The 57671-nt window shown below is 40.1% G+C and carries 54 protein-coding genes (1 of these 54 running past the window's edge); 34 read left to right on the top strand and 20 right to left on the bottom strand.

The features are described from left to right. A protein-coding gene (locus EKM98_RS02780; RefSeq protein WP_068226275.1) for a uracil-DNA glycosylase family protein crosses the window boundary here: on the top strand, nucleotides 1–219 show its end. Its footprint begins 372 nt before the window's first position; 219 of the gene's 591 nt are visible here — the last part of the coding sequence; its start codon lies off the left edge, out of view; its stop codon occupies nucleotides 217–219. Nucleotides 220–239: 20 nt separating this feature from the next. Here the strand turns inward: EKM98_RS02780 and EKM98_RS02775 are convergent, their stop codons facing one another. After that, nucleotides 240–959 (bottom strand): MerR family transcriptional regulator, encoded by a 720-nt coding sequence (locus EKM98_RS02775; RefSeq protein WP_100070647.1) that lies wholly within the window; start codon nucleotides 957–959, stop codon nucleotides 240–242. A gap of 235 nt (nucleotides 960–1194) precedes the next feature. On the opposite strand from EKM98_RS02775, the gene EKM98_RS02770 reads away from it, so the two are divergent. Beyond that, on the top strand, nucleotides 1195–2160 hold the full coding sequence (locus EKM98_RS02770; protein ID WP_100070648.1) for a zinc ribbon domain-containing protein: 966 nt from the start codon (nucleotides 1195–1197) through the stop codon (nucleotides 2158–2160). 394 nt (nucleotides 2161–2554) lie between these two features. Here the strand turns inward: EKM98_RS02770 and EKM98_RS02765 are convergent, their stop codons facing one another. Further along, nucleotides 2555–3007 carry a DUF2188 domain-containing protein gene (locus EKM98_RS02765; protein WP_100070649.1) on the bottom strand — a complete coding sequence of 151 codons (453 nt, stop codon included), beginning with the start codon at nucleotides 3005–3007 and terminating at the stop codon, nucleotides 2555–2557. A 169-nt stretch (nucleotides 3008–3176) separates the two neighbouring features. Here EKM98_RS02765 and EKM98_RS02760 point away from each other — a divergent pair, with 169 nt between their 5' ends. Then, nucleotides 3177–3908: a sulfite exporter TauE/SafE family protein gene (locus tag EKM98_RS02760; protein ID WP_100070650.1), complete on the top strand. Its 732-nt coding sequence runs from the start codon at nucleotides 3177–3179 to the stop codon at nucleotides 3906–3908. Between the two features lie 60 nt (nucleotides 3909–3968). Here EKM98_RS02760 and nrdG read toward each other — a convergent pair whose 3' ends face one another. The 4 genes from nrdG to EKM98_RS02740 form a co-directional block, all read right to left on the bottom strand. Next, a complete protein-coding gene (gene nrdG, locus EKM98_RS02755) occupies nucleotides 3969–4547 on the bottom strand; it encodes an anaerobic ribonucleoside-triphosphate reductase activating protein (protein ID WP_125980412.1) in 579 nt (192 codons plus the stop codon). 16 nt (nucleotides 4548–4563) lie between these two features. Continuing rightward, a complete protein-coding gene (nrdD, locus tag EKM98_RS02750; protein ID WP_125980411.1) occupies nucleotides 4564–6759 on the bottom strand; it encodes an anaerobic ribonucleoside-triphosphate reductase in 2196 nt (731 codons plus the stop codon). Between the two features lie 353 nt (nucleotides 6760–7112). Beyond that, nucleotides 7113–8492, bottom strand: a complete 1380-nt coding sequence (locus EKM98_RS02745; RefSeq protein ID WP_125980429.1) for an MDR family MFS transporter — start codon at nucleotides 8490–8492, stop codon at nucleotides 7113–7115. A 35-nt stretch (nucleotides 8493–8527) separates the two neighbouring features. Beyond that, nucleotides 8528–8965, bottom strand: a complete 438-nt coding sequence (locus EKM98_RS02740) for a MarR family winged helix-turn-helix transcriptional regulator (protein ID WP_100070652.1) — start codon at nucleotides 8963–8965, stop codon at nucleotides 8528–8530. A gap of 329 nt (nucleotides 8966–9294) precedes the next feature. Here EKM98_RS02740 and rbsK point away from each other — a divergent pair, with 329 nt between their 5' ends. After that, nucleotides 9295–10221: a ribokinase gene (gene rbsK / locus EKM98_RS02735; RefSeq protein ID WP_125980409.1), complete on the top strand. Its 927-nt coding sequence runs from the start codon at nucleotides 9295–9297 to the stop codon at nucleotides 10219–10221. A gap of 178 nt (nucleotides 10222–10399) precedes the next feature. Further along, the gene (locus EKM98_RS02730; RefSeq protein ID WP_125980407.1) at nucleotides 10400–11872 is read left to right on the top strand and encodes an ABC transporter substrate-binding protein/permease; all 1473 of its coding nucleotides are present in this window, start codon (nucleotides 10400–10402) and stop codon (nucleotides 11870–11872) included. A gap of 130 nt (nucleotides 11873–12002) precedes the next feature. On the opposite strand, the gene EKM98_RS02725 is transcribed toward EKM98_RS02730, so the two are convergent. Next, on the bottom strand, nucleotides 12003–13031 hold the full coding sequence (locus EKM98_RS02725) for an amidohydrolase family protein (RefSeq protein WP_125980405.1): 1029 nt from the start codon (nucleotides 13029–13031) through the stop codon (nucleotides 12003–12005). Between the two features lie 85 nt (nucleotides 13032–13116). Continuing rightward, the gene (locus EKM98_RS02720; RefSeq protein ID WP_125980403.1) at nucleotides 13117–13650 is read right to left on the bottom strand and encodes a TetR/AcrR family transcriptional regulator; all 534 of its coding nucleotides are present in this window, start codon (nucleotides 13648–13650) and stop codon (nucleotides 13117–13119) included. Between the two features lie 330 nt (nucleotides 13651–13980). Here EKM98_RS02720 and EKM98_RS02715 point away from each other — a divergent pair, with 330 nt between their 5' ends. Further along, nucleotides 13981–14637, top strand: a complete 657-nt coding sequence (locus EKM98_RS02715; RefSeq protein ID WP_125980401.1) for a hypothetical protein — start codon at nucleotides 13981–13983, stop codon at nucleotides 14635–14637. A gap of 157 nt (nucleotides 14638–14794) precedes the next feature. Here EKM98_RS02715 and EKM98_RS02710 read toward each other — a convergent pair whose 3' ends face one another. From EKM98_RS02710 to EKM98_RS02690, 5 genes are read right to left on the bottom strand one after another with little or no spacing between them, the layout of a single operon-like run. Continuing rightward, complete coding sequence (locus EKM98_RS02710; RefSeq protein ID WP_068225873.1) at nucleotides 14795–15031, bottom strand: hypothetical protein; 237 nt, start codon at nucleotides 15029–15031, stop codon at nucleotides 14795–14797. 23 nt (nucleotides 15032–15054) lie between these two features. After that, the gene (locus EKM98_RS02705) at nucleotides 15055–15780 is read right to left on the bottom strand and encodes an energy-coupling factor ABC transporter ATP-binding protein (RefSeq protein WP_125980399.1); all 726 of its coding nucleotides are present in this window, start codon (nucleotides 15778–15780) and stop codon (nucleotides 15055–15057) included. A 5-nt stretch (nucleotides 15781–15785) separates the two neighbouring features. Beyond that, nucleotides 15786–16607, bottom strand: a complete 822-nt coding sequence (locus EKM98_RS02700) for an energy-coupling factor transporter transmembrane component T (protein ID WP_125980398.1) — start codon at nucleotides 16605–16607, stop codon at nucleotides 15786–15788. After that, complete coding sequence (gene cbiM / locus EKM98_RS02695; RefSeq protein ID WP_125980396.1) at nucleotides 16585–17577, bottom strand: cobalt transporter CbiM; 993 nt, start codon at nucleotides 17575–17577, stop codon at nucleotides 16585–16587. The genes EKM98_RS02700 and cbiM overlap by 23 nt, the downstream gene beginning before the upstream one ends. 33 nt (nucleotides 17578–17610) lie before the next feature. Beyond that, complete coding sequence (locus EKM98_RS02690; RefSeq protein WP_125980394.1) at nucleotides 17611–18276, bottom strand: Crp/Fnr family transcriptional regulator; 666 nt, start codon at nucleotides 18274–18276, stop codon at nucleotides 17611–17613. Nucleotides 18277–18511: 235 nt separating this feature from the next. Between EKM98_RS02690 and larA the strand changes: the two genes are divergently transcribed. From larA to EKM98_RS02615, 15 genes are all read left to right on the top strand, one after another. Next, complete coding sequence (gene larA, locus EKM98_RS02685) at nucleotides 18512–19786, top strand: nickel-dependent lactate racemase (protein ID WP_125980392.1); 1275 nt, start codon at nucleotides 18512–18514, stop codon at nucleotides 19784–19786. Between the two features lie 11 nt (nucleotides 19787–19797). Continuing rightward, entirely contained in the window at nucleotides 19798–20541 is a 744-nt protein-coding gene (gene larB / locus EKM98_RS02680) for a nickel pincer cofactor biosynthesis protein LarB (protein ID WP_125980390.1), read from the top strand. 15 nt (nucleotides 20542–20556) lie between these two features. Further along, nucleotides 20557–21333 carry a LarC family nickel insertion protein gene (locus EKM98_RS12235; RefSeq protein WP_068279418.1) on the top strand — a complete coding sequence of 259 codons (777 nt, stop codon included), beginning with the start codon at nucleotides 20557–20559 and terminating at the stop codon, nucleotides 21331–21333. Between the two features lie 11 nt (nucleotides 21334–21344). Continuing rightward, nucleotides 21345–21785 (top strand): nickel insertion protein, encoded by a 441-nt coding sequence (gene larC / locus EKM98_RS12230; RefSeq protein WP_125980388.1) that lies wholly within the window; start codon nucleotides 21345–21347, stop codon nucleotides 21783–21785. 182 nt (nucleotides 21786–21967) lie between these two features. After that, nucleotides 21968–22684 carry a D/L-lactic acid transporter LarD gene (gene larD / locus EKM98_RS02665; RefSeq protein WP_068225864.1) on the top strand — a complete coding sequence of 239 codons (717 nt, stop codon included), beginning with the start codon at nucleotides 21968–21970 and terminating at the stop codon, nucleotides 22682–22684. A gap of 24 nt (nucleotides 22685–22708) precedes the next feature. Further along, nucleotides 22709–23539 (top strand): ATP-dependent sacrificial sulfur transferase LarE, encoded by an 831-nt coding sequence (gene larE / locus EKM98_RS02660; RefSeq protein WP_068279415.1) that lies wholly within the window; start codon nucleotides 22709–22711, stop codon nucleotides 23537–23539. Between the two features lie 317 nt (nucleotides 23540–23856). Beyond that, nucleotides 23857–24768 carry a PLP-dependent cysteine synthase family protein gene (locus EKM98_RS02655; RefSeq protein WP_068477241.1) on the top strand — a complete coding sequence of 304 codons (912 nt, stop codon included), beginning with the start codon at nucleotides 23857–23859 and terminating at the stop codon, nucleotides 24766–24768. A gap of 19 nt (nucleotides 24769–24787) precedes the next feature. Beyond that, nucleotides 24788–25927: a trans-sulfuration enzyme family protein gene (locus tag EKM98_RS02650; RefSeq protein WP_068225862.1), complete on the top strand. Its 1140-nt coding sequence runs from the start codon at nucleotides 24788–24790 to the stop codon at nucleotides 25925–25927. Between the two features lie 15 nt (nucleotides 25928–25942). Beyond that, on the top strand, nucleotides 25943–26470 hold the full coding sequence (gene epsC, locus EKM98_RS02645; RefSeq protein ID WP_068225861.1) for a serine O-acetyltransferase EpsC: 528 nt from the start codon (nucleotides 25943–25945) through the stop codon (nucleotides 26468–26470). Between the two features lie 522 nt (nucleotides 26471–26992). Then, entirely contained in the window at nucleotides 26993–27796 is an 804-nt protein-coding gene (locus EKM98_RS02640; RefSeq protein WP_068225860.1) for an SDR family oxidoreductase, read from the top strand. Nucleotides 27797–27817: 21 nt separating this feature from the next. Beyond that, the gene (locus EKM98_RS02635; RefSeq protein WP_125980386.1) at nucleotides 27818–29668 is read left to right on the top strand and encodes a BglG family transcription antiterminator; all 1851 of its coding nucleotides are present in this window, start codon (nucleotides 27818–27820) and stop codon (nucleotides 29666–29668) included. Next, nucleotides 29669–30172 (top strand): transcriptional regulator GutM, encoded by a 504-nt coding sequence (locus EKM98_RS02630; protein ID WP_068225858.1) that lies wholly within the window; start codon nucleotides 29669–29671, stop codon nucleotides 30170–30172. Then, nucleotides 30169–30747, top strand: coding sequence for a PTS glucitol/sorbitol transporter subunit IIC (gene srlA / locus EKM98_RS02625; protein ID WP_068225857.1), 579 nt, complete (start codon nucleotides 30169–30171; stop codon nucleotides 30745–30747). The genes EKM98_RS02630 and srlA overlap by 4 nt, the downstream gene beginning before the upstream one ends. Nucleotides 30748–30780: 33 nt before the next feature. Beyond that, nucleotides 30781–31794: a PTS glucitol/sorbitol transporter subunit IIB gene (gene srlE, locus EKM98_RS02620; protein ID WP_125980385.1), complete on the top strand. Its 1014-nt coding sequence runs from the start codon at nucleotides 30781–30783 to the stop codon at nucleotides 31792–31794. Nucleotides 31795–31810: 16 nt separating this feature from the next. Then, entirely contained in the window at nucleotides 31811–32185 is a 375-nt protein-coding gene (locus EKM98_RS02615; protein WP_125980383.1) for a PTS glucitol/sorbitol transporter subunit IIA, read from the top strand. An 810-nt stretch (nucleotides 32186–32995) separates the two neighbouring features. Here the strand turns inward: EKM98_RS02615 and EKM98_RS02610 are convergent. Then, the gene (locus EKM98_RS02610) at nucleotides 32996–34144 is read right to left on the bottom strand and encodes a helix-turn-helix domain-containing protein (RefSeq protein ID WP_125980382.1); all 1149 of its coding nucleotides are present in this window, start codon (nucleotides 34142–34144) and stop codon (nucleotides 32996–32998) included. A 212-nt stretch (nucleotides 34145–34356) separates the two neighbouring features. Here EKM98_RS02610 and EKM98_RS02605 point away from each other — a divergent pair, with 212 nt between their 5' ends. Next, on the top strand, nucleotides 34357–34779 hold the full coding sequence (locus EKM98_RS02605) for an ArsC/Spx/MgsR family protein (protein WP_068225853.1): 423 nt from the start codon (nucleotides 34357–34359) through the stop codon (nucleotides 34777–34779). Nucleotides 34780–34925: 146 nt separating this feature from the next. On the opposite strand, the gene EKM98_RS02600 is transcribed toward EKM98_RS02605, so the two are convergent. Then, a complete protein-coding gene (locus tag EKM98_RS02600) occupies nucleotides 34926–37322 on the bottom strand; it encodes an NAD(P)H-dependent oxidoreductase (protein WP_125980380.1) in 2397 nt (798 codons plus the stop codon). A 209-nt stretch (nucleotides 37323–37531) separates the two neighbouring features. Between EKM98_RS02600 and EKM98_RS02595 the strand changes: the two genes are divergently transcribed. Both EKM98_RS02595 and EKM98_RS02590 read left to right on the top strand, forming a co-directional pair. Further along, entirely contained in the window at nucleotides 37532–38470 is a 939-nt protein-coding gene (locus EKM98_RS02595) for a LysR family transcriptional regulator (protein ID WP_068225851.1), read from the top strand. Nucleotides 38471–38576: 106 nt separating this feature from the next. Further along, nucleotides 38577–39755: an MFS transporter gene (locus tag EKM98_RS02590; RefSeq protein ID WP_068225850.1), complete on the top strand. Its 1179-nt coding sequence runs from the start codon at nucleotides 38577–38579 to the stop codon at nucleotides 39753–39755. Between the two features lie 96 nt (nucleotides 39756–39851). On the opposite strand, the gene EKM98_RS02585 is transcribed toward EKM98_RS02590, so the two are convergent. Next, nucleotides 39852–41330 carry an MDR family MFS transporter gene (locus EKM98_RS02585; RefSeq protein WP_068225849.1) on the bottom strand — a complete coding sequence of 493 codons (1479 nt, stop codon included), beginning with the start codon at nucleotides 41328–41330 and terminating at the stop codon, nucleotides 39852–39854. A gap of 124 nt (nucleotides 41331–41454) precedes the next feature. Here EKM98_RS02585 and EKM98_RS02580 point away from each other — a divergent pair, with 124 nt between their 5' ends. Both EKM98_RS02580 and EKM98_RS02575 read left to right on the top strand, forming a co-directional pair. Continuing rightward, nucleotides 41455–42063 carry a TetR/AcrR family transcriptional regulator gene (locus EKM98_RS02580; RefSeq protein ID WP_068377143.1) on the top strand — a complete coding sequence of 203 codons (609 nt, stop codon included), beginning with the start codon at nucleotides 41455–41457 and terminating at the stop codon, nucleotides 42061–42063. Between the two features lie 733 nt (nucleotides 42064–42796). Further along, nucleotides 42797–43687: a glycosyltransferase gene (locus EKM98_RS02575; RefSeq protein ID WP_225418511.1), complete on the top strand. Its 891-nt coding sequence runs from the start codon at nucleotides 42797–42799 to the stop codon at nucleotides 43685–43687. On the opposite strand, the gene EKM98_RS02570 is transcribed toward EKM98_RS02575, so the two are convergent. Then, a complete protein-coding gene (locus EKM98_RS02570) occupies nucleotides 43645–45414 on the bottom strand; it encodes an ABC transporter ATP-binding protein (RefSeq protein ID WP_125980378.1) in 1770 nt (589 codons plus the stop codon). The genes EKM98_RS02575 and EKM98_RS02570 overlap by 43 nt on opposite strands. A 170-nt stretch (nucleotides 45415–45584) precedes the next feature. Further along, on the bottom strand, nucleotides 45585–46778 hold the full coding sequence (locus tag EKM98_RS02565) for an MFS transporter (protein ID WP_068225845.1): 1194 nt from the start codon (nucleotides 46776–46778) through the stop codon (nucleotides 45585–45587). 262 nt (nucleotides 46779–47040) lie between these two features. Between EKM98_RS02565 and EKM98_RS02560 the strand changes: the two genes are divergently transcribed. The 4 genes from EKM98_RS02560 to EKM98_RS02545 all read left to right on the top strand — a co-directional run bounded on the left by EKM98_RS02560 (nucleotide 47041) and on the right by EKM98_RS02545 (nucleotide 52299). After that, the gene (locus tag EKM98_RS02560) at nucleotides 47041–47607 is read left to right on the top strand and encodes a hypothetical protein (RefSeq protein WP_068225844.1); all 567 of its coding nucleotides are present in this window, start codon (nucleotides 47041–47043) and stop codon (nucleotides 47605–47607) included. A 495-nt stretch (nucleotides 47608–48102) separates the two neighbouring features. Further along, entirely contained in the window at nucleotides 48103–48645 is a 543-nt protein-coding gene (locus EKM98_RS02555) for a TetR/AcrR family transcriptional regulator (protein WP_068225843.1), read from the top strand. A 35-nt stretch (nucleotides 48646–48680) separates the two neighbouring features. Beyond that, nucleotides 48681–49298, top strand: a complete 618-nt coding sequence (locus EKM98_RS02550; protein WP_068225842.1) for a TetR/AcrR family transcriptional regulator — start codon at nucleotides 48681–48683, stop codon at nucleotides 49296–49298. After that, nucleotides 49291–52299: a YhgE/Pip family protein gene (locus EKM98_RS02545; RefSeq protein WP_125980425.1), complete on the top strand. Its 3009-nt coding sequence runs from the start codon at nucleotides 49291–49293 to the stop codon at nucleotides 52297–52299. The genes EKM98_RS02550 and EKM98_RS02545 overlap by 8 nt, the downstream gene beginning before the upstream one ends. A gap of 99 nt (nucleotides 52300–52398) precedes the next feature. Here the strand turns inward: EKM98_RS02545 and EKM98_RS02540 are convergent, their stop codons facing one another. Beyond that, the gene (locus EKM98_RS02540) at nucleotides 52399–53739 is read right to left on the bottom strand and encodes an amino acid permease (RefSeq protein ID WP_068279383.1); all 1341 of its coding nucleotides are present in this window, start codon (nucleotides 53737–53739) and stop codon (nucleotides 52399–52401) included. 489 nt (nucleotides 53740–54228) lie between these two features. Here EKM98_RS02540 and EKM98_RS02535 point away from each other — a divergent pair, with 489 nt between their 5' ends. Further along, nucleotides 54229–54579, top strand: a complete 351-nt coding sequence (locus tag EKM98_RS02535) for a hypothetical protein (RefSeq protein ID WP_068225840.1) — start codon at nucleotides 54229–54231, stop codon at nucleotides 54577–54579. Nucleotides 54580–54875: 296 nt separating this feature from the next. Here EKM98_RS02535 and greA read toward each other — a convergent pair whose 3' ends face one another. Beyond that, on the bottom strand, nucleotides 54876–55352 hold the full coding sequence (gene greA, locus EKM98_RS02530) for a transcription elongation factor GreA (RefSeq protein WP_068225839.1): 477 nt from the start codon (nucleotides 55350–55352) through the stop codon (nucleotides 54876–54878). 315 nt (nucleotides 55353–55667) lie between these two features. Between greA and EKM98_RS02525 the strand changes: the two genes are divergently transcribed. The 3 genes from EKM98_RS02525 to EKM98_RS02520 all read left to right on the top strand — a co-directional run bounded on the left by EKM98_RS02525 (nucleotide 55668) and on the right by EKM98_RS02520 (nucleotide 57484). Continuing rightward, complete coding sequence (locus EKM98_RS02525) at nucleotides 55668–56342, top strand: NAD(P)H-dependent oxidoreductase (RefSeq protein ID WP_068225838.1); 675 nt, start codon at nucleotides 55668–55670, stop codon at nucleotides 56340–56342. Further along, a complete protein-coding gene (locus EKM98_RS12045; protein ID WP_164505766.1) occupies nucleotides 56329–56505 on the top strand; it encodes a hypothetical protein in 177 nt (58 codons plus the stop codon). The genes EKM98_RS02525 and EKM98_RS12045 overlap by 14 nt, the downstream gene beginning before the upstream one ends. Before the next feature lie 193 nt (nucleotides 56506–56698). Further along, a complete protein-coding gene (locus EKM98_RS02520) occupies nucleotides 56699–57484 on the top strand; it encodes a C39 family peptidase (protein WP_158234212.1) in 786 nt (261 codons plus the stop codon). The last annotated feature ends 187 nt before the right edge of the window (nucleotides 57485–57671 follow it).

The following is a 57671-nucleotide window of genomic DNA, read 5'->3' as shown; positions in this document are numbered from 1 at the left end:
ATTGGTCAGTACGCGCAAAAATATTATTTACAAAAACGGCGGCAGCGAACTTTGACGGAAACTGTTCGGCATTATGAAGATTATCTGCCTAACTATTTTCCATTAGTTCATCCATCACCGCTTAACTATGGTTGGTTGCATAAAAATACTTGGTTTGAAGGGACAGTTCTTCCCGTTTTACAGACGGAAATTAAACAAATTATGCTTGATGAAGCATAATCTTGGAGCCTACTAATTGATTATTCTTTGGCAAATGTTTCAATACAATACGCCTTTTTACCACAGTGCGGGCAAATTAATTTACGCGTTTTTGGTGTGTGTGCAGAGAAAAATAGTTTTTTTAGTCTAATTTTAAAAACGGTTTTGCAATTAGGACAAATATAAGCGGTATTTTGATTGTATTCTTTTGTCATATAACCAGCTATAAAAACTATAATTGGAATGCCAATGAACATTGGCCACCAAATCCCGTTAACAATGCCCAGAAATAATAATCCAATTTCAAGTAGATCTGCAAGAATACCGAATAAAATCAGTAGCTGATGTAATTGTTTCAGCTCTTTGTTTTTTTGCATTGTGCCATCTATGTCGCCTAATGTGTTTTCTAATAGTGGTTCACTATTGTGGAGCGTGTCACTAATATACTGAGCGCTCTGTTTTTGTGCCTCCAGTACTTTAATTTGTTGGTCCAGTCGTGTTATTTGCCGGTCCAATAGTAATTCCAAGACTGCATAATTTTGTTGATTTGCCATCACCTTCCTAATGTCTTTGAGCGTAAAGCCCAGTTGTTTATACCCCAAAATTATACGTAAGGTTTGTAACTCTTTGTTTGAGTAAATACGTTTACCACTTTCATTAAAATGGTCTGGGCTTAGTAAATTTTTTTGATCGTAGTATTGAATGGTGCGAATAGAAATACCACAAATTTTTGCGAGCTCACCGGTTGTATAAGTCGCCATAGAATTTCACCTCCTATAAGTTATAGCATAGCTAATGACGTAGCGTTATGAGCAAGCAGTTTTTATTTCAAAATGTAAAATAACGTCTAAAATATGGTATAAATAAGGTGAGGTAATAGGTGTTTAGGTAATTTGGGAGAATATGTAGCGAGATTAATGATCTGAAGTACTGGGTAAAGGTAGTAAACGGCGGGCACAACGGAATATTATTGTGCAGCAGTGGGGGAGTGTTATTATGGTAAAATGTCCAAATTGTGGTACTTTAAATGAGCCAAATTCTAAATTCTGTATTAGTTGTGGCCAGGCATTGGAAGGGCAAACGACTAAGGTTTGTCCACGCTGTGGTACAACTAATACGGAAACAACTATGTTTTGTAGTCATTGTGGTTATACCTTTTCACAAACAGATCGTGCACAAAAACAGCCAATTAAAAGAGTGAGCCATCGTTGGCCGTGGATACTTGGTACGGTAGTAATTATATTATTTATTGGTTTTATTTTTATTTTACGACAAAGTCCCAGTCCCGCTGAAAAAACGGCGGTTGCGAGCTCTAGTTCGTCTAGTGATACTACAGAATCTGAGCGTGCTAGTTTGGCTGCAGAAAATGCTTCATTGAAGGCTTCAACTACTCAATCGAAAAGTGAAGTCACAACTACAAATAAACAAAAATCAGTCACACTATCTGAAGCGGAAAAGCAAACGGTTACTGAACAAATGCTGAATTGGGCCGACAGTCGTGCGCAAACCGGCAACATGGCGGTTAGTAATTACTATTTCAATCATGGGGCCGCTGGTTCTGGTGACTGGTACGCCCAAACGCCAGATGGTGAGGTTCAGGTGCAAGATAATAATAATCCCGGTACCGCTAATTTTAAAATTCACGCAATTGGTGGTTTAGTGTTTTATACGTCTAAGGATGGGACTACTGGCGTTGATGATAGCTTAGATAGTGGCTCAACGGCTGATGGTTATACGACTAATATGAACTTTGATAAACCAGTTAGTAAATACCTTTTGGCCGATAATGGGGTTGTGTATGAATTAAAATCTGGTAACGGCACAACAGTCGATCCACTTACTGGTTTTGGTGAATACAATAATAATGGAACCGAAACTACGTACAAGCCAGATCAGGACTTCACTGTTTCTAATGATTCAGCGGCCACAAATGAATTACAGGATTTATTAGAACCTTATTGATGAATTATGTATTTTAAACGTGTCGCGCAACTATTTTTCATAAAATTAACTAATCCAAATTGTATTTAATGAATTATTTATCAAGTTGAATCGATACTCGACGATCAGCCCATTTTTGTAACCCAGTCTAAAAGAAAGTATTCGAAAACAGAGACCAGTCTCAGTTCAACAAATTTTTAAATAATCAAGCGCGCTTGAAGTTTAATAGCGCGCTATTTTTATGCTTTTCAAATACTCACTAGACTGATGCTTGGATCTGGACGTCTTTTCAAATTAGACACGTGAACCCAGAGTTTTACCCCAGCCTTTCGTTTTTGGTGTGCCAATAAAATAAACTGCAATAAACCAAACCATAACGGTGGTTTGATTTATTGCAGAAGGATAGCAACGTCATTTATTTTTTGGGCCGAATTTCATCCTGCAAACTACCATCTCGTTTATATACTTTAATCACCGAATCCTTATTGGCAACGATTTTATGAGCACGTTTCAGCGCTTCTTCTTTAGTAGGAAACACTTCACTGGGTTGTTTACCGCCTTCAGCCATGACTGCCCAGCCATTTTCTTGGTGCTTAACTAGTTCGTTTGAGTCAATGAGTTCTGGATTACTTTTCTTTTCCGAATGTTTGTCGTGTTTGGTTGGATTTTTATCGTTACGTAACTTTTGTTTGTCGGTAGGAGTTGCATCCTGGTACCATTTTTCCGCCTGACTGATCGCAATCGGAATGGCGCGGTCATCTGGATATCCATCGGCCAAGAGTGCGTTGCCGATATCAATTGCTTTTTTCCGTTCTTGCTCAGGCATATTTTTCATTGAATTAGGATAATCTTGCATATTCCAGGGCATACTGGGATTCCTCCTTGTAATTACAAATTTAGTTCTAATTATCATTTTAAATGATGATTAGCAGTGAAAGAAAGAAATATGCGCGTTGTTTGATTTTTGGCGGCCTGTTATTGTTATTGGATTTCCTTTACAATGAATGAATAACCTTAAAATGAAATGGAGAGATCTAGTGACACTATTTTTAGTTGTCTTAATCGCCTTATTTGGTGCGTTAGTTCGAACAGTTTTTGGTTTTGGTGAAGTATTAGTAACAATGCCACTATTAGCATTAGTGGGTTTTAACCTTCAAATGTCAACTGCTTTAATTGGTGCATTGGGGTTACTGGTTGCAATTCCGGCAGCGGTTAAATTTCGTGCCCACATTGATTTTGCTGTCGTTCGTCGCTTAGTAACTGGCTCATTACTAGGGGTGCCATTAGGAATTCTCTTGATTAAAATGGTACCCACCAAGTTGGTTTTACATTTATTAGGTCTATTTCTAATTGTTTACGGAACGTATAGTCTGTGGAAATTATTTAGTCAGCAACCACAAAAAAAGCATCTTGCCGCTAATTATTGGGATTATTTAGCTGGTATCGTTTCAGGGGCGTTGGGAAGTGCCTATAACAGCCATGGTGTGCCAGTTGTCATTTACGGGACCTTGAAAAAATGGCCGGTAGATCAATTACGCGGTATTTTGCAGGCACACTTTCTTTGCGTAGGGACAATTGTTGTCATTAGTCAAGCCGCTTCAGGTTTTTGGAATATAACGGTTGTTCACTTGCTGCTGATAATTGTGCCCTTGTTATTCGTTGTTGTACCATTAGGCAACTGGCTTAGTGATCACATTGCACGAACTACTTTGGTCAAGTACATTTATATTTTACTAATTGTCTTTGGTGGCTTGTTATTGCTTAAATGAAAATAGGCGCTAAAAGTAAGGTTGATCACCAATACTTTTAGCGTCTATTTTAATGTTTGCTTAACGAACTAAATCCTTCCAAATCACCACTTTATTTGTGGCAAGTGAAGCGGGGACGTCAATAATACGTTGGTTTGAACTGCCACGGAATTGAAGTGTTAGGTCCTTTTTAGCTTGAATAAAGCGACCATCCACTAGAATATCTAACAAACTCAATAGTTCTTTTTTATCCGCCGATTCCTGTTGTAGTTCGTCCCAAGTATAGCCGGTCCACGACCAGATATCCTTATCGTGACCAAATTCCTGCCGAACCCGCTTAACCAGCGCCAGGCAGACTTGAGTATTAAGGAAAGGCTCACCACCAAGTAAGGTCAGTCCTTGAACGTAAGGCTGCGCCAGATCAGCGATGATTTGGTCTTCCAAATCTTTTGTATAGGGGTGGCCATAATGAAAATTTTGGGCAATTTTATTATAGCAACCTGGACAAGCGAAACGGCAGCCAGAAACATAGAGACTATTACGAACACCTTCGCCATCAACAAAATTAAAGGGCTTGTAATCAGCAATGTATTGCTGGCTTAAATCGTCCGCTAACCATTCTTTTGGCTTAGGATTATTGGGTAATTCATTTTTTATCATTAATTATAACCACCATTTATTGTCTTGCTTGCGTTGTTTGATCATTTCCCAGTGTCATGTGCTTAACCCGGTGAATAATTTCTTCATGTCGGCCGTGAACCATTGGGCGTTGTTGCGGATTACCTAAATAACCACAAGTTCGTTTAACCACATCACAAGTCGTTGGGTCAGTGTTACCACATTTAGGACACTTGAAACCCCGTTCAGTTGGTTTAAATTCGCCTTTAAAACCACACTTGAAGCATTGATCGATTGGTGTATTGGTGCCTAGATAGCCAATTCGATCATAACCATAGTCCCAAACGGCCTCTAATGCCTTTGGATTTTGTTTCAAATTTGGGTATTCACAATAATGAATAAAACCACCAGCACAATATTTAGGGTAAGCTTTTTCAAAGTCAATCTTCTCAAATGGTGTTGGCGCCTTACGAACATCGTAGTGAAAACTATTTGTGTAGTATTCCTTATCAGTGACGTCTTTAACCTTACCGAATTTCTTTAAATCGGCTTGGCAGAAGGTATTTGTTAAGCTTTCTGCAGGCGTGCTGTAAACACTGAAGTGATAACCGTATTCTTTTTCCCACGCTAAACAATGCTTGTAGAGGTCCTTTACGACGTCAACCGTGAATGCCTTGGCCGACGGGTCATTTTCCCAAGCGTGTCCAAAGAAGACCGCACCTACCTCGTATAGGCCAATATAGCCTAGTGAAACAGTTGCGCGGTTATTTTTAAATAACTCATCGACCGAGTCAGTTGGTTTTAGGCGCTTACCAAATGCACCAAATTCGTACAAAATTGGTGCGTTATTTGGTTTGGCTTCCTTGGCCCGATTAACCTTGAAAACAAGAGCTTCTTTACAAACTTGCAAACGTTGTTCCAGGATTTCCCAGAACTTAGCCTGATCGCCTTGTGATTCTAAAGCGATTCGCGGCAAATTAACCGTAACAACGCCTAAATTCATTCGGCCTGAGTTAACTTCTTTGCCATTTTCATCTTTCCAGCCTTGTAAAAAGCTGCGGCAGCCCATTGGTGCTTTAAACGATCCAGTTAATTCAACAATCTTGTCGTAAGATAAAATGTCAGGGTACATCCGTTTTGTGGCACATTCAATCGCAATTTGTTTAATATCGTAATTAGGGTCAGTTTTGTCTAAATTCAAACCACGTTTCAAGGTAAAGACTAATTTAGGAAAAATTGCTGTTCGGTGTTCTTTACCAAGGCCCTTAATTCGTACCTGTAAAATTGCCTTTTGAATATCGCGTTCAATCCAACTTGAGCCTAAACCAAAGCCAAGTGTCGTAAATGGTGTCTGGCCCTGTGAAGAATACAAGGTGTTGATTTCGTATTCCAAGGCCTGCATAGCATCATAGATATCCTTGGTTGTCTTAGTTTTCGCAAAATCCTGTTGCTTTTGGTCGCCATCAATCCACTGTTTAGCATCCGTTAAGTGTTTTTGGTAATTTTTTTCTGCAAAGGGTGCCAATAATTCGTCGACTCGATCGGCGGAGCACCCACCATATTGACTAGAAGCAACGTTAGCGATAATTTGGCTCATTTGGGCAGTAGCCGTCTGAATCGAATGTGGTGGTTCTACTTCAGCGTTACCAATTTTAAAGCCGTGGGTTAGCATTTCTTTGAAATCAATCAAACAGCAATTTGTCATGGGGCTGTAAGGTTGATAATCGAGATCATGCCAGTGAATTTCACCCTTTAAATGCGCGTTGGCCACTTTTGCAGGAAGCATTTTTAGCCCAATTGCTTTGGCAACTGTGCCGGCAGTCAGGTCTCGTTGTGTATTGAAAACTTCACTGTCTTTGTTGGCATTTTCGTTAATAACGTTACGATCTTTATTTAATAATTTTTTGATTGTAAAGTTAATATCAGTTGCCTGATTGCGGGAAAAGTCACGTTTTGTTCGGTAATTAATGTATTCTTGAGCAATATCGTATTGGTGGTGATTTAACAGTGTTTGTTCAACAATATTCTGAATTTCGTAAATCTTTATATTTTTTGTAAAACGTTGGTTAATTTCGTTAATGGCGTCAGTCGTGACTTCTTCTAATGCTTGATTAATGATTGGATCAATTTCCTGATCAACTTGCGTGGCAGCCTTTACTAGTGCATTTTGAATTTTGTTGCCGTCAAACTGCATTAAACGACCGTCGCGCTTGATCACTTTAATTTGTAAAACTTTAGGTTGAATATCTAACATAATGAACACCTTTTTCTTTGTTAATACATCATATATTAAAGCATTCACCGCCAAATCGCAATTGATATCAATCAATATATAGGGGGTTATTTCGCAAAATCAACTAAAATTTAACAATATATTGTGTATAAGACTGGCCGTTAAAAATAAATTCTGGGTTAATTAGGGTAGCTACAAGCTTAGGTGTGTCAAGGCAAATAAAATTACAATGGACAAAATTTTACCAATATTGGTGAATTAGATTGTTCCGCGTTAGCACTAAAAATAATTGAAAAGGCCGCAGTAAAATTTATTTTCGGCGCAGTCTTCTATAATCGGTGCAAGTTCAGAGTCTAACCCACCTTTCCGATGTGCTAGATATAGTCACGTTTTCTAAAGTTTAGGGTGAGCAAACAACTAATTAACACACAGACGGCGGCTACAAGGTAAGTTGTTTTAATTGCTTGTAAGGAACCTAATTGGGTAGCGACTTTTAGGCTATGCTGGGCCATTAATTGTGCAATGTTATTTTTTTGCAAAACGCTCATGATTCCAATTAATAACGCTGTCCCAAATGAACCTGATACTTGACGGATGGTTGTATACATCGCTGAGCCATCAGGAATGATTGCTTGAGGTAACGAATTAAAGGCCTCCGTTTGAATGGGCATGGTAACGACTGAAAGGCCTAACTGGCGAACGGCTTGGGCGGCAGTCACCCAGGCAAAGCTTGAATGCAGGCTTACGCGACTCAGCATAAGAGTACCAATCAGTAAAATAATGGTACCACCAAATGATAAATATTTGGCACCCCATTGATCGTACATCCGGCCACTAATTGGTGACATAACCGCAATTATCAAGGCGCCGGGCAACATAGCTAGACCAGAATAGATTGCGCTATAATGCATAACATTTTGCATATATAAAGGAAGTAACAGCGTTCCGCCGTAAAGTGCCATCATTAAAAAGACGTTCACGATCACCGCAATGATGAAGTTATGACTTTTAAAAACGTTGAAGTTTAGTAATTTGTTACTGATATGTGTTTGTTGATAGACAAAGGCAATGACAATCAGTAGGCCAAGCAAACTAAAACCAAGAACGTTTTTAGACAGTATTGGCATTGTACCGGCATTACTGAAACCAAGTAACAGTGAGCCAAGACCAATACTTGAAAGGGCAACGCCACTCCAGTTAAGTTTTAATTTTTTATTCGTGCCCAGGTTACGTAGCATGATTGCTGCAAAAATAATATCCAAGATAATTAGAGGTGCAATCAGATAGAAAAGCGAACGCCAATTATACTGTTCAACTAAATAACCAGAAATGGTTGGACCAAGGGCTGGCGCAAAATTTAGTGCCAGACCAACCCAACCCATAGCAGTTCCACGTTTGTTAGCCGCGTACATATTCATGATGGAGACGTTCATTAGTGAGGCAATAACGCCAGCACCACCGGCCTGAATCATCCGTCCAGTGATCAATATCAAATAACTGGGCGCCATTCCGGCGATGATCGTACCAAAAGCAAACACACACATTGCAGCCAAATAAAGTTGCCGGGTGGTGAAACGTTGAATCAAGTAGGCCGTTAAGGGGACCATAATACCGTTAACCAACATGTAACCATTTGATAACCACTGTCCTTGTGCAGCAGTGATATTAAATGACCGCATGATACTAGGTAACGCCACGTTCATTAAAGTTTGATTTAAGAAGGCCAAAAAAGTTCCCATGACTAGAATCAACATAATTCCCCGGTTATGTTTTGTTTGGACAGCGTTCACTATTTAATACCTTCTAACTTTTTTAGTAGTTCTGCTTGAGTTGCTAATAGTTCCGTTAATTTTGTCGTGGACATATCATTGATTGGCGTTAATTTTTTCCAAAAATCGGCGTAGGTTACTGCATATTTTTGCTGTCCTTTAGCAGTCGGACTAATATTGATTTTGCGTTTATTGGTTTGATCACGATTTTTAGTGACTAAACCTTCTGCCACCATTCGGTCAACAATACCGGAAGTTGTGCTATTACCAAGACGTAAGGCGTTGGCGAGTTCCTCGAGTGAGCTAGGGTTTTTAGTTGCAAGGGCACCCAAAGCAATAATCCAAGTTTCAGTGAGCTGTTGTTTATTAGCCTGGTAATAAAAAATCCGGCGCGTTTCTTTTCTAAGCGAGCGCAGTGATAGGATTAAATCTTTAATTTCTATTTCGGTGTTATTCATTAGTACTCCTTATATTGATTATTCGTATACGAACTATTCGTGCACGAAACATATTACGCGTTTTTGAGTAATTTTTCAAGGAAGCCTTAATTGCACTAGACTTAGATTAGTTAAAATAATTATAAAAGGCCGGTCTACCTTTAATGAAACGGATGAAAATATTGAGTCCTTAGATTAAAAGGCATAAACTTTATGCAGATGCATGATGTCGTGATAGAACTGATAAAATGAATAAACATGGATGTGACGCTTAGCGTTCAGAGTCCGTATTACGGGGCACATTTCAGCTAAAATGTTTTACGCAATCAACTCAAAAGGAGAACGTAATTATGGCAAAGAATATTACAGTTATTGGCAGTTTGAATTTGGATATTCATATTCCCGTTGAACATATTCCGACTCAAGGAGAAACACTTGGTTTGTTAAGGGCTAGTACTCAGGCAGCTGGTGGTAAGGGAGCAAATCAGGCTGTTGCTGCGGCGCGATTAGGTGCTCAAGTTCATTTTATTGGTGCGACGGGTAACGATGCTGCCGGGAGAATGTTGATTAGTAAATGCAAGGCTGAAGGTATTGATGTCAGCGCAATCAGCGCGCTTGATGGCAAAAATACTGGCCAGGCTTTTATTATTTTGGAGCCTGATGGTCATAATACGATTATGGTTGAAGGTGGTGCCAACAAGTTAGTTAGCGATGCGGCCATTGAAACTGCTGCGGACAGAATTAGGCAATCCGATATTGTGATCGCTCAACTAGAGACTAATTTTGAGCCCATTATCGCAACCTTTAAAATTGCTAAAGAAGCTGGTGTGCTGACAATTTTAAACCCAGCACCTGCCAATAAACCAGTACCAGATGAGCTATTGAAATTAACGGACATCATCACGCCTAATGAAACGGAGGCCGCAACTTTAACCGGACATAAGGCAGTGACAGAGGCTGATTTCACGGCAATTACTGCCACTTTTCAGGCCAAAGGAATTCCCAATACATTGATTACCTTAGGTTCTAAGGGTGTCTATTATAATATCGCCGCTCAAACTGGCGTCGTTGCGGCACATAAAGTTGCCCGGCCAGTCGATACAACGGCTGCCGGTGATACCTTTATCGGAGCAATGGCAGCCGTTTTAAATAAGGATCTTAGTAACGCTAAGGCGGCAATCGATTTTGCTAACGCGGCATCCTCCTTAACCATTCAACGAGCAGGAGCGATGGATTCAATTCCAACTAAGGCTGAGGTTGATGCGTTGTTGTTTTAATTAAATAAGAGACCGACGATAAAAACTAATTTTGTTGTCGGCTTTTTTATGATCAAAAATAGTATTTTTTCTAATTAAACTGAATTTAGATTTAAACGCTTGAAAATTATGAATAATAATTGAATAAATAATTAATCGGACGTATAATAATGGTATTCTGATTGATGGAGCGAATGAAATGAAAAAAGGGCTGCAGTTATTTTTGGTTATTTGTTTAATATTTATGGGGCTCGGGGGAATTGTGCAACAACCTGCACAGGCCGCAACGGATGATTCTTTGGCGCGAATCCAAAGAAAAGGAACGTTGGTGATGGGTAACTCGCCGAACTACCCACCGTATGAATTTCAGATAAACAAAAACGGTAAAGAAAAAATTGTTGGGATGGATATTGAAATTGGTAAAAAAATTGCGCACGATTTGGGCGTAAAATTAGTGATCAAGAAGATGTCCTTTGACTCATTGTTGGTGGCACTAGAAACGGGCAAGGTTGATATGATTTTGTCTGGTATGAGCCCGACACCAGAACGGCGAAAGAACGTTGATTTTAGTAATGTTTATTATTCTGGTGGTCAGGATATTTTGATTAATAAGGCGGACAAAGGCCTTTACCATAATAAAGATTCTTTTCGGAGCAAAAAAATTGGTGCTGAGACAGGGACTTTACAGTACGATCAGGCCAAAAAGCAGATGCCAGGTATCAAGGTTGTCGGAATGGATAATGCCTCTGATCTCATTTTGGCGTTAAAAACCCATAAAGTCGACGGTGTTGCCAAGGATGAAGCTTCAGCAACCGCTTACGCTAAAAATGATCCTGACTTAATCGCTTTGAAAGGACACTTTAAGACCAGTAAGGCAGAGGCCGGTAACGCAATTGCTTTGCCGAAGGGATCAACTTCACTGCGGCTAGCGATTAATAAGTCACTTAGTACGATTAAACAGCAAAATTTGATTCAAAAAGAGTACTTAGTTACCGCTGGCAGTTACATGAAAGTTAATACACAAAATACGTCGATGCTGCATTACTGGAGCTATTTTGCAAAGGGTGTTCTGTACACATTAGGAATTTCATTAGTTGCAGTGATCATTGGCGTTTTACTAGGTGTTTTACTAGCCTTAATTCGATTGGGGCACATTAAAATATTGCGGGCACTAGCAACGGCCTACGTTGAATTTGTTCGTGGCACGCCGTTAATGGTGCAGATTATGTTCGTCTACTTTGGGATTGGTGTTTTTGTAAACATACCAGCTTTAATCGCCGGAACAATTGCGGTTGCTTTAAATAGTGGTGCCTACGTTAGTGAAATAATTCGTGGCGGCATTAATTCTGTGGCTAAAGGGCAAGTAGAAGCGGCCCGGAGCCTGGGATTGAGCCACGGCTCGACGATGCGGTACGTTGTCTTCCCACAAGCTTTAGCGAATATCTGGCCGGCACTTGGCAACGAATTTATTTCATTAATTAAGGAAACTTCGATTGTTTCAATTATCGGTGTAACTGATTTAATTTACCAGTTACGAATTGTGCAGGCTGATACCTATAAAGGGGTTATTCCAATTGTGATTGCCATGATCCTTTACTTCATCATGACCTTCAGTTTATCAAGGGTGCTTCGGCATTACGAAAATCGTTTACGGCACCCGGCAACAGAATAAATGATCTAAAACAGGACAAATAGTAGCTGTTGAAAGCTACCCCGTTGAAAATGGGTAACTTTCAAGACAACAGACTATTTGTCCTGTTTTAGTAAAATTTAATAGTATTTTTTTAACGTGTGGTGCAATATTACTTTAATTTCAACAATTTTTCGATATTTCCGTGGGCAATTTTTTCTTTGTCATTTGCCGAAATTGCTGTGTTGGCAAGAAAATCTTCGGCGTTACCCTTAACGTAAGGATAATCCTGCGCCCATAAGACGTGATCCGCACCCATTTCAGTGAGAACTAACTGCATTTGTGGCCAAGTAAACATACCACTAGGCGTAACGTAGACGTTCTTTTTGTAATAATAAGAGACTGGGTGTGCTAATGGATTACCAACAACTGGCGTAGTTGCGTCGTCTAAACGTTCCAAGAAATAAGGTACAAATTCACCCCAGTGGCCAGAAATTAATTTTAGGTTTGGAAACTTATCGAATAATCCAGATAAAATTAAGCGCGTAACGTGCAGGCCAGCTTCCATGTGCCAACCCCAGCCTGGTGTTGCCATGATGGCGTTAAAGCCAATCGGATTCATGTCACTATAATAGGTTTTACGAATGGTTTCTGAGGGCATCGAAGGGTGAATATAAAGTGGCACGTCGAGTTTTGCTGCCATTTCAAAGATTGGTAAAAATTGTGGTTCATCCAAAAAGTGACCACCTCTAGCAGTACCTAATAACAAGGCGCCTTGTAAGCCTAATTCAGTTACGGAACGTTTCAGTTCTTGTGCGGCTGCCTTGGGATCAGAAACCGGTAAAGTTGCAAAGCCAAGGTAACGATCTGGATGGCGTTTTACAGTAGCCGCAATGTCATCATTAATTCTTTTCGTTAACGGAATGGACTGTTCTGCTGGTAGCATATCTGGATTGGTACTGGCGTCACCATACGAAAGAATTTGCATATCAATGCCGTTTTTATCCATATACTGAAGTCGTTTTGTATCTAGATCCTGCATTTCTTCCGGCGTTACTGCATAAGCGACAAGACCTTCTGCAAACGAACGACCAAATTCTTGTAAGGCCTTAGGATCGGAAGGTTGTGTTTTCATGTAGTCCATGATTGCCTTATTTGCGTAAGCTGTACTGATATGTTCTTCTGTTGTAATTAATTTCATAATATTCACCTCATCTAAGATTTAAGTACAGTATAGCGAGATTAAAACGGAAGTTATGGACCGAATTAGCCAATAAGTTGCGTAACTAAAAAATTTTATCTAAATTATTGGTAAGGTGCAGAAACAAGTCAGTCGCTTCATTTTCAGACCATGCATTATCCAATACATAGGCGCGTAAAAACATGTAAGTTGCTGCGGCGTAAACATTACAAATGGCCACTTCATCGATTAACGTAATTTTATTTTGGTGAGCAATATTTTGATTGAAGAGCGATAGGCGTTGAATAAATTCTTGGCGGGTATTTGACCACTCGACTAGTTCAAAGACTTCGGCACGCTGTTGCCAGGTTTTCATGAGTTGGGCAGTCATGCTCCGGGCGGTTAAGCCTTGAAGTCGAAAATCTTTTTGAAATTCACTGAGATGTTTGTCGATCATTGTAACGATTACTTGTTTCGGTGATAAGTAGTAACGGTAAAAAGTTTGCCGGGAAATTCCGGCAATTTTTGCTAATTTAGGTGCACTTAGGGTTTCAAAATTAACTTTCTTTTTACAGAGAGCAAATAGGGTGGAATCGATTTTAGTTTTGGTTTTTAAAATACGTTTGTCAACTTGTTCCATGATAGTCTCCATTTAAGAAATAACTTATTCAAATAATTGTTACCTCATCTAAGGGTATTTTACTTAGTTTTTAAGAAATATTCAATTTTGAGGATTGCGGTAAAATACAATATTTCCCGGGAAATTAATCCTACTAGCACCAATGTAACGTTCGTATTCGATAATTTTGATTGAGCTATTATCTCACACAACTTAAAGTATGTTCCTTAAAATATACTGGTCTTGATTGACAGGAAGATGTTCGGAAATTAGATTGCTTTGTCACTAGTTCTAAATAGTTATATAGTTAATAAAGAAAGTTAAATTAATTAGTAGGGGAGCTTGACTAGTGTGGTTAAAATGAAAGATTTTCACCAAAGAATGGATTTTTTAGTTCTTTCAATTTTAATGAACGCTACCGGCAACGCCTTAACAATTTCTACTAATTTAGGGAGTGCAGTTTGGACAGGGTCCTCGGTTAACTTAGCCAATTGGATTCATGTCTCATTGGGCACAACTTTATTTGTCTACGGGATCGTTATTACACTGGTTAATCAACTGTTGCTGGGCCACTTTGATCGGCGCCGCTTTTTTTCTAATTTACTTTATATTGTGCCCTTTAGCTATTTAGTCCAAATAATGACGACGGCATGGGATTGGCTAGGTGTCCCTCATTTAGGGCTTGGTGTCCGCATTATTTTAGATGTTCTTGGTATTCTCACAGTGGCCGCGGCTGTGTCGATCTACCAACGCTCGAATATTCTAATGCACCCTAATGACGATTTGTCCTATATTCTTCGCTTTAAGTACCTTAAAGGATCAGCAATCTTAGGACAATGGGCAAGCTATACGCCACCAATTATGATTACGATAATTTCATTTATTGCAACTGGCCAACTTAAGGCGATTGGTTTCGGCACAATTTTAGCGTTAGTAGCTCAAGGTGCGATAATGAATTGGTCTGACCAACACGTTTTTCCAAGTCTCAAACACCACGTAGATATTTGATCATAAATAAGCAAAAGCTGTCATTATATAAAATTAAGCGCGTAATCAAGCGCGCTTAATTAATCACTAATAAATAGGCCCCAAGGCTGTTAAGCAACCTTGGAACCTATTGTTAGTGATTATTTTAATCTAAACGCTTTTCGCAACACTTTTTAGCCTAAAGGCGGCTATTATAAATCAAAAAGCTGATGTAACAAAGATCACCGTCTGGTAGTGGGTAACCAGAATTTTGATTGGTACCGTCATTTTCATGTAAAACAACAAATTCGCCACTACCGTAATCTTGTTTATTCAAGTACGTGACTAATTTCTCATCACATTCAGCCAATGTTTTGCCGGTCACGATTCGTTTGTTCCAACCACGATGAATTTCGTTGTTTATGTTCATATTCATAATTAATTCCCCCATAAGTATATTTAAATTAAAGTAAGTTTTTGACCTAATTCTGGCATAGTCGTTAAATCAGTAGCACTCAAATCATGAACAATTTTATGTTGTTCGTTAAAAATAACAAAGCGACTAGCACACTGTTTGATTTGATTGTAATCATGGCTGGCAATCAAAATTGTTTTTCCGGCCTGATTGAGTTGGATTAATAAATCCAACATTTGTTGTTGTGCGATTGGTGTTAGGCCGTTCAGTGGTTCATCTAAGATTAAAACACTAGGATTAAGAGCTAAGGCACTGGCCAAAGCGACACGTTTTTTCTCACCTCCAGAAAGATGGTAAGGCACACGATCGCGGAATTCACTACAGCCAGTTAACCTTAGGCAATCCGTAACCCGTTGTTCAATTTCGGCCGCTGACAGGGCTAGCTGTTTCGGACCAAAAGCGACCTCATCGGCTACGGTTAGGTTAAATAATTGAACGTCACTATTTTGAAAGACAAAACCAATCTGTTGGTGGAACGTTTGCCGTCTTTTAGCATTTTTTAAGAAAGCTGCATCAATTAATGCGTCGTTGAAATAGTAATCACCACTACTAGCTATTTTTAGGCCGCTTAGAATGTTAAACAGCGTCGATTTACCGGAACCGTTGGGACCCATGAAACAAACAAATTCACCGGCCTTGATTTGTAGATTAATGTCGTTTAGGCCGCAAGTAGTTGGATAATGATAGTTTAAGTGTTGCACAGTTAACATTAAAATTAGCTCCCTAAAAAGAATAGTAGACCGAATAAAGTGGCATCCAGTAACAAAACTAGATTATCGCGCCAGTGGTGAATAGACCTAGTTTCCTTTTGATAATCGCCAGTAAAACCGCGTGCTTCCATTGCGGCGTATAAGGCCAAAGCATAATCGTGGGTCTTTAAGTAAAGTATACCAAAAAGCTGGCCGATCGTTTGGTATGGGTGGGCCGTTTTACCCACTGAGCGCAGAGTGATGGCCTCCAATAGATTTAATAAGTATTCACCCAGTAGTTTTAAGTAGGTGATGGTGATAGCAACAGTGAAGATTAAACTATTAGGGCAGTGTAGTTGTTTAAGAGCAGTTATAAGCGCCGTAAAGGTTGTCGTTGTCCGGTAGTAACTAAGATTTAATAGAATTAGACAAGTTCGGCCAAAGAAAAATAGTGAATTTTGTCCAGGAAGTAGCAGAATACTTGGCAAAACGAGCAGCTCAGCAAATAAACTACTGATGACTGTTTGGCGGATGATTTTTTTTAAGTAAGCGGGCGGTAATATTACCAGTAGGCCCAGATTACAAACTAAAATTAACCACGCTATAAATGGATTCTGATTTAAAGAAATTAATAAAACAGTGCTCAAAGTGGTTAATAATTTAACTTGCGGCGCTAACCATTCTTCAAGGGGTTGGTGCCTAATGTCAGCCTCCTGTGCAAAACGCTGTAATAACTGACTTAATCGTTGGCTGTTTTGCTGTAGAAAGGAATGACCATTTCGTTTAGGGGCTACAACACGCGTTTCTTGCAGCCAGCTTGGCAGTTCAACTATCTTTGTTTTGATCATAACGAATCACCCGAACGAATAGAAAAAAGATAAGTAGGACGGTTACGGCAGATAAAATATATCCAATTGGCAGTGGAACACCCTTAATAGTGTAGTTATTAAAGAGTGCGCTGAATTGAAAGCCATGACTGATGCCACTTGGTGCACGAGTAGCCAGATGCGCGGTCTGCAAACGTTGCTGTAGTTCCATTTTATTCCACTCACCCCAGGCCGTTCCAGAAGCGATTAAACCAAGTGGCGAAAGGATGGCCAGGCCGGCTAATAGGCCGTAAATTGCTTTAGTGTGTACTTTAGTATTTTTAGTTGCTGCATGATAAATACTGTCCGGCGCTGCCTTCTTGATAAATTGGAAGACCAAGACAGTGAAAGCCGCCTCAACCCAACCAACAATAAGTAAATGGGCCGTTAGCATGGCAGGGACTGCAATATTCAATCCATAAGGACAGTAAAGCGGTGTTCCCTGCTGATTGTGAAATAGAAGTGGCTGTAAACCGAGTTCAATTCCGGCAACTAAAGCTGCGAGATTGATACCAACGTAGGCACCAACGGCTAGACCAATTTTTTCATGGTGTAATCGGCGGCCAATTAAATAGCAGGCGTAACCGACAAAAGGCATGATGAAAGCCATATTAAAGGCGTTAGCACCAAAAGCTAAAATTCCACCGTCACCAAATAGCAATGCTTGCAGGAGTAACGTAATCGAAAGTGCCAAACAGGCCGCCCAAGGCCCTAATAACACGGCAAGTAAAGTTCCCCCAACAGCGTGGGCAGTGGTTCCGCCAGGGATCGGTAAATTAAACATCATGATTAAGAAGGCCAATGAAGCCGCCACACCTAGCAGTGGAATGGTTTCTTTTTTTTCTTTAATTTGGGCCTTCACTTTTAAAACTGAAACCGTCCAAATTGGTGTCATAACAGCGATTAGTGTTCCACACGTTGTTGGACTTAAATAATTATCGGGAATGTGCAATTTAGAAAACTCCTTATCCAATAATACTAAGGTTTAATTAGCAATATGATCGATGAGGTAGCTGATATCGGTAATAATAAATTTATGATTTTTAGTGATAAGGGCACCATCGTTTTTGAGTTCATTTAGCATTCGGTTAACGCTACTACGCGAACTAATGCCGCAAAAACCGGCAATATCATCGTTAGTGACGATGAAATCAATCAGGATTCCTTCCGGGACTTGGCGGCCAAACAAATCAATTAGGCTATAGATAAAAGCACAAACAGCTCCCTTTTTTCCGTTCATGACCATTCGTTGTGAGCGGAAAATATTTTCGGAAAGCTTTTTTCGATAATAGTTTTTAACGTAATTCTGTAGTTCCAAATTTGCGTTGACATAATTCCAAAAAGTGACGCGGTCGACTTGATAAAACATTGCTTCGTCTGATTCTATTCGTACATTAAATGGCTGATCAGTGTATTTTGAAACCTCATCGCGTAATAACGAAATGACGTCGGGTTTGACGATGTAAGAAAGATTAAATTCACGACCATCCTGCAGGATAATACTATTTTTAATAATACCTTGTTTCAAAATGTAGGTGTAATGCTCGGCAAGTCCATGGTAAGTGAGATACGTATGTCGTTTTTTGTTAATTATCGGAACGTGGTGTTCATCTAAATAATTCATTAAGTACTCAATATCAGTTAATACCATTCGTCGTCATTCTTTCATGTAAGTTTTGGTTAGTCAGGAACAATTCGCTAATTACTGCATTGCCAAAATTACAATTACTTTTGTATCATACCCGTTTCAGTAAATTTGGCGACAGCATTTAAAGTATACATTTGTTAACCAGTTTTGGAAACGCCAAAGGTAGCAGACAAATTAAAAAAAGATGAGTATAACAAAGCTTGCATGTAAATTTTATAGAGAAAGAGGATGTCATTTCATGGTAGCAATTGATTTGCCATATGATAAGACGACAATTACTGCAAAAATTGCGGATGAAAATTTTGCGGGAAAACTTGTCTCAAAGGCGGCCACTTATAAAAATGAACTATCAGAAAACGAAACGGTTGAACGTTCATTAGATAATCCGATTGGTTCAGAAAGCTTAGAAACGTTAGCAACTGGTAAGAAGAATATTGTCATTATTAGTTCGGATCACACACGTCCAGTTCCATCACATATTATTACGCCAATTTTATTGCGACGTTTGCGAAGTGTTGCGCCAGATGCCCGAATTCGTATTCTCGTAGCAACTGGATTCCACCGACCTTCAACCCACGAAGAATTAGTTAATAAATATGGTGCGGACATTGTTGCCAATGAAGAGATTGTGATGCACGTTTCCACTGATGATAGCTCGATGGTTAAAATTGGCCAACTACCTTCTGGTGGCGATTGCATTATTAACCGGGTAGCTGCAGAGGCCGATTTGTTGATTTCTGAAGGCTTTATTGAATCGCACTTTTTTGCTGGCTTTTCTGGTGGTAGAAAGTCCGTTTTACCAGGTGTTGCTTCTTATAAAACAATTATGGCGAATCATTCTGGTGAATTTATTAATTCTAACAAGGCACGAACGGGTAATTTAATGCATAATCCGATTCATAAAGATATGGTTTACGCAGCGCGAACTGCTAAATTAGCCTTTATTATCAACGTGGTGTTGGATGAGGATAAAAAAATTATTGGTTCTTTTGCCGGTGATATGGAAGCCGCACATAAAGTAGGCTGTGAGTTTGTTCGTGATTTGTCTAGTGTAAAGAAGATCCCTAGTGATATTACGATTTCTACCAATGGTGGTTTCCCATTAGATCAAAATATTTATCAGGCCGTTAAAGGAATGACGGCTGCCGAAGCAACTAATAAAGAAAACGGCACGATTATTATGGTGGCCGGTGCTCGCGATGGTCACGGTGGTGATGGCTTCTACCATAATTTGGCTGATGTAGATGATCCAAAAGAATTCTTAGATCAAGCAATTAATACACCGCGTTTAAAGACCATTCCTGATCAATGGACCGCCCAAATTTTCGCCCGAATTCTGGTTCATCATCACGTTATATTTGTCTCTGATCTAGTTGATCCTAAGTTAATTACTTCAATGCACATGGACTTGGCAACTTCTTTGGATCAGGCTTTAGAAATGGCGTATCAACGAGAAGGCCAGGATTCAAAAGTTGTTGTTATTCCGGATGGTTTAGGCGTTATTGTTCGTTAGTTGGTGTAATTATGGATAAAAAAGCATTACGAGAATTGCTACAACAAGTTGCCAATGGAAAAACGGGTGCAGAAGTCGCTGCGGCGAGTTTGGAAAAACAATCTTTTACCGATATTGGTTTTGCCAACGTTGATTTGGCACGCCAGAAACGTAATGGCTATCCAGAAGTTATTTATGGAGAAGGAAAGACTGCCGAACAGATAGTTGAAATTGCAAAGGTGCTTCAACAACAGACTGCACCGATTTTAGCAACTCGTGTCTCGCCAGAAAAGTTTGGTGCCGTAAAAATTGCCTTGCCTGAGGCAATCTATTATAAAGAAGCACGTTGTACCGTGATTGGAACGGCGCTGCCACAAACGAAAAGCTACATTGCAATCGTAACTGCCGGCACTTCAGACGTGCCAGTTGCCGAAGAGGCGGCAATTACCGCGGAAACGTTTGGTAATCAGGTGGAGCGTGTCTACGATGTCGGCGTGGCTGGAATTCAGCGCCTGTTTGCCCGGTTAGACGTTATTCGTGGTGCGAAGGTCGTGATTGTGATTGCGGGAATGGAAGGCGCCTTGGCCAGTGTTGTTGGTGGTTTGATTAATAAACCATTAATTGCGGTTCCTACTAGTATCGGCTATGGAACTAACTTTGGTGGTTTGACAGCACTCATGACGATGCTTAATAGCTGTGCGTCGGGAATTACAGTTGTTAACGTTGATAATGGCTTTGGTGCGGCCTATTCGGCTAGTATGATCAATCATTTATGATGAGGGAGATTTAGAATGCGAATACTTTATTTAGACGCTTTTTCCGGTATTAGCGGTGATATGTTTATTGGTGCGTTACTTGATTTAGGTGTTGACTTTGAGCAATTTAAGCAAGAATTAGCCAAGTTGGGTGTTCATGGCTACACTTTGAAAAAACAAGAATTAGCTAAGAGTAGTATTTATGGAACGGACTTTGACGTTATTCTTGATCACGAAAAGGATCATGGTTTTGTTGAACGGCATCAAGCAGGCCAGCACCACCAGCATGGGCGGCATTTAGACGAAATTCTTGAATTGATTAAAAATAGTGATTTATCAAAACGTGTTAAAGAACAAGCCAGTGCGGTTTTTTCTGAAATTGCTAAGGCCGAAGCAACCGTTCATCATTTACCGCTCACTGAAGTCCATTTTCACGAAGTTGGCGCGCTTGATTCTATTGTTGATATCGTTGGCTGTTGTATTGCCTTGGAGCTATTAAATGTTGATCAAATTAAGGCCTCTGAATTAGCTGATGGCACTGGCCTTATCCAAGTCGCTCATGGGCAAATGCCCGTTCCAGTGCCGGCGGTTATGCAAATGCGCGTTGGCACCGCTATTCCGATTAAACAGCGGTTGGATGTTAATACGGAGCTGATTACACCGACTGGCATGGGGTTGGTTAAAACACTGGTCACTGATTTTGGACCACTACCAACTGATTTAACGGCGGAAAAAATTGGTTACGGCTTTGGCAAACGTGATACAGGTGGTTTTAATGCCTTACGTGCCATTATTTTTGAAAAAAAAAACTAAGTCAGCAGGAAATTAGTAAAACAGGCGATGAGATTTTACTAATTGAGGCCAACCTCGATGATCAGACCGGTGAGGCGTTAGGTTACGTGATGAATCTACTGCTGGATGCAGGCGCACTTGATGTTTTTTTCACACCGATTCAAATGAAGAAAAATCGGCCAGCCGTTAAACTATCGGTATTAATTAGGCCAATCGAGCGCGCTAAATTTGCGCGCTTGATCCTACAAGAAACAAGCACGATCGGTGTTCGTTATCAGAAATGGCAGCGCACAGTTATGACGCGAAGCTTTGAAAAAGTTACGACAGAATATGGTCAAGTTCGCGTTAAAGTCGCCACCTATGATGATTTAGTTAAACGGACACCTGAATATGAAGATTGCTTAAAATTGGCCCAGAAGCAGCACGTTACGCTAACTGCAGTTTATCAGGCGGCAATTCAGCAATTTCAGTAACTGTATTTTTGAATTTTAAGATAGGATTGGAAATTATTTTTTTAGCAAGCTAGTGGAGCTGTGTTTGGACAACCTTTTTTTAGTATTTACTTGACTAATTTAGTGAAAACAGGGTAACCACAGTAATCTAAACGCTTTTCCAACACTCTTGGGTACACATTAAATTTACGGGAGGAGATCACTTGTTTCATCAATTAGTTGCAGAATTTATGGGGACCGCCTTAATGATTATTTTTGGGGTTGGCGTTCATTGTAGCGAGGTTTTAAAAGGGACTAAGTATCGTGGTTCAGGCCACATTTTTGCTATTACGACTTGGGGATTTGGGATTACGATTTCACTATTTATCTTTGGAAATGTTTGTATTAACCCAGCCATGGTATTAGCGCAGTGTTTGCTAGGCAATCTAAAATGGTCATTATTGCTACCTTATTCACTTGCCGAAGTATTTGGTGGAGTTGTCGGTGCCATGATCGTTTGGGTTATGTACGCCGATCACTTTAAGGCCTCAGAAAACGAAATCTCACCGATTACGATTCGAAACCTCTTCTCTACTGCACCTGCCGTTCGTAATTTACCACGTAATTTCTTTGTGGAATTTTTCGACACGTTTATTTTCATTTCTGGTATCTTGGCCATTTCGCAAATTAAGACGCCGGGTATTGTTCCAATTGGTGTTGGTTTATTAGTTTGGGCGATTGGTATGGGGCTCGGCGGACCAACTGGTTTCGCAATGAACTTGGCCCGCGACATGGGCCCAAGAATTGCGCACGCGTTATTGCCAATTAAAAACAAGGCTAATAGTGACTGGCAGTATGGTATTTTGGTACCTGGTATTGCACCATTTGTTGGCGCGGCCTGTGCTGCTTTATTCATGCACGGATTTTTTAATATTCAATAATTTGATTAAAGGAGAACTTCAAATATGCAAACATTAAACGAAAAAAAACAAACACTAACGACAACTTTAAAGAGCTTAAACCAGGTAACTGTTGCTTTTTCTGGTGGGATTGATAGTACCTTGATTTTAAAAATGGCGCTAGATACACTTGGCAGTGAGAATGTTGTTGCGGTTGTTGCTAACTCAGAATTATTTACGAACGAAGAATTTGATAGGGCCATTTCATTGGCAAAGGAGTTAGGTGCTAACGTCCAAGCAACAACGCTTGACTACTTGGCTAATGATCACATCAAACAGAATCTGGCCGATAGCTGGTACTACGCTAAGCAAATGTTTTATTCACGGTTAACTGAAATTGCTGCTGAAAATGGTTCGACGGCCGTGCTTGATGGCATGATTATGGATGATAAGAATGACTATCGACCAGGTTTACGGGCACGGGATGAAGCAGGTGCTCGTAGCCTTTTACAAGAGGCAGGATTGTACAAAAAGGATGTTCGTGAATTGGCCCAAGAATTAGATTTAACTAACTGGAATAAAGTTGCTTCTTGCTCAGTTTCATCTCGTTTTCCATACGGGACAACGTTAACTTCTGCGACTATTCAACAAGTTATGAAAGCCGAAAAGTACATTCGTGATCTTGGCTTTCCAACTGTTCGCGTTCGTTTTCATGATGACGTTGCTCGAATCGAGATTCCAGAAGCGCGAATTGGTGATTTCTTAGTCTTTAACGAACGAGTTAATAAAGAGTTAATCAAGGATGGTTTTAAGTACGTCGCACTTGATCTCGGTGGCTTCCGCAGCGGTCGAATGAACGATGTTTTATCAAAGAAACAATTAACTCAATTTGCTTAAACTATAATTTGTAATTAAGTTACTTACAGAAAGTGACCTGTTGACAGGTTTTATTTATTCAGGTATGCTCAAGCCATAAAGTAATTTGGAGGTAGTCATTTATGCTATTAGCACACACGCAATTAAACAATTGTTGCTGTGGATCGCGTCTTACGCGACCCACTGATTGGTGTGCCTAAAAATAGTGACTTCCTTTAGGTTAACGTAAAATCAGATAATCGTGTAAGGCGCAGATTCGGTAACTTTGAATCTGCGCCTTTTTGTATCCAATTTTACGAAATACATACTTGAGCAGTTTAGAAAGTGAGGAAATAACGATGTTGGTTAACAGTATTTACCAGACGATTGGGCAGACGCCATTACTACGATTAAAAATGGCCGTTCCCAATGGTAGTCGGATTTACGCGAAGTTAGAGATGTTTAATCCAGGCGGCAGTGTTAAAGATCGTTTAGGAATGGCACTGATTGCTCACGGCCGCGAGATTGGAAAGATTAGTGAAGGGACAACCATCATTGAGCCAACGGCGGGAAACACGGGAATTGGTGTTGCGCTAGCTGCACAGCAGTATCAGCTGCCAGTTAAGCTGGTGGTTCCCGCGAAATTTAGTTTTGAAAAGCAGACACTAATGCGGGCGTTGGGAGCCGAAGTAATCAATACACCAGCAGAGGCCGGTATTAAAGGGGCAATTGCGAAAGCACAAGCATTGGCTAAAGAAATTCCTAATGCTTACGTTCCGCTACAATTTCAAAATCCGGCCAATCCTGATGCTTATTACCAGACACTTGGACCAGAGATTCTAGCTGATTTAGCACAACGGCCAATTAATGCTTTTGTGGCCGGAGCTGGCAGTGGGGGGACCTTTGTTGGAACGGCACGTGCGCTACAGGAACGATATCCTGCAATGCAGGCAATTACTGTGGAACCTGAGGGCTCAATCTTAAACGGTGGTCCTGAGCACGCGCATCGAACTGAAGGAATTGGCGTTGAATTTATCCCACCATTTTTTAAACAAATTCAGGTTGACCAGGTTCAGACAATTAGTGATGTTGCGGCTTTTAAATACGTTAAATGGTTAGCAAAGAACCTTGGTCTATTTGTTGGTAGTTCAAGTGGCGCAGCCTTGGCGGCCAGTTTAAAAGTTGCGGCGGAATTACCAGCCCAATCTACCATCGTGACCGTTTTTCCGGATTCAAGTGAACGTTATTTAAGTAAAAAAATTTACGATTAAAATAGAAGGGGTCATAATTATGAAATTTAATACTAAATTGATTCATGGTGGTATTAGCGAAGATTCAACTACAGGGGCGGTTTCAATTCCGATTTACCGCTCATCAACGTTTCACCAGCATAAAGTTGGCGGTGCACCAAAATGGGAATACGCACGGACGGGTAACCCCACCCGGGCAGCGTTAGAACAATTGATCGCGGATCTGGAACAAGGAACGGCCGGCTTTGCCTTTTCATCTGGATCAGCAGCAATTCACGTGGTTTTCTCACTATTTTCAGCCGGTGATCACATTGTTGTTGGTAATGATGTCTATGGCGGAACCTTTCGTCTAATTAATCAGGTGCTAAAACGTTTTGGTCTAACCTTTACGGTAGTTGATACGCGGGATTTGGCGGCCACTAGTGCTGCAATTCAGAGTAATACTAAAGCAATTTATTTGGAAACACCGACTAATCCGTTGCTACGAATCAGCGATATTCAAGCAATTGCCAGGCTCGCTCAGAAACAAGGCGTGCGCACAATCGTTGATAATACGTTTGCGACACCCTATAATCAAAATCCGCTGGTGCTGGGTGCAGATATTGTGGTCCATAGCGCAACAAAGTACCTTGGCGGGCATAGCGATGTAGTTGCTGGACTAGCGGTCACTAATGATAATCAAATTGCGGAACAGTTGGCCTTTTTACAAAATTCAATCGGCAGTGTGTTAGGGCCGGATGATAGTTGGTTATTGCAGCGTGGTATTAAAACCTTAGGCGTTCGGATGCGTGTTCACCAAGAAAATGCACAAATTATTTATCAGTACCTTGCTAATAACGCTAAGGTGGCAAAAGTTTATTATCCAGGTAATCCGGCTGGAGATGGTTACGCCATTGCAAAAAAACAGATGAACGGCTTTGGCGCAATGCTTTCGTTTGAATTACGGCCTGGGCTGGATCCGAAAAAGTTTGTTGAAAGCCTGCAAATCGTTGACCTTGCAGAAAGTCTTGGTGGTGTGGAAAGCCTAATTGAAATTCCGGCAGTCATGACCCACGGCGCAATTCCCCGGGAAATACGTCTGGAAAATGGTATTCAGGATGAGTTGATTCGCCTATCAGTTGGTTTAGAGGATAGTGCAGATTTACTGGCCGATCTGCAGCAAGCCTTCGCACAGATTTAAAAAGGAGACGAGTGCATGTTTACGGCAGCAAAAGCGATTCAACAACGCGATCCAGCAGCTCATAGCGTGTGGGAAGTTATTTTGACTTATTCTGGCTTTCACGCCTTGGCCTTTTACCGATTGGCACATTGGTTTCAACAGCATAGTCATCACTTATTGGCCGCATTAATTGCACACTGGGGAAAACGAGTAACCGGCGTTGAAATTCACCCCGCCGCTCAAATTGGCCGGCAAGTTTTTATTGATCACGGGACAGGTGTTGTTATTGGTGAAACGGCGGTGATTGGTGATCGGGTGACAATTTTACATAATGTCACGTTGGGTTCACGGCACCTTCAAGCCGGCCGGCGCCACCCAGTTGTTGCTAATGATGTTCTGATTGGTGCAGGTGCACAATTACTAGGTGCAATCCAAATTGGTGCGCACGTAAAGATTGGTGCCGGAACGATTGTTTTAACGGATGTGCCAGCCTATACGACAATTGTGGGTAATCCCGGGAAGCCAGTTGAGCAGCAACGGTTAAAATTAGCGCGGTTAAACTAATTAATTGACCGATATAATTGAATAAAAATGATAGATCTTAAAAGAAATGGTGACTTAAAAGAAAAATGCTTGGCTCATTAAATATTTAAATGAGCTATTAGTGTTTCTAATTGTCACTTTTGAGGTCTATTTTTTTCGTGAATTTAGTTGCTACATGTATTGGGAAGAGTCAGTGGTATAAGGGCTAACCGACAGTGGCTCATTTTTGCAACATTTTTAATCGCGATGCTTGCAGCGTAATAATGAAATGATCTTTGAAAGACTATTTGATCAAATTTGTTCTATTTTAAGCCAATTTATCCTATTAGCTAGCCCGCCCACTCCGTATAATTTAGTTATTAGATTGATAGACCAATTTTATATAAATCGATATTAATCCCTCTAAAATAGACTAGTTAAGCAAAACCAATAGTTATTTTATGATTCTTGTATTGTTTTATCCCAACCTGAGAATTTTACTGACTTAATAAATGTTAGCGGTTTCGTTATGCTTTGGACATAGAAATTAAGGAGGAAATTCAAATGGCAATTGATTGGTTAAAATTACAAGGTAAAACAATTATCGTGACAGGTGGTTCATCGGGTATCGGGGACGCAATTGTTCAGGAATTGATTAATCAAGGAGTTAGCGTGATTAACGCTGATTTAAGAGAAGGACAGTTTAAGGCGGATAACTTAACTTTTATTCAAACTGATGTAACCGATAAGGCGGCGGTTAATGCACTGGTTAAACAAGTTGTGGCTAAATTTAAAACAATTGACGGTTTAGTTAATAACGCCGGAATTAATTTACCTCGTTTGCTAGTCGATGCCAAACAGGCAGATGGACAATATGAGTTAAATGAAGCCGCATTTAATAAAATGTTTACGGTTAACGTTAAGAGTGTCTTCTTGATGTCCCAAGCAGTCGGCCGTATTTTAGCCGCGAAACATGAAGGCGTTATCGTTAATATGTCTTCCGAAGCCGGGTTAGAAGGTTCACAAGGCCAAAGTGTTTATTCGGCCACAAAAGGTGCAATTAATGGATTTACACGCTCATGGGCTAAGGAATTAGGCGAATTTAACGTGCGCGTTGTTGGTATTGCGCCAGGCATCATGGAAGCAACTGGTTTACGGACACCTTCATACGAAGAGGCGCTGGCTTATACAAGACATAAAACAGTTGAACAATTACGGGCTGGTTACAAGAGTACAACTACGACACCATTAGGACGTAGTGGACGTTTATCAGAAGTTGCTGATGTAGTTTGTTACTATCTTTCTGACAAGGCAAGCTATATTACCGGTGTTACAACAAATGTGGCGGGAGGTAAGTCTCGCGGATAAAAAGATGTGGAGGGAAACTAGGTGGATAATCAAGATTATCGGTTGTTAAAACGATTTATTACGCATGATTCGGTTTCCCTTGCCGAATTAATTACGCTTGAGAATATTTCCCAAAAGACATTACAAAAACGAATTACCCGGTTAAATACGATTTTGATTGGAATTGCTCAAATTAAAGAGCGGCATGGGCGTTACTACCTTCAGATTATTGATTATCACGCACTTAGTCATTTACAAGTTAATTATTTACGCGAATCACTGGACTTCAATGATAGTGAAAAGCGCCAGGCCTTTATTCTTCGCCAATTAGTTGAAACCAAGGGCTACCTAATTCAGGATGATTTGGCGGATGAATTAACAATCAGTAAGGGTACGCTGAGTAAGGATTTAGTTAAGCTGAAACAAACGTTGCAATATTATGAAGCCACGATTGTATCGGTATCCAATCACGGTATTAAATTGCGACTAGGACAACAATACCAACTACCAATTATTTTACTAAATGAAACTTACGATTATTTTTCTTCCGAATATCGATTGGATGAAAAGATAAAATCACTGATCGATCGAATTGGAAAAACAACAGAAACGGTTCGCTTGAAAAAATTTACGGCAGTACTTTGCTATTTGTGGCAATTGGGTTATCGTTTTGACGAAACAATTCCACACTACACTAATTTAGTTAGACTAACGCCGGCAGTACAACAGCTAACAATGGCATTAGGCAAATTGCGGCAAGAACCATTAACTGAAAATGAAAAGGATTTATTGTATTATCCCTTAAATCTTAAATATTCGGATTTACTGGATAAGAAATTAGTTGAATGTGCGGTCAAAGAGAACTGGGCCTTAATCGAGATCATTCAACAGCAAATTGAAACACACATTCAGGTCAATTTAGACTATCAACACTTTCATGAGCAAATTAAGTATCACCTATTATTCTTGTGTAATCGCGCTATTTTCACGACGCCGGCAAGTGATATTTTTACTAACGAAATTGTTAAAAATTATCCAGTGGCGGCCGAGTTAGCACTGATTTCACTTACGACACTAGAACAGCAATTAGGCGTCATCATTAATTCAGTCGAGGCTAATTATTTAGCAATTTATTTTCAATTAGCGCTGGATGATACACAAGATTTTTTACCAGCAGTTCAAACAGTCGGTCTAGTCGGAAATATCGGGATTGGTGCTCAACAATTTTTAAAGAAGCAATTGGCCGAAGTTTTTGCGGATCAAATTAAAGTAGTGGCAATTCATGATTTGGCCAAGCTAAAGCAACCTGATTTGAATTTTTTACTAATATTCTCAGATCGACCACTGGATTTAGGTGGAAATTACACGCCAGTTGTTCGGGTAGATGAACTATTTAGAACCGAAGAACTCAGTACTAAGATTACGATTTCGTTAGTTCAGCGGGCAATTCAGGCCAAATCGTGTACTTTTGCAGTTAATTATTTGGCCCCAGCAACGACGACTTACCGCGAGTTGGTTGATCAAATGATTGATCAAGAGACGGAAAAGGGTCATTTAGCGGCTAGTTTTAAACGAATTTGGCATAAGCGTGAGTTGTTGGGCAGTAGTATTTTTGAAAACGGTGTTGCCATTCCCCACGCGATTAATGAGGTAAAAAAACAGCAAATTTGTTTAAGTGTTGGTATTTTGAAGGAGCCATTTAAGGCTGGTAAACGTGAAGTTCGGTTTATCTTTTTGATTGGCATTCCCCAAAATTTAAATCAACAACTAAATCGTGTACTAGATATTATTTATGATTTTATTTTCAATTTAGTTCACCAAAAGGATATCCTGCAAAATTTATTACACTACCAAATCGATCAACCGATTGACCAGTTAATGGAGGGAATTTAGATGTCAAACTTAGTTATACTTATTATCTTTATCTTTTTAGCATTCTTGTTTCAAGCGGCATTGGGTTTCCTCCAGGTTCGTAATTTTGCCAAACATTACGGCCAGTTACGACGGCGTGGTCGGGTTCTGATCGGACGTAATCCAAAAAGATTACAGGCAGGAACGTTACTTTTAATTGCGCTAGATGGCAACAACGTAATTAAAAGTTGCCAAGTAATGAAAGGGATTACAATATTTGCTCACTTTAAAGAAATTAAACGTTTTAATGGGCAGTCATTTATTGAATTAGTTACGGATTATACGCAACTTCATCAAGAAAACCGTTTAATTCGCCAGTGTCTTTTGAACGCTTATCAAACATTGATTAAGTACCAGAATGGCACTTTGGCCGAACGTGATTTTTCAGGTCAAACGAATTTCTTTGAGTTACCACTGGTGACCTATTTCAGAAGTAAAATCAATCATTTTCAGGGTAGATTAAAGAAAGAAGGAATTATGAAATGAAATATATTACTGGTTTTGCTTCCGGTTTTATGAACCTATTTCAAACTGGTGGTAAAACGTTTATTACTTGGATGTCGACGATCATTCCAGTTGTCTTGCTATTATTAGTTCTGATGAATACCATTATTTCCTTTTTAGGCGAAGAGCGAATGGAAAAATTGGCCAAGGCTTCATCAAGAAATCCCATCACACGCTACATGATTTTACCGTTTTTGGCAGCGTTCATGTTAGGTAATCCCATGTCATTTTCATTAGGCCGTTTTATGCCAGAATTCTATAAGCCTAGCTATTACGCGGCTTTAGCTCAGTTTAACCACACAAGTAACGGGGTTTTTCCACACATCAATCCAGGTGAATTATTTATTTGGTTAGGAATTGCGCAGGGTGTCCAAAAATTAGGCTTAAACACGATGGATTTGGCCGTTCGTTATTTGCTTGTTGGTTTAGTGATGAACTTCATTGGTGGCTGGGTTACTGATTTTACGACCGCTTATGTTTGTAAGACAAGCGGGGTAATCCTTTCTAAAGAAGTTAAGTTGTCGGTTAAAGAACAGGGAGAAACGGATGCTGCGTAGATTAGGTTAAAAACACGTTAGGAGAAATTAATTATGGCTTGGAAAAGTATAAAAATCACTAAAGGCAGTGGCGGTTATGGTGGGCCACTAATTATTACACCGACTGAACAAAAACATCAATTTATCTATGTTACAGGTGGTGAACGACCGAGTATTGTTGACCGCATCGAAAAATTGACCGGTATGAAGGCCGTTGATGCTTTCAAAACATCGATTCCAGATGAAGAAACGGCACTGGCAATTATTGATTGTGGCGGTACGTTACGTTGTGGTATTTACCCTAAAAAGGGAATTTTAACGGTCAACGTTTTGCCAACTGGTAAAAGTGGCCCATTACAGAAATTTATTCACCCGGAAATTTATGTTTCTGCTGTTACCGATAAACAAGTTGCCTTGGTTGATGATAGTACAGAGACGATCGCAACAACTGCAGTTACGGCGCCAATTTCGGAAACTGAGGAAACCACAGCGCCTAAATATGATTCCAGTAAGAAGCTTACTGAGCAGCTACACCACACTAGCTTTATTGCCAAGATTGGTACTGGCGCCGGTAAAGTTGTGGCAACTTTTAATCAAGCTGCTAAGGAATCAGTTCAAACGGTTATCAATACAATTATTCCCTTTATGGCTTTTGTGGCATTACTAATCGGGATTATTCAAGGATCGGGAATTGGTAAAATTTTTGCGAAATTAATGTCGCCACTGGCCGGTAACGTAGTTGGGCTTTGTGTCATCGGGTTTGTTTGTTCGCTGCCATTTCTATCACCGTTGCTTGGGCCAGGAGCAGTTATTGGCCAAGTTATCGGAACGTTAATTGGTTTAGAAATCGGTAAGGGCACAATTCCACCACAGTATGCTTTACCAGCATTATTTGCCATTAATACACAAAATGGCTGTGACTTTATTCCAGTTGGTTTAGGTTTAGAAGAAGCAGATTCTAAAACCGTTGAAGTGGGGGTTCCATCGGTACTTTATTCACGCTTTATTAACGGGGTTCCGCGAGTTTTAGTTGCTTGGGTAGCTAGCTTTGGTTTGTACGCAAAATAAAAGGAGGTAGGTTAAAATGGAAAGTGTTAAGACGACAATTTTTGAAACGACAGTTACTGAAATTGGTGCTGAAGCAAAGGGCTTTAAAGAAATCAATATGGTGATTTTCTTTGGTAAAGAGGCTCCGGACGCGTTACGTTCTTCTTGTTACTTGATTGATGTTATGCCGGTTAAGGCAACACCAAAGCCAGGAATGACACTCTTAATTGATGATCAAGCGTATACAATTACAGCCGTCGGTAATGAGGTCATGACCAATTTAAGTAATCTTGGGCACATTTCAATTGTATTTGACGGTTCAACTAAGCCCGAATTGGCCGGAACGATGTACGTTGAACAAAAGGCCTACCCGGAAATTAATGAAGAGTCGAGTATTCAAATTTTAAAATGAAAATAAAATTAAAGTTTTACGCACGTTCTAGTGAAGTTTAGCGTTCATATCTAAATTATATCGCTATTAAAAATAATATTTATGCCGCTTGGCCACTGAATGACATGTGAACGGATTTAGTTAGGTTCCATTCCGGCGCTGGCGTATGGAACGCGTGCGACTTGGACTTGCCGGACTTCGGCTTAGTCCAATCGACAACGGGAAACAAGTCCTGTTTAGCGAATATGTTCTAGTAACTAATACTTGCTAAAATTAGTTGTTAAGAATGAGCGACAGTGGCGCGTCGACAAGCTAATTTTCTTTCCGTTTAAACCCATCGGAAAAGAAAATGGATCTTATCAATCACGCAAGGTACTAAATGACCATAATTCGGTCATCAAGTACCTTCGACACGGCTGATACGCCAGCGCCTCCATTTCACCTTGGCTGTGGTTGAGTTCTGATTATTGATTAATTTAACCGTTTAGTTAGTACAATTGAGTCAGAATCATGGCTTTAAGGCTGTACACTTTACAAGTGATCTTAATTAGCTATCAACACTGATGAAAGTAATTTTCACCTACTTGCAACAAGCTGGTTTACAGTAGTTGCCAAAGACACAAACAACGCTTGAATGTTCCACGCGGCCAGATTTCATTTTAAGTTTTGGCGTTCTGAAAACTAGCTAATAGTTTTAAATATGGTTGCTACGATGCACTAGAGTAATGTTCGGAAATAGTAAAAGGCCGAGACGAAAGTCCTGGCCTTTTACTGTTTTCGACTGCTACTCTAGAACGTGAATCCAAAACCGACTTTTGTCCCACTCCCTTGCTATTTCCTTTGTTTGCGGTATTCAGAAGGTGTTTTCCCTGTATATTGGCGAAAAACACGAGTTAGGTGGCTAGGATCAGAGAAATTTAACATTAGAGAAATTTCTTGCACTGAGCGAGCTGAAAATTGCAGTAGGTAACGTGCCTCAGTGATTTTATGCTTTAAAATATATTGTTTTAAGGTTAATCCAGTCTTACTTTTTGTTAATCGAGATAAGTAAGTTGCGTTAACATTGAGTTTTTGGGCAATAGTTGCGACTGTGATTGGTTGATAGATGTGTTGTTGCAAGTATTGTTCAATATTAAAAATATAAGGTGACACTTGTTGGCGATAACGAATCGTCAGTTTGGTGTAATAGGCAACGATTTGACGGGTGAAGTCCTTATAATTTGTTAAATCAACTTGCTTTTCAGCTTCCCGAATTAATTTATCCCCTTTAAAATAAGATTCACCAGAAGGAACGCCAGCGGCATTAGCGGCTCGAGAACTAATAACGACCGTTACAATGATGAATTCCTTGACACGTTTTATCGGATCAGAGCTAAGCATACCAACGTATTCAGGTACTTGAAGCAAGTAGTCAATCAATGCCTCAGCACGTTGTAAATTTCCGGCAGTGATTGCCTCTAACATTAGTAATTCATGTTTGTAGAGCTCATCCATGTCATAGTAATGAGTTGTTTCGTCGGTTTTAAGTTCTTCAAGTAAAAGATCACGCATTGCGTAGTGTGTAACAAGCGAATCAAGCCGCTGGGTTAAATTCAGTTTGACTGACGAAGGTACGTGGTAGAGTGCCAGATAAAGTGTAGCTGCTAGATTGTTTGCGTCGGATTTATCCGTTATTGTGTGAACGAAATTTGCTGAATCAAGGGGAATGAAGCAGAGCCAAATACCATTTAATTTATTTTTTTCTAATTTTGGAATTGCTAAAATTAAGGCGTTAGAACGCTGTAATCTAAATATTTGTGGTTGCTTTGACGCAAGTACTTTACTGTAGTTTTTAATTTCTTTTTGGTTTAAAGTAATCGCAGTGTTTCGTTGCATTTGCGATGTTAATTGCCAGCCAGGAATACTAAATTCAAAAAATGAGAAATTAAATAGGCGGCTGAATTGCTGCATGAGTAATAATTTATTAGTTGCTTGGGACATGTATTTCTCCTATAGTAATAACTTGTGAGTTAGCGACAAAATGAAATCACTTTCATTATACTAGAAATCTAAGACTAGTTGGTGGTCGATTTAATTTAGTGAAATATGTTCTATTTTAAATAATTAATTATAAATTATTTAAAAATCCCTTGCATTTGGTTGATATTAGTCTATTCTTGGGTGTAACAATCTGTAATTAGGGGGGCACCTGCATGATTACAATGTATTTTCACACTAGTGATCCGGCAAAAAATAAATTAATGAAGTGGTTTAAGCAACAGCACTTAGAATTTAAACTACGTAACATTATTCAAAAACCGTTAACTAAAGCAGAGTTAACCCATTTATTTTTAATGGCAACGGGTGGAACAGATGATTTAATTGCCAAAAAGTCTAAGGTAGCAAAGTCGACACAACTTGACAATAATTTAACCTTTAATGAATTAATCGATACTGTTTTAGCGACGCCACAGCTTTTAAAGAATCCAGTTGTTTTTGATGATAAGAACATTGTTGCGGGCTATAGCTTGGAAAAAATTGGTGTCTTTATTCCAAAATCACAACGAAAACTAGAATTAATGGCTTTATTTAACCGAATTTATCCAAAAGGACCTACACAGTCGCTGTCATTTTAATGATTGAACGAGTTTAATTTGACATAACTCTGTTGCAAGCAACAATTATATAAGTTATTTTGAGTAATTAAAGCGGTCTAAATTCAAGTTAGAAATAACTTGAATTTAGACCGCTTTTTATTTGGTACATTAGCTAATCAAGTAAATTAATTGGTTGTTTTTGCCTTGGTTAACGCATTTTTAACGGCACTTTTAATGGCGTTACTAGAAGCAGAAGCGCCTGAAATAGCGTCAACTGTATAGCTATTTGCGGCAACTATTTTGGCCGGTAACTGTTCTACGGCCGCCTTACCAACGTCTTCGCTTTCACTTTGCTTGACAACCTCGACGTTTTTGATTTGCTGGTTGGTATAGGTCACGCGAACTACCACCTGGCCACCAATTCCGGTATCACTGACACCCAAATATTGATTTTCGCCAACACTGATGTCCTTTAGCGAATCTTCAGGAGCTAGGTCGTTACTGCCTAAATCAACCTTAGCGTTAAGAGTCGTTGGGGTGCTGACTGACGTCGTTTTTTCTTTAGCTGCATTTTCACCAGCAATTTTACCGAAAATTAAACACTCGGCAAGATTACTGCCGCCAGCATATTGATTGGCATTAGCGCCACCGAGTTCGCCAGCTCCGTATAAGTGGGGAATTGGTTGGAGCTGGGTGTTTAAAATTTCGGCGTTAGCGTTTCGCCGTGGTCCGCCTTGCGTATTTAGCATTCCCGATTCCAGTTTAACTGCGTAATATGGACCGGTAGTTAAAGCCCGCATCGTTTTAGCGGCACGGTGTTGACTGTAATCGTGGCCAGTTTTGGCAAAAGTATTAAAGTCAGCGACTGTTTGTTGCAAGGTTGCCGCATTGAGATTTGTCTTTTGGGCCAATTCAGGTAAATTAGCGGCCTGAATGACACGTTCAAAGAAATCTTGTTCAGGTAACTGTTTGGCGGCCTTAAATTGGTCAAATTGAACTTGATCAAAAATTAGGTAAGGATGGTCTTGGGCGGTTGGAATACGCCAAGTACCGTGACTGTACAAACGACCGTGACGATTTGCTTCGTCTTCACGGAAGTAGCGACTACCATCATCACCAACAACAAAAATACTACCAGTATAAAGATCTTTCCATGGCGCTAAAATTAATTTACCACGTTCACCAGGGTGAGTTGCAAAGGTCATTCCTGAAAGTAGGCCTAATCCTTCGTAACTCTTCATGTGCCACATATCGGCACCAATTTCTTCGGCCATTTTAATGCCATCGCCTTGATTATAAAGTGTTCCGATTGGTGCCAAATGTGGAGCACCTAAATAGTCTTGGATTGCTTGTTTATCCGTTTCAAAGCCACCACAGGCTAGTACAACACCATTTTTCGCCTGAATATTAACATTTTGGCCATTGCGTTTAATGGTAACGCCAGTGATCGTTTTGGTCAGTGGATCTTGAACTAGGTGCTGTGCGGGAGAGGACAGCCAAACATCAATATTATTAGTTCGATCAACAACGTGCTGCCGGAGATTTTTCCATAAGGCGGCGTCAAAAAAGCCTTCGTGGACCATGCTGAGATCAAAAGTATCAGAACCGGGGAATTCAGGGTATTCTGGAGCCAAACCCTTTGCGACTTCACCGTGACTTCCATTTTTATAGGTATCATTGTAGCTGACTGGTTCCACGTCTAGATAATTCTTAAAATAACTACGCATATTAATCATGCCCTGAACGTAGGTTTGTAGCAGCGTATCATCCAGATCAATTGGACCTAACATTGCCTTGTAATAACTGAGCATTTTAGTATAATCCGTTCCGGTTGCAACGACTTGGCCGGCATAGCGAACGTTACCACCTTCGTGTCCTTCTGGAGCAACATCGGTTAAAAGTACCTTGGCGCCGTTGTCTGCGGCAAAACGTGCAGCCGTAGCACCAGCGGCACCGAAACCAACAACAATGACATCATAGGCACCATTCCAAGTAATTTGTGATTCTTGTGGCAATTGCGTGACCTTCTTTTGGTATTTCTGATTAATTAAAGTCGTGAAATCTAAGTAATTGTTAAAACAACTTTCTAAAAAGCTAATTGTTTGTTGATCCTTTAATTGATGTTGCTCATCAAAGGCGGCCTTAACGTAATTTAATAGAAATTCGTTACCCGGTTGCACAAAGGCACCTAAACCAGGTGAATCCAAAATTTGGCGTAAATGTTGTTGCGCACGGGAAGCACCTTGGGGTCCATAAGAGGCACCAACAATCATAATTGGTTTATGGTTAAAAGGATGTAACTCGCAAGACAACCATTCTAAGACACTCTTCAAAGCGGCTGGAATTGAATGATCGTATTCCGGTGTTGCGATGATGACACCATCTGCAGAGCTGATTTTAGCGGCCAATTGAGTGATACTAACAGGTGGTTGCTTGACGATATTTTCATTAAAAAGTGGCAGATGATTAATTTCACAAATTTCAATTTCTTGCTTAGGACCAAAGTGAGTCTGCATGTACTGTAGTAACTGCCGGTTATACGAAAAATCAGCGTTAGTACCAACGATACCGATAAATTTCATTAGAAGAACTCCCTTACATTTAATATGCGATTATTGGTATGATAATTATTTGTTGCCTAAACATTAATTTTAAAAGTGCTTATTTATTAAGCAAGTAAGCATTTTACAACTTCATTATTAAACAAATAAACTAATTTGTGAAATAATTATTTTATACTAAAAGTATGCTATTATTGGCATAAGTTGAGATTAAAAAAGGAGTGCCCGCTATGACACCACTTGAAAAAGATAAACAGTTTATTTCAATTCTGGAAGCAGTTCCCAAACTCGGTAACATTACTGCCGCGGCGGAAATGTTATTTATGACGCAACCAGCATTGAGTAAATTAATTCGCCAGCGAGAGGAACAACTAGGTGTTCAGTTAATCGATCGGCGGCATCATCCGTTACGGTTAACTTATTCGGGAGAGTATTATTTACACCGCTTACGACATATTGTGGCCCAGTATGATTCTTTATACCATGGCTTAGCAGTCTTGAATGAGGCCGGGCACGGGCGTCTAACGATTGGCGTTACCCAATCGTTAGGTGAGCAAATTTTGCCCCGGTTATTACCTGAATATCACGCTACTTACCCTAACGTTGATCTGCGGCTTGTTGAATACCCCAGCAGTGAGGTTGAAACCGAGTTAATTAATGATAATTTGGATCTTTACATTGGTGTCTTACCAATTGATAATAGTCAGATTCATTATCAACTGTTATACCGGGAGCCGGTTTGTCTAGTCCTGTCACCTAGCCACCCAGCTTATCAGGCGCAAATCAAAAAGTTGCGTTTGATTAACAGTAGTCATGAGTTGATTGATAATCAGCCGATGATTATGGAAAATAAAAATTCTGGGTTCCAACGATTTATTGATCAATATTTAACTAAGAATAATATTTATCCCAAAGTGATTTTACGAACGGCCAGTCTCAATACTGCAATCAAATTAGTACAGCATAATTTTGCTGCCGCAACTTTGGTACCACGGTCCGTCTGGCAAAGCCACCCCACCAAGGCGCGATTAAATACATTTCAATTAGCAACTGAAGAATTACAAAGTGAGACGTTTATTGCCTATAAGCGCGATCGCCTGCTAACTAGTCAGGAAAAGGCCTTGATTGATCTGGCAATTAAATGGGGCCAGCGTGCTACATTAGGTTAATGTTCCGTGGGTCTACTATATTTTATAGCGCCAATTAGTGGACAAAAGCACGCTATTATCGGTATACTGGCAAGTATTGTTTTTTTATGTTGAAGGAGTGGGTGACGTGACAAAAAAGGTGAAACGCGCTATTTTCATTTTGATTTTTAGCGAGTTTTTGGTGTGCTTGGGAATTAGTTTGGTTATTCCAGTTATGCCGTTTATTAAAAATGAACTTCATTTATCGGCCACTGATATTGGAATTATGAGTGCACTGTTTGCCTTAGCGCAATTCATTGCTTCACCAGTGATTGGTCGTTTATCTGACCGAATCGGGCGTAAACCAGTTTTAGTTAGCGGATTATTCTTATACATGGTTTCGGAAGTTTTATTTGCGTTAACGAATCATCTCTACATGTTTAATCTATCACGCATTGTTGGTGGTTTGTCGGCGGCAATGGTTGTACCGACTGCGATGGCAATGGCCGCCGATATTACAACGCGAAGTCAGCGGGCGCGGGTTGTGGGCTGGTTATCGGCCGCTTTTAGTGGTGGTTTAATTTTGGGACCCGGAATTGGTGGTCTGCTTGCTAAAATTGATTATAAGGCACCTTTTTGGAGTGCTGGATTTTTAGGTCTGCTTAGTATGATTGCGCTAATTACTTTATTACCTAAAGAAGATGACCTACTAGCGCCGGATATTGTGGCGGCCCGGAAAACTAAGAGTACAAAAACGGGAGTTAAGTCATTTTTAACTAAACCGATTATTTTACTTTTTATTATGATCTTAGTTTCATCATTTGGTTTACAAGGGTTCGAAAGTATTTACAGTATTTACGTTAATGAAGTTTTTCACTTTACGTTAAATAACATTGCCTTAGTGTTGACTCTAAATGGGGCAATTTCGTTGATTATGCAAGTGGCACTGTTTGACCGGTTAGTCGTGCTTTTTCGGGAGACCAAACTGATTCGTTACTGCTTCTTTTTTAGTTTTGCGGGTACGATTTGGATTATTTTGGCCCATTCTAAATGGGAAGTTGTTGTGGCAACTTTAATTGTCTTTTCGTCTTTTGATTTATTGCGACCGGCAATTACGACCTTGTTAACTAAGGCCAGCACAACTAGTCAGGGCCTGATTAACGGGCTAAACATGTCGCTGACTAGCGTTGGTAATGTGATCGGGCCAATAATGTCAGGGATGTTACTGGATATGAATTATCATTATCCTTACTTAGTGGTCACAGTATTCTTGGCAGCATCATTCTTGTTAACTTTTCAAATTCATATGACAACGCAGCGTGATTAAACATAGCGGTCAAATCAGTTAGTGGGTAAATTTTATTCCCGCTAGCCGATTTGGCCGCTATTTTAGTCCAATACCAGGTGTTCACTTCAAGTACTTTTATTTAGTACTTTTCAATTTATTAGAAAGCAATATGGTCGGTAAAATAATAATCAAGGCAGCAATCGAAATAATTAAAAAACCGTACTGAAATGATTCAAGCCGAATATTAACTAAATGTTGGTGTGCAAATGATTGTAAATGATTAGCCGCTACATTATATTTTCCAGCAGCAAGTCTAGTTTCAAATGCTTTAACTCGAGATGCTGAATAGACGGTAACTGCAGTTGTGATGATTGCCGAACCGAAAGCACTCCCGATATTTTGAATAATCCGAGCGCCGATTGTGGCAGCGGGCACTTGATTAGCCTTCATTCCTGTGTAGGAATCGGCCATTAACGGCATTAAGATTCCACCGGCGCCGATACCGCGTACGAATAGGACAATGGCAATGATCCAAAATGAAGTGTGCTGATCAATCCAGAAAAATGGTAGGGTGCCTACAAATGTAATAACGACACTTGCTAAAACTACATATTTAGCGCCAATACTATCGGTCAATCGGCCAGTCAGTGGTCGTGATACGAGCATCCCTAGTCCCTGTGGAACCAAGGCTAAAGCTGCCATAATCACACTCATACCGCGAACATTCTGAAAAAATAGTGGTAATAATAACATTGCACCATTGAGCACGGTTCCTGCAATGAAAAGACCAATGATGGAGCCATCGAATGACTTAAACGTGAAGAGTTTCGTTGGTAAGACAGCTTTATCTTTACGAATAAATGCCCAGCCGATGTAAAGTATCAATGTAACTAATCCAGTAGTGAGAAAAGAAATTGTCGTGTGATTACTAAAATTGGCCGCATGTGCTGCCTTCACAACACCGTAAATGATACTGCTGGTTGAAGCAATCAAAAGTAGAATGCCAATAAAATCCATTTTCGCCGTTTTATTTTGTGCGGGATAATTTGGCATTTTCCAAATAATGAGTCCTAGGGAGACTAGAGTGACAGGTACATTAATCCAAAAAATCCAGTGCCACGATAGAAATTTAATAATAACACCACCAAGGACTGGTCCCAATAGTGGGCCTAAAATCATTGGTAAGCCAACGGTTGCCATCATGCGACCCATGATTTCAGGTCCAGCCGTTTGAACTAACAGTGTCGTTAGTAATGGCATAATTAGACCACCAGCAAATCCTTGAATTAAGCGAGCACCGATTAAAAATTGGATACTAGGCGAAATGGCCGATAAAATTGAACCAACGCCAAATAAAATTTCACCAGCCATAAAAACATATTTACCGTTAAATTTATTTAGTAGCCAACTAGAAAACGGTACGGCGATCCCGGTGGCTAGTAAATAGCAAGTAATCGTCCATTGAACGGTGGGCACCGAACTGTTGAAACTATGAACCAAATTATTGATGGCAATATTGATCATCGTTGAGTCAAGCAAAGGCGCCATGGCACCAAGCACAACTACCCAGGCGATCGTTAAAACAGATTTTGGAATCTCGTTTTGTTTCTGCATATTATTTCCTCCTGTAAAATAAGAAACTATTAGTATCTTATGAACACGAGTGCTATAATACACTTTGAAATGAAAAAGTCAATAAGAAACTTAAAGTATCTTATTTTTTGAGGAGGTCGAAGCAATGGTGCAAAAAAGACGGCGAGGAACTGAACTAACAGAAGCAATTTATCAAGCAACGCGCGAAATATTAGAAAATGATGGTTTATCAGCGTTAACTTTCCCCAAAGTTGCAACAGCTGCTGGAACCAGTAAACCAGTGATTTACCGGCGCTGGGACTCACCGTTTTCACTTGCCATTGCGGCCGTTCAAGATAAAATTAAGCTGGAGAATCATGGCCGAATGGATGAACTTAAGTTGACGGGAACGTCTTTGCGAGCGGACTTATCGCAATTATTACAACGCTTTATTATTAGTATGAATGCGTTTGGCCAGTCTTACACGAATACTTTTTTTAATGGTATGAGTAAACAACAAAATGAAGTTATCCAAAAGATGATCGATGAAGCGACCGCAATTGATATTAGTGCACTTAACCAGGTGCTCAAGCGCGCTAAAGAACGTGGTGAATTGGCAACAACTGAAATGTCCAATGATTTAAAATTATTACCATTCGAATGGCTTCGGTACCATCTATTTGTTAATGAAAATGTTAGTAGAGTAAATTTAACTGCGTTGATTGATGATGTGTTGATTCCGTCATACCAACACGCAACTGGAACACCAAAGTAATTGACTATAAAAAATACAGACGGAGTGGGGGAAATCCTGGCTGCAGCAAACCCTAAACCACTCCGATCTATATTTTTATAACTTAGCTAACATACTTTAGCAACGTGAATAAGTTAGTTTGCTTTGAATTAGGTCATCATCATTAGTGTTATAAAAAGGTTCGTCAAATTTACTCGTGGCCGGATTGAAATTATTTTGAATATTGCGGTTTATTTTTACAATCTGTCATATTAAAAATAAGTTGATAATTAGTCAAGCAGGAATTGCGGCATGTGGCGCATAAACCATCAATGGCTAGGTAAACGACTGGGGCCGTTAAAGTTGATGCAGAAAGTTTTGATTGAGATAAATGAGTTATGTCCTGTTTCACGTGAAACAAAAATAAAGTCCGTGAAAGATCGTTTGAATTTAACGCTAATCAAATTTATGTATTTACGATAAAAATTACAAAGAAAACAGAAATATAACGCTTCAATATCAAAACCGTGCCTAGCCGTTGAATTGAAAAACAGGCAAGTAGTTATTGGGTTAAAGAGTCGAGAATTATTAGTTTGGTGATAATATTGCAAGTCAAATTGTAGCACTATGTAAATAGTCCTTGATGCAAAGGCCTTTCCAAGCATTCCTAGCTTGATTTTAATCCTCCCCTAAGTTAAATTTGCGCCATATCTGCTATACTAACAATCGGGATCGACTCACGTAGGAAAAAAGTTATCATGAACGTGAGTCATTATTGACTGGGAGGGGACTGTTTGTTATCCAAATTCTTTACTGTGGCAACGATCAAATGTTTCGAGGCGTTTTACTTTCCGTATTGTCGCTTTTGAAGAACACATCTGAGCCTCTTGAAATTTATATATTAACGGCTGAATTACAAAACAAACAGCACCAAACGATTGAGTTTACGGAAAAACACGCCAATTTTATCAATGAAATTGTAACGCGGCATAACGAGAAAAATGATGTGACTAGAATTGATATTACCACCCTCTATAATGCCTATTTACCAACCGCCAACACGCATACGATGTTTACACCATATAGCATATTACGTCTTTATGCAGATCAAATTCCTGAACTTTCTGGTCGAATTCTATATTTGGATGCGGATGTCCTTTGTCGACGGCCATTCGATGATTTCTATCATCAATCTTTGGTCAATACTGAAATCGTGGGCACTCTAGATTATTATGGGCGCTGGTTTTTTCATCACCAATGGCGTAAATTTGACTACCTCAATTCAGGTGTTTTACTGTTAAATCTGAATTTAATCAGGCAAACTCATTTATTTGAAAAATGTCGTAAATTGTGCAAAAAAAGACCGATGATCATGCCAGATCAATCGGCCATTAACAAATATTCAAAATTAAAACGAATTACGGACCGGCGGTATAATGAACAGCACGGCAGAGTCAATGATACCGTGTTTCAACATTTTTCCGCGAAATGGAAATTTTGGCCCGTTATTCATACTGAATCAATTAAGCCCTGGGAAATTGATAAAGTGCATCAGCGGATGAAAATTCACGACTATGACGACCTTTATGAAGTGTACCAAGGGTTACTTAATCAGTTACCGGATTACTCTGTAACTGGCTCGACTTCTTCTGATTTTGCAAATTGATTGTTAAAATACTGCCGGTAGAGTGGATGACTTTTTATTAATTCATTGTGCGAACCATGACCACTAACGCGTCCATTCTCGATAAAATAGATTTCGTCCGCATCGATAATGGTATTAATTCGGTGAGCAATGATTAGTGTTGTCCGTCCGGTCATGAGATCTTGTAGCGCCCGTTGAACCATGACTTCTGATTCAGGATCTAGGCTAGCGGTTGCCTCATCAAGCATGAGTAGCTGAGGGTCCCTTAAGAAGGCACGGGCAATTGATAAACGTTGTCGTTGGCCTCCGGAAATATTAACGCCATTTTCACCAATTTCGGTTTCAAGTTGTGCTGGCATTTCTAATACGAAATCTTTTGCGTACGCTAATTCTAAAGCTCGCCACTGTTCTTCATCGGTGGTGGGCTTTTTTAGTCCGTAAGTTAGGTTATAGCGGATGGTGCCAGTCATGGTGTCTGCGTTTTGGCCAACTAAACCAATTTGATCGCGCCAATTGGCCAGATTTAAATCAGTGAGGTTAGTGTCACCAATGGTAATAGAACCGGTATCGGGCCGATAAAAGCGTTCTAATAGGCTAAAAATGGTTGTTTTTCCGCTGCCAGAAGGGCCGACAAATGCGACGACAGAATTTGGTGCCGCCTTAAATGAAACATCGTGTAAAATTTCTTGATCAGTTTGATAAGAGAAAGAAACGTGATTCATTTCTAGGATCCTATCATTAGCATTAACTTTAACGCCAACATTGGTCCTTTCTTCGGCCACATCAAGTAATTCTTGAATTTTACTAGTCGAGCCGCCTGTTTTAGCAACGTCGGATAAGAACTGGCCAAGTGTGGTAAAAGGAACAACTAACTGAACTAGATACATTAGAAAGGCCATTAAAGTTCCGCTAGTCATCGTGCCGTGACTAATGCGGAAGACACCGTATGAAAGCACGCCAACTATGAGGGCGAGCATAAGCACTCCGGTGGTTGGCCCCACAATTGAGTCATAAATTGCTTCACGAACGCCTAATTTGTAAAGTTTAGACATTTGCTTTTCACCACTCAATTTTTCGGTTGCCATTGCGTCAGAGGACTTCACTAAACGCATTTTGGTCAATACTTTACTGACCTTGGCGTTTAATGAAGCTATGGCGTTCTGACGTTTATGGGCTACACTGTAAGATCGGCGGAATACAGGTAATAAACAAAATAAAATGAGTGGGACAACAACGAACATGATAAGTGTCATTCGCCAGTCCATGAACAACATTAAAAGCATGGCGCCTACAAGTTGGAGTATGGAAGTGATCATTCGGGGTAATGAGTTCGCTAGCAGGTCTTTAACTTGGGTTGAATCGTTGGTTAACCGTGATGCGATTTGGCCGGATTGATGTTGATCTAAATAATTGATCGGTAGAACCAAAATCTTATTCCATAGTCGGTTGCGTAATCGATAAACAACATCTTCACCAAAAACGCCAAGCGAGGTTCCGGAAAAAGCACCTAAAATAATACTAAAAACAAACAATAGAATAACCGCAATTAAAAAGCCAGTATTTATATGGTGCGGAATTTGGTTGAGAATGTTTCGTGCTAGAAGTGGAACTGCAAGCTGTAGGGCCGCAGCAAACGCGCCTAGTAGTATGCCGCAAATAAACAACCAGTAGCGTGGTTGAATCAGCTGAATTAGCTTTAAAAAATCCTTAATGTGAAGCCTTGAAGTTGTTTTTGAACGTGAGTGCATGAGTGCGTCTCCTAAAATAGATTTGCAGAACTAAAATAACGCATTGTTAGTGGTTTTACAATAGCTTTAAAGTTATATAGTTCACTTTAGCAGTTTCATGGAAAATAACGGTGCTTTAAAAATCCAGAAACTTTGGCAAATTAGTAAGCACCGCTATTTTTGCTTACTATTTACGATAACGTTTCCGATTTAAATAAAGTTTGCTGGGTTAAAATAATAACGCCAACGCCGGTTAATAAAACCGATAAACAGATAACCAGCCAAATAATGGGTAACCAACTGCCTAATTGTGTTTTTAGAAAACCAAATGCAATTGGGCCAGTGGCGGCTAGCAAGTAGCCAAAAGATTGGGCCATCCCTGATAAATTTGCGGTATCTGTAGCGTTAGTGGTTTTCTTTTGAAAAAAGATAATTGCAATACTGAATGCCGCACCAGAACTAGCACCCATTAATAAGGAAAATAGCGCGGACCAGCCAAAGGATTGACTGCCGGCCAAAAGCCCGCAGGCACCACCAATAAAGCCAAAACCAACAAAAGCTACAACAACAGCCATTCCGTGCGGCCTTTCGGAAATTAAAGGGACCACTAAGGACAAAGGCAGGAGACTGATTTGAAAAATGGTCGCCAGATTACCAGCCTGAATAGTGCTAAAACCAACGCTGGTAAATAAGGTTGGTAGCCAGGTCAATAAAGAATAATAAAGTAAAGATTGTAGGCCAAAGAATAACGTAATCCACCAGGCCAACCCGGTCCGCCACACTGATTTATGGGTAGTGTTTTGCAGTTTGGTAGTCGTATTTTGATTTGGCATTTTTTTCAAATTAAGTAGCCAAACGAACAGGCCGGCCAAGCCAACTAATGAAAGTATGGCCATCGAACCCATGAGTGAAATTTTATTAGCTAAATGGCCAGAAAAGCCGGTACCTAAAGAAGCAATCAGCCCCATCGCAACCGTATATTCAGTCGTTTTAATCGCAATTTTTGCTGGAAATTGTTCCTTAATAATTGCTGGGAGTAGGACATTGCCGCCAGCAATACCGATTCCAATCAGGCCAGTTCCAATCATTAACGCCCAAATGGTTGGAATAACGCGTAAATAACTACCAGCGGCCAATAAAATGAGAAAGCCAAAGAGAACTTTTTCGTTACCAAGGCGTTGACTGAGTCGTGGCGCAAACGGGGAAATAAGGGCAAACATAAGTAATGGAATAGTTGTCAAAAAACCCGCCAGTGAGGCCGGTAACCCTAAAGTCTGTTTTAAGTTAGTGAGTAAGGGTGGCAGCATCGTAATTGGTAGCCGCAGATTGGCGCCAACTAGAATCAGACCAAGTGTGAGCCAGCGGTTAGTAATTTTAGTATTCATACTAATAGTTTCTCCTTTATTGCGTCTATCTATATGAGTACATCATAAATTAAGTGGCGGGTTTTAACAAAGTTAATTGTTTGTAGCGGATTAGCAAAATGTTTTTAAGTACGTTTCCACTAAAATAGTCAGGAAAATACTAACGAAGGTAACTTCCAAATATTTCTGCGGATACGAAAAAAATAGTTGCTTGTAAATTAAAGCACAAGCGTTTAAGATTTAAAATGAAAGCGTATTTTTAATCGGAAAGGATTGACAATAAATGGCAATCGACAAGGTTGTTTATGAAGCGGAGTTAACCGCGCTGAATAGTGATAAATTGGGTATTAAGCCAAAAGGTCACGCAACACTGACCATTATGAACAATCAATTAATAATTGAAGTTAACATGACTGACGTTCCCGCCAATACAGAACACTGGATGCATTTCCATGGATTTGCCGATGGTTCAGATGCACAAATTGCAACCATTAAGCAGGATAAAAATCATGATGGTTTTATTGATTTACCAGAGACCGAGGAAGTTTCCGGAACAACAATGGTACCATTTAATGATCGACCACAAGATATTAATATTCCAACGGATACTTACCCAGTTGCTGGTAGTGCAGGTAATTTTAATTACAAAGTGGCTGTACCGCTAATTGAGATGCAGCAAAAATTCAGTGAGGTTTTCCACGATCAACAGTTGGCGTTGGATAAGCGCGTTATTTATGTTCACGGTGTGCCGGATAGCATGGCATTGCCAGCTAGTGTTAAAGGCGCAGTTGGGACTTATGATGCGCACACAACGCTGCCCATTGCGGTTGGTAAAATTAAGCGTGTTTAAAGACCGTGAATTTTAGATAAAAAAGTGAAAAATACTTTTTAACTGATTTAGTGGAAACATGTTGGAAAAAACAGCTTCCTGCGGTGACCGAGACGAACTTAGTCGAGGAAACACAGTTATGGACTTTATAACTGTGCTCCGTAGCTTTCGCCACAAGAATGGCCATCGTTCGTAGCATCAAGATTATTAGCGAACTAGGCTGCGTCTCGGACTTTGGTTCATCCTAGTCCGATCGACAACGTTAGTAATCCTCAGAATCTAACCGCTTTTTCAAACACTCTGAGAGCTCGTCACAATTTTAATTGTTTGTCTGCAATTAAGATTGTGGTGAGCTTTTTTGTTGTAAAGGGTTAATTAAGACACTTTTGGTTATCTGTTCCGTTGCAAGATAAAAACATCAATTTAAATCTTTTGTTTCATAGTCGGACTGGTATGATAAACAGCGTTAATTAATTATGCTAAGTCCAGCAACAGGGTAGTTATGGAGGAAAGCAGATGCGAGTTACACGAACTGTTAGGGATTTTGAAAATGCACTAATTAAGGTACTGGAAACGACATCGTTTGATGCAGTGACCGTAGAGCAAATTTGTGCGGAGGCGTTATTGCATCGCAGCAGTTTTTACCGTTATTTTAATGATAAATACGACTTATTACAGCAAACGATGTCAATGATGCTCAATCAGCTACTAAAGGATCAAGGACACAGTGACGATATTATTGAACAAATCGTTAATTTTGTGGACACGCACAAGGAAGTATTTCGGAACATTTCAGTTAATAACGGGCGAAACTATCTTGATATGGAAGTTTTAACTGTCATCAGTCGGATTATGTTAGCGCGGCGTGATACAAAATCGCAGGATGCATTAATCGAGACCTTGCGGCGAACTGATCAACCGGAGATGTTGGCTTATGTACTGAGTGGTGCTATTATGGGTGCTTTTGTTTGGTGGCGTAAAAGTAATTACGATTTACCAAAGGAACAGATCATTTCTTTTATCAAGGTTGCCGTTAACGGCGTTAAATCTTTCTATTAGAGTGTTTATAAAGGTGTGGAATAAGGGTGAAAAGAATGCCAGATGGGAACTGGTTGTTAATGGATAATGGGTTAGATGAACGTTATCGCCAAATTTTAGATGCGGCATTTACTATTTTTGCACGTGATGGCTATGATGGCACACGTTTACCAGTGATAGCGTTTGAAGCCAAGGTGAGTATTGGGACGATTTACCGGCATTTTCCCAGTAAGCAAGCGCTATTTAATCAAATCTGTCAGCAGCTTATTATGGCCATTAAATATAGGCTGATGATTAATTTCCCACAGCAGGCGTCTTGTGAAGTCCAGTTTGATTTTTTGTTCAACAAAACGTTGCAGCTATTTCAACACGATCCGCGCAGTGCGACTTTCATTATGCGTAATCAGTTTGCCACTATTTTGGATTCAGTAACTCTGGCCAAACAGGCCGCATTGATTGCCTTTTTAAAACAAACCATTCAAAAAGGCCAGCAGTGTGGTGTTTTACGGGCTGGTCTTCCAGAGCTTTTGTTGGTCACAGTCGTTAACCAAATGACAAGCTCAGTTATTTTTATGGTTGGACGAACGCCATGGCCGGAATTAGTGCAGACATTACGAGATTGTTGCTGGGGTAGCTTAAGTGAGGGAGCAGTAAACTATGTGGGAAATGATTAAAAATGAGTGGCGTTTTGTACGTAAGAATCGGTTAATTTTGCTTTCTGTTATTGTCATGGCATTTATTCCGTTACTTTACAGTGTATTTTTCTTGAAGTCAGTTTGGGATCCTTATGGTAACACGCAGAATTTGCCAGTTGCCGTGGTTAATAAAGATCGGCCAGTTCATTATAATGGCGCGACATTGAACGTTGGTAAGCAGACAGTAACTAAGCTGAAAAATAATAACCAACTTGGCTGGCGTTTTGTGTCGGCAAAAAAGGCCGCGCAAGGAATGAAAGATAAAAAATATTATACCGTTGTAACATTACCAAAGAATTTTTCTAAAAATGCCGCCACACTTTTGGATAAAAATCCCAAAAAGATGCAGTTAACTTATAAAACAAATGATTCCTTAAATTATATCGGTGAGGTCATTAGTCAGATTGGCGCAACTTCCTTAGATAAGGAAATTCGTGCGGCCGTCACTAACGCGTATGCTAGCGCCGTGTTTGATCAATTACACGTTGTTGGCAAGGGGATGCACACTGCCGCTGGTGGGGCCTCCCAACTGGATACTGGTTTAGTCACAATGAATGACGGTTTAAAGCAGTACACCGTTGCGGTTTCGCAAGTTAATGATGGTGTTCAAACGTTGAATATGAGCGTTAAACCATTAGCTAGTGGCGCTGGGCAATTGGCAACAGGCTCGGCCACTTTGGCAAAAGGGCTAAACAAATACACGGCTGGAGTTTTGCAACTAGGTACGGGTGCCGGCCAATTAAATGCCAATTCAAGTAAACTGACTAGTGGTGCAACCCAATTGGCCGGTGGGACGGCTTTACTAAATGGTAAAACCGGCGCGCTCACTGGTGGTGTTAATCAGTTAGCAACTGGCTCACAAAAATTTTCTGGTGGTGTCCAAGCATATACTGCTGGTGTTGGCTCACTTTCTGGAGGTTTGGGGCAACTCGCGACGAACTCACAGCAATTGCGTAGTGGTACAAGTGAGCTAAAGAATTCATTAAAAGATTTACCAGCAGGAGTGACTGCCCTAAATGATGGCAATACTGAATTGGCGACCCAAGTAGCCCAGCTTAATCAACAACTCGCTACAAGTGGTCTACTTAATTTGGCTAAAAATCCACAGCAGTTAACGACATTGCGGCAACAAAGTTCCAATTTGGAGCAAAGTTTAGCCAGTTCACAAACCCAAGATCTGTTAAATGGTATGAATCAGTTGGCCAAGGTTAATTTAACTGGATTGAGTGATTCAGTAGCAAAACTCCAAACAGCGGCAACTGAAGCGCAAACAACAATGACGGGTAGTCTTGGTCAAATTGCTGCAAATGCAAAAGAATCTGCACAGGATGCTCAGGCCGTCCTAGTGGCTAATCCTGATTTAGATCAAGCCTCAAAGGCCAAATTAACCGCAATTATTGCTCGTGAGGCTGGTACTAGTCCAACTAGCACGGCTAGTGAACTAAAGATAACGCAAGCGACGATGACTGGCCTTGCGCAGCAACTCACAACTGCTGAAAATACACTGACAACGTTAGCACCAATTTTGACAAAGGTCAGCAGTCTCGGCCAGCAGTTGCCTGAATTACAAGAAAAGTTACAGGCCGCCAAGTCGTTACTGGCCAGTACCAATACATTGATGAGTCAGCTTAATACGAAAGAAAATCAAACTTTATTGGCTGCGATGCCGGCCAAATTAAATGACTTACAAAAAGCAACGCAGCAATTAGCGGCTGGAACACAGCAATTAGATACTCAGGTTAACGCAAAAGTTCCAGGTAGTCAGCAGTCATTATTATTGGCTAGTCTCAATCAATTAGAGACGGGCACAACTACCTACACTAAGGGCGTTGATGCTGCAAATGCTGGCGCCACTCAGCTTAAGCAAAATTCAGGAAGTTTGGCTTCCGGTGCGACCCAACTGGCCGGTGGTATTGGTAGTATGCAGCAACAGTTACCGCCACTAGTCACTGGTATTAGTACTTTAAATGGTGGCGCACAACAGCTTTCTAGCGGCGTTCAACAATATACGGGTGGCGTTCAGGCATTAAACAGTGGTGCCAGTCAATTAAACGCTAACTCAGCTACCTTAAATAACGGCGCGCAACAACTGGCTTCTGGACTGGGGCAATTAAACCAGCAGGTACCACAATTGGTTACGGGTGTTGGTCAGTTAGCCTCAGGAACAGGGCAGTTAAACGCTAAATCAACTGATTTAATTGATGGAAATATTAAACTGAACACAGGAGCTGCCCAGTTGGCTACTGCACTTAAGTCAGGTAGTAAGAAGGTTAATGGGATTAAAACAACGCCAAAAACGACGGCCATGTTTGCTAGTCCAACCAGTTTAAAGCACCAAAATTATAGCTATGTTCCAAACTACGGTCACGCCTTAGCACCGTACGTACTTTCTCTAGCACTTTATGTGGGTGCCTTGGTCTTTAATTTTGCTTACCCAATTCGCAAAATTTCGATGTCCGGTAAATCGGCTACTGCTTGGTTTTTCAGCAAGGTATCGCTTGGTGCCGCGGTTGCTGTTGCAATGGCAATTATCGAAGCAACACTAATTATGGCGTTTGGACTACAAGTTGACCACGTTGGGGCCTTCTACCTGATAGCGATTATTTTTGCACTGGCCTCAATGTTTATCATCATGTTTCTTTCAATGGCATTAGATAATCCAGGCCGTTTTTTGGCGATGATTTTACTGATGCTTCAACTAGGTGGTTCTGGTGGCACGTTCCCGATGGAAGTCACCAATGGCTTCTTTAATGCCATTCATAAGTTTTTGCCGATGACGTACTCAATTTTGGGCTTTCGGGAGGCAATTACTTCTGGACTTGGTGGTCAAACAATTGGGCAAGTCACGTTAATCTTAGTAATCTTTACGTTAGTGGCACTAATTTTATTATGGACTGTTATGTTATTGTTGCAACGAATTCATTTAGCAGGCACGTCACAACTAGACGAGAATCAAAAATTACAGAAAATTGAAAAATAGGTTTGAAATATTTCAAAAATAAAACAGTCTAAGATTATTCTAAGAAAGAATGAGCAAAAGTCTTTCTTAAAATAAATCTTAGGCTGTTTTTTTAGGACACTATTTTCGTTTAAGCACATGGTAGGCGACGAACATTAAGACAAACCAGATTAGAGAAATTAATAACGAAATTCGCGTATCAGGAATGAATAAAAGAAAAATCAACACGCAGATGAAAAACAGCAAACTCAGGTAATCGGTAAAAGGATAGCCAGGCATTTTAAAATTACTACTGCCTTCAGGGTGTTGTTTCCGATATTTAAGGTGGCACCAAAGTAAGATCAACCAGACGAAGACAAAATTAATGGTTGAGACACCAGAGACTAAGTTGAAAACCTTGGCCGGCATAAAATAGTTTAAAATGACAATGATAAATAGAATCAGCGATGAAAATTGTAATGCTTGATTTGGGACGCTGCGCCGATCTAATTTACCAAAGCGTTCTGGTGCGTTATGTCCCCGTGCTAGTGCGTGTAGCGTCCGACTGGTACTGAATAAAGCACTATTAGTTGCGGACATGGCAGCAGTTAAAACAACGAAGTTTAAAATTCCAGCGGCGCCAACAATACCAATACCGGAAAACACTTGAACGAAGGGGCTGGAAGTGGTTGTGATTTTATTCCACGGGTAAACGCTCATAATAGCAATCATTGAACCGATGTAAAAAAGTCCAATTCGGATTGGCAAACTATTGATGGCCTTCGGTAAATTAACTTCCGGATTGGTTGTTTCACCAGCAGTTAGACCAACCATTTCAATACCAACAAAGGCAAAAACCACCATTTGAAATGACATTAGAAAACCAATTGGACCAGTGGGAAAGAAACCGCCGTGGCTAACTAAATTAGAAAAACCAGCTACGGAATTACCAACGTGGTAGTGAATGATGGCCAGAAAAACACCGACAACAACTAAGGCTAGGATGGCAACGACTTTGATCAGTGAGAACCAAGATTCTAGTTCGCCAAATAGGCCAACGTTCACTAAATTAACTAACAGCAATAGGAGAATGATGACAAATGGTGTGATCCATTGGGGAACGTTAGGAAACCAATACTTAACGTAAATTCCGGTGGCAGTTAAATCTGCCATTGCTAGGCTAATCCAACAAAACCAGTAGGTCCAGCCGGTAATGAATTCCATGCGGTCGCCGAGATATTCTTTAACGAAATCAATGAATGAATTTTTACTAGTATCAGAAAGTAGCAGCTCACCAATTGCGCGCATTAAAAAGAAACAGAAAATACCGACGATGAGGTAGGATAAAATGATTGACGGTCCGGCAGCACGAATGGCACTCCCTGAACCAAGAAATAGTCCGGTACCAATCGCGCCGCCAATTGCAATCATTTGAATATGGCGGCTTTTTAGTGATCGTGATAGTTTTTGTTCTTCTTTCATTTATACTTCCTCCTAATATTTTGCAATCTTACCCGTAGCTATTGAATCTTTTTACGTTGTAATAAAAAAGCGCCTCTAGTACAGAGGTCTGCACTAGGGGCGCTTTGCAACGCTGTTCCACCCAAATTCACAATCCATAAGAATTGCCTTTAACGGCCGTTAACGTAGCCAAACGATATAAAACAACCGCCATAAAAGTTGAATGGATTTCAGCCTCGCCCACTCTCTCTGAATTTAATCATTCGATTAAAATTATTGTTATTCAGTGTATAAAAATATTAAGGAATTGTCAAGTCGATTTGAACTCGCTTATGGTCTGAAACTAAGGAGTATTTGGAAAAGCGCCCAGGTTTCTACGTTTATCCACGATCGGTATACGTATCTTATTGCTAAACTTGGCCAATGCTCAAAAAGGATTATTGCATTTCTTAGTTTCATTTTTGCGGTGGCTTGCTTATACTAAAAGAAAAGATAAAGAAGGTAAAAGTAATGCTACATAGTAGTAGAATGGCAATCGGCGCTTGGGTTAATACTTTAATTATTCTGCTTGTCGGCGCAATTAAGCCCCAACAATTAACAAACTCAGGGATGTGGTCGTCATTATTTGCGGTCTCATTCTTTTATTTGATTGTTATTATCGCCAATCAAAAAAAGTGGGGCCATTGGTTATTAATGCTAATGGAAGTTATTTCCGGTCTTATTATTTTAGAATTTATGTTCACGAGTTTAACGCAGTACGCGGGCTTTTGGCGCGTTTGTAGTATCTTACTAGCAGTTTTACTTTTAGGACATTTATACGCCGCATTTCGCGCGCTGCGTCAAGATATGAAGGCAAAATAGACAAAAGTGACTCAATCTACTTAGTGATTTTAATTTATAGATTAAGTCACTTTTCTTTTATTGTAAAAAAGCAATTTACCTTTGTTTAACGTCGTAATAGGCTACTTTCGATTGCCATTACTATACTAGTGCATCGTGGTGAATCTATTTAAAACTATTAGCTAGTTTTCAGAACGCTAAAACTTAACTGGAACGAGACAAAACAGAATAGATTCCATTCCGGCCGCAGTGGACCTCAAGTGTTATTTGTGTAGCGGAACAGAGGCTAATTGAATGCTATGTTGGCGTTGTTGTTTTCAATCAACCTTGATGATTTTGACCTGGTAACTGCTGGCCGGTGCCTGAACGGTAACAGTTGTCCCGGCGGATTTGTTCAATAAGGCCTTGCCAATTGGTGAGGCAAAGGAAAGTTTATTTTGGGTAACTTCGGCCATTTCGGCCTCTTGTTTGCCGACAATTAGGAAGGTTTCTTCACTATTATCATCGAGAAATTGAATAGTAACGGATTTACCTAACTCAATTTTGTCGGTCGTTTTTGGCGCCACAATTTCGGCGTACTGTAATTGTTTATCTAAAAAACGAAGCTGGCTTTCCAGGTGACGTAAATCACGCTTAGCGGCACTGTATTCAGCGTTTTCTGACAAATCCCCCAGTGCACGTGCCGCTTGTAAGATCCGAATACGTTCTGGTCGTTGCTTTTTTAACGTCTCGATTTTATCTTCGATTTGTTGGTAGCCATTTTGAGTCATTTGGTTAAGGTAAGGTTGGGGCATAACTGATTCTCCTTTGCAAAGGGTACTTGTAGCGTATATTGTAAAGCAAAATTAGTTAGGTTACCACTTAGTATCAGTGTGGCAGGGCCTTTACATTTTGAGTAATGTAGTTTGAATTAGGGTAGCCACACCTTCGTTTAAAATTATTAAACTAATCTATCTATAGATGCTACAGTATTTTAGAAATGATCAGAAGGGTAGTTGGCCGCCATTTTGTACGCTAATTATATTTAAAAAAGATGTGTTATACTCACAAAAAAGTTTACCAAATACGCAGGATCATTATTTTAAATCTTTTGAAAGAAGCTACTTATTTTGAAAACACTAATTATCGTTGCTCACCCCCAATTAGCAGATTCAGCTACCCAGGCCTTTTTAAAGGCAGGCGCGCAATTGCCTGACGTCACTTGGCACTATTTAGATGAGCGGCAATCAATTAACGTGGCGGCGGAACGCCAATTATTATTAGTTGCCAATCGTGTTATTTTGCAATTTCCACTTTACTGGTATTCCGCACCGGCTATTTTACAAATCTGGGAAGAGCAGGTTTTACAGGTGAAAGGCTCCTTGGCCGGTAAAGAATTAGGTGTCGTTGTCAGTACTGGCGTTAAAGCCGAGGCCTATCAGGCAGGTGGCGCCGAACAATTCACAATTTCTGAATTGTTGCGGCCATTTCAAGCACTTACCCACAAACTACAGATGACTTATTTGCAACCTTTTGTGCTATCTCAATTTGCCCATTTAAGCGAGTCGGCCAAGCAACGACTGTTTATTGCTTATCAACAATACCTGACCTTATCAGTTTCGGCGGCCTTTAGTGAACGCGAGAGCTGGTTTGTCGAACGATTAAAGCGAATGATTGCGGCAAAACCAGAACTGAAAGATCGAGTAACGCTAATTTTAGAGCAGTTAGAGACGCAGCAGGAACAACTTGATGAATTACAATGGACACTTCAAATGATGAAAGCAAGTGAAAATGATGACGAATGACTGGTTGCAGCAGCAAATTAATGAACTAGCCGTTACCAGTGAACATTACGAGGAACAGGCCTTATTTAGGGCACTTGCCGAGCTGGTTACTGAACAAGAAAAAAGGATTGAGCAAACACAGGGCGAAATTGATGGCCGAACTTGGGATGAACGTCAATGGTGAAATCACGAGAAAAATTTTAAGCTATTATTTATGGCGCTTTAAGAAGGCACTGCTCTTTCAAGCACTCCTAGTAAAATTACCTTTCATCACGATTAAATGAGATTTTTTTGTGACGTTTTACGCCTTTAGCTTGTTTTCATAAATTTATTTTACTAAGCTAAATAAAACGGAAGGAATAGGGATGCTTAATTTGATGACTCGAAAACAACATAATTTTATGCGTAGACGACGGTATCGTTTATTTAAAGCAGGCCTTATTTTTAGTCTGGTTATCATTGTTTCTTTGATTACAGGTGCTTTTTCTATCACGCACGCAACGGATCAAAAACGGGCCCAGAACTCGCAAAGTTCTACTTCAGGAGTAATTACTAGTAAGCAAAAGACTGATGCCAAGACAGCCAAGCAAGCTGCTATTGATCGCGCAAGAAAAAAGGCTGGTGTGAATCAGGCCATTAGTGATGCTCAACAGACCGCTAAAACAAAAGCAGGAGCGACTCAAGTTCAGTTAAAGGCACCGGCACTTGATCAGTTTCCTGAATTACCCACTGGTTGTGAGATCACTGCGGTTGCGATGCTAATGCAATACAAGAAGGTTAATATTTCTCCTAGTGAAATTGCTCAAGAAATTCCCTATACGGATGATCCAAATACTGGTTTTTGGGGAAATCCTTACGACGATACAGGCTATACAATGTATCCACCAGCGTGGCAAAGCTTTTTTGAAAGTAAGGTAGGACACTTCAAAAACTTGTCAGGTGCCAGTATTAAGACACTTAAGCAGACATTACATTCAGGAAAGCCAGTTGTGGCTTGGCTATATTTACACGATTTTCCGGCCCATGCTATTTTATTAACCGGCTACGATCAAAATGATTTTTATTATAATGATCCTTTTGATGGTTCTGGTAACAACAAAATTAAAACTAAAACTTTTTGGAAGTTGGCGGCAACACAAAATAACGCGGCAATGACCTATTAATTGAAAAATGGTGGGAGTGGGCCAAAAGTCGGTTTTGGATTAGCTGTAGTTAGGCACGTAAATCCAGACTTTTGGCGCACGTTCTAGAGCAATGTTCGGAAACAGTAAGCGGCTGTGACATAAGTAAGTTTAAATAAGACGTGGCACTGGAAAAATCGAATATTCGATTTTTCCAGTGCCACGTCTT

The organism is Loigolactobacillus iwatensis, from assembly GCF_003950295.1.
Taxonomy (GTDB): domain Bacteria; phylum Bacillota; class Bacilli; order Lactobacillales; family Lactobacillaceae; genus Loigolactobacillus; species Loigolactobacillus iwatensis.
Note: the sequence above shows the minus strand (reverse complement) of the source record. Positions and strands in the feature narration are given on the sequence as shown.

Coding starts and splice junctions, on each gene's coding strand:
- epsC (WP_068225861.1), top strand. CDS start 25,943: ATGTTTACGGCAGCAAAAGCGATTCAACAACGCGATCCAGCAGCTCAT.
- EKM98_RS02705 (WP_125980399.1), bottom strand. CDS start 15,780: ATGTTAACTGTGCAACACTTAAACTATCATTATCCAACTACTTGCGGC.
- EKM98_RS02650 (WP_068225862.1), top strand. CDS start 24,788: ATGAAATTTAATACTAAATTGATTCATGGTGGTATTAGCGAAGATTCA.
- EKM98_RS02730 (WP_125980407.1), top strand. CDS start 10,400: ATGAAAAAAGGGCTGCAGTTATTTTTGGTTATTTGTTTAATATTTATG.
- EKM98_RS02655 (WP_068477241.1), top strand. CDS start 23,857: ATGTTGGTTAACAGTATTTACCAGACGATTGGGCAGACGCCATTACTA.
- EKM98_RS02700 (WP_125980398.1), bottom strand. CDS start 16,607: ATGATCAAAACAAAGATAGTTGAACTGCCAAGCTGGCTGCAAGAAACG.
- EKM98_RS02710 (WP_068225873.1), bottom strand. CDS start 15,031: ATGAATATGAACATAAACAACGAAATTCATCGTGGTTGGAACAAACGA.
- EKM98_RS02725 (WP_125980405.1), bottom strand. CDS start 13,031: ATGAAATTAATTACAACAGAAGAACATATCAGTACAGCTTACGCAAAT.
- EKM98_RS02690 (WP_125980394.1), bottom strand. CDS start 18,276: ATGGTATTAACTGATATTGAGTACTTAATGAATTATTTAGATGAACAC.
- EKM98_RS02605 (WP_068225853.1), top strand. CDS start 34,357: ATGATTACAATGTATTTTCACACTAGTGATCCGGCAAAAAATAAATTA.
- srlA (WP_068225857.1), top strand. CDS start 30,169: ATGAAATATATTACTGGTTTTGCTTCCGGTTTTATGAACCTATTTCAA.
- EKM98_RS02775 (WP_100070647.1), bottom strand. CDS start 959: ATGGCGACTTATACAACCGGTGAGCTCGCAAAAATTTGTGGTATTTCT.
- larE (WP_068279415.1), top strand. CDS start 22,709: ATGCAAACATTAAACGAAAAAAAACAAACACTAACGACAACTTTAAAG.
- EKM98_RS02765 (WP_100070649.1), bottom strand. CDS start 3,007: ATGCCCTGGAATATGCAAGATTATCCTAATTCAATGAAAAATATGCCT.
- EKM98_RS02745 (WP_125980429.1), bottom strand. CDS start 8,492: ATGTTGATTCTAGTCATGGGAACTTTTTTGGCCTTCTTAAATCAAACT.
- EKM98_RS02570 (WP_125980378.1), bottom strand. CDS start 45,414: ATGCACTCACGTTCAAAAACAACTTCAAGGCTTCACATTAAGGATTTT.
- EKM98_RS02545 (WP_125980425.1), top strand. CDS start 49,291: ATGATTAAAAATGAGTGGCGTTTTGTACGTAAGAATCGGTTAATTTTG.
- larA (WP_125980392.1), top strand. CDS start 18,512: ATGGTAGCAATTGATTTGCCATATGATAAGACGACAATTACTGCAAAA.
- EKM98_RS12235 (WP_068279418.1), top strand. CDS start 20,557: ATGCGAATACTTTATTTAGACGCTTTTTCCGGTATTAGCGGTGATATG.
- EKM98_RS02560 (WP_068225844.1), top strand. CDS start 47,041: ATGGCAATCGACAAGGTTGTTTATGAAGCGGAGTTAACCGCGCTGAAT.
- EKM98_RS02555 (WP_068225843.1), top strand. CDS start 48,103: ATGCGAGTTACACGAACTGTTAGGGATTTTGAAAATGCACTAATTAAG.
- EKM98_RS02595 (WP_068225851.1), top strand. CDS start 37,532: ATGACACCACTTGAAAAAGATAAACAGTTTATTTCAATTCTGGAAGCA.
- EKM98_RS02740 (WP_100070652.1), bottom strand. CDS start 8,965: ATGAATAACACCGAAATAGAAATTAAAGATTTAATCCTATCACTGCGC.
- EKM98_RS02585 (WP_068225849.1), bottom strand. CDS start 41,330: ATGCAGAAACAAAACGAGATTCCAAAATCTGTTTTAACGATCGCCTGG.
- rbsK (WP_125980409.1), top strand. CDS start 9,295: ATGGCAAAGAATATTACAGTTATTGGCAGTTTGAATTTGGATATTCAT.
- EKM98_RS02540 (WP_068279383.1), bottom strand. CDS start 53,739: ATGAAAGAAGAACAAAAACTATCACGATCACTAAAAAGCCGCCATATT.
- EKM98_RS02630 (WP_068225858.1), top strand. CDS start 29,669: ATGTCAAACTTAGTTATACTTATTATCTTTATCTTTTTAGCATTCTTG.
- EKM98_RS02720 (WP_125980403.1), bottom strand. CDS start 13,650: ATGGAACAAGTTGACAAACGTATTTTAAAAACCAAAACTAAAATCGAT.
- EKM98_RS02600 (WP_125980380.1), bottom strand. CDS start 37,322: ATGAAATTTATCGGTATCGTTGGTACTAACGCTGATTTTTCGTATAAC.
- EKM98_RS02615 (WP_125980383.1), top strand. CDS start 31,811: ATGGAAAGTGTTAAGACGACAATTTTTGAAACGACAGTTACTGAAATT.
- nrdG (WP_125980412.1), bottom strand. CDS start 4,547: ATGATAAAAAATGAATTACCCAATAATCCTAAGCCAAAAGAATGGTTA.
- nrdD (WP_125980411.1), bottom strand. CDS start 6,759: ATGTTAGATATTCAACCTAAAGTTTTACAAATTAAAGTGATCAAGCGC.
- EKM98_RS02550 (WP_068225842.1), top strand. CDS start 48,681: ATGCCAGATGGGAACTGGTTGTTAATGGATAATGGGTTAGATGAACGT.
- EKM98_RS12045 (WP_164505766.1), top strand. CDS start 56,329: ATGATGACGAATGACTGGTTGCAGCAGCAAATTAATGAACTAGCCGTT.
- EKM98_RS02535 (WP_068225840.1), top strand. CDS start 54,229: ATGCTACATAGTAGTAGAATGGCAATCGGCGCTTGGGTTAATACTTTA.
- EKM98_RS02770 (WP_100070648.1), top strand. CDS start 1,195: ATGGTAAAATGTCCAAATTGTGGTACTTTAAATGAGCCAAATTCTAAA.
- greA (WP_068225839.1), bottom strand. CDS start 55,352: ATGCCCCAACCTTACCTTAACCAAATGACTCAAAATGGCTACCAACAA.
- larB (WP_125980390.1), top strand. CDS start 19,798: ATGGATAAAAAAGCATTACGAGAATTGCTACAACAAGTTGCCAATGGA.
- EKM98_RS02610 (WP_125980382.1), bottom strand. CDS start 34,144: ATGTCCCAAGCAACTAATAAATTATTACTCATGCAGCAATTCAGCCGC.
- EKM98_RS02565 (WP_068225845.1), bottom strand. CDS start 46,778: ATGAATACTAAAATTACTAACCGCTGGCTCACACTTGGTCTGATTCTA.
- EKM98_RS02520 (WP_158234212.1), top strand. CDS start 56,699: ATGACTCGAAAACAACATAATTTTATGCGTAGACGACGGTATCGTTTA.
- EKM98_RS02640 (WP_068225860.1), top strand. CDS start 26,993: ATGGCAATTGATTGGTTAAAATTACAAGGTAAAACAATTATCGTGACA.
- EKM98_RS02580 (WP_068377143.1), top strand. CDS start 41,455: ATGGTGCAAAAAAGACGGCGAGGAACTGAACTAACAGAAGCAATTTAT.
- srlE (WP_125980385.1), top strand. CDS start 30,781: ATGGCTTGGAAAAGTATAAAAATCACTAAAGGCAGTGGCGGTTATGGT.